Here is a 40,482-nt window from a genome sequence, read left to right as displayed (position 1 = left end):
GTTCTTGAGAACTGGGAACCTACCGGGTTGAGGCGGCCCCTCTCACACGGGTAGCGTGGGAGGACATGCCGATGACCCCCGAACGCCTTGTCTTCCAGCAGAGCTTCGAAGGGCTGATTCGCGCCCTGGGTGACCACCTGGACGAGCCCTGCGCGCGGCAGCTGCGCGACGCCGGCATCGACCCTCGCGGGAAGCTGGCGGTGGCCTATCCCCTGGAGGTGTGGGTGGAGTCGCTGAAGCTGGCGTCGTCCGTGCTCGCGCCCGCGGCCACGCTGGACGACGGCGCGGAGGTGGTGGGCCGGCGCTTCCTGGAGGGCTACGGGTCCACGCTCATTGGCAGCGCGCTCCTGGCGGGCGTGCGGCTGTTGGGGCCGCACCGGATGCTGGAGCGGATGACGCGCAACCTGCGCACGGGCACCAACTACCTGGAGGCGCGGCTGGAGCAGACGGGGCCCACGCGCTACGTGCTCACCTGCCGCCCGGTGGTGATCGCCGGCTTCTACCGGGGCCTCTTCTCCGCCGGCCTGGAGATGAGCGGCGCGCACGGAGCCTCCGTGGTGCTGATGCGCGCGGCGGGCGACGCGGCGGTGTACGACCTGTCCTGGCAGCCGGAGAAGAGCGCGGGCAAGCCCCCCGAAGCGAAGCCCTTCCCCCCCAGAGGCCCCCAGCCGAGAAGCTGAGCGGGCCCTATATTCGGCCCATGCTCCGCATCCCGAAAACCGCCGTGGTGGTGCTCGCGCTGGCCCTCGCTTCCGGGGCCCTGGCCGCGAGCGGCAGTCCCCAGCTGCAGACCTACTTCCAGGGCTCGGTGGACAGCCCCACCTACCAGCAGCAGGCCTTCCAGCGGGTGGCGAAGGCCTGGAAGCAGCCGGGCCCCAAGGGCACGCCGGCCCTGGGCAAGAAGACCATCGTCCAGGCCGTGCTCGACAAGGACGGCAAGCTGGTCTCCACCGCCATCCTCACCGAGTCCGGCGCCAAGGCCTGGGACGCCGCCGCGCTCGCCGCGGTGAAGAAGGCGGCGCCCTTCCCGCCCATGCCCAAGGGCACCACCACGCCCACGGTGGAGGCCCACTTCCACTTCGCGTGGGTCAGCTCACCTTGATGACAATCTTCCCGAAGTGCGCGCCCTGCTTCATGTGCTCGAAGGCGGCGCGCGCTTCCGCGAAGGGGAACACGCGGTCCACCACCGGGTGGACGTCATGGAGCGTGAACGCGCGCGTCAGCGCCTCGAAGGACTGACGGTGGCCCACGAACACGCCCTGCACGCGCAGGTTCTGCATCAGGATGGGGACCAGGGACACGGAGCCCGCCCCGCCGGACAGCACGCCGATGACGGACACGGTGCCGCCCACGCGCAGCGCCTTGAGTGACTTCTCGAACGTCCCCGAGCCGCCCACCTCCACCACGTGGTCCACGCCCACGCCTCCGGTGAGCGTGCGCGCCGCCTTCTCCCAGTCCGGGGTGGTGACGTAGTTGATGCCCTCCTGCGCGCCCAGCTTCAGGGCCCGCTCCAGCTTGTCGTCGCGGCTGGACGTGGCGATGACGTGCGCGCCGAACAGCCGGGCAATCTGCAGCGCGAAGATGGACACGCCGCCCGTGCCCTGGACCAGCACCGTGTCCCCGGCCTTGAGCGCACCTTGAGTGACGAGCGCGCTCCACGCCGTCACCGCCGCGCACGGCAGCGTGGCGGCCTCCTCGTCGGTGAGGTACGCGGGCGTGGGCACCACGCCGTCCTCGTGCAGGAGCATCGTGTCCGCGAGCGCGCCATCCAGCGGCCCACCCAGCGTGGTGGCGGTGATGGCCTTCGTCGGCTCACCGGCCTGCCAGCCCTGCGCGAACAGCGTCATCACCCGGTCGCCTGGCTTCACGCGGGTGACGCCCGGCCCCACCGCGTCCACCACGCCCGCGCCATCCGAGTTGGGCACCAGCGGCAGCTTCTGGCGAGGGTTGTAGCGGCCCTCCACCATCATCAGGTCGCGCGAGTTGAGGCTCGTGGCCTTCACGCGCACGCGCACCTGGAAGGGGCCGGGCACGGGGTCCGGCCGCTCCGCGCGCACCAGGTTGTCCAGACCGAAGGCACCGCGAATCTCGTAGACGTTCATGGCTCAAGAACTTAGAGCCGGGACCTTCCACCGAACAGGGTCCCACCATGTCACTGCTCCAGAAGTTGATGGAACACGCCTCGCTCCACGAGCCCTGCGGGACGGCCGGGAAGCGGGCCCAACTCAAGGCCGGACTCCCAGCCTCCGCCGCGACGAAGCAGGTGGATGGAGACCTGACGCTGACGGAAGGCACGGACCTCGTCTTCGAAGAGGGCCGCGTCCACGTGAAGGGCCACCTCCTCCTGGAGGACCAGTCCCGCCTGCTGGTCGCGGGGGACCTGGTGGTGGAGGGCAACATCATCCACGAAGGATTCGACTACGCCCTGCTCTTCGCGGGTGGCTCCATCCAGGCGGACAACCTCCTCTTCCACGGCGAGCTGGTCGCGCTGGGCGGCCTCACGCTGCGCGGCGCGGCCTGGACCTACTACAACGACTACTCAACCTACGCGGACACGCTGACGGCTCGCGCGGTGGTGGCCGACGACCGCGCGGACGCCGTGGACCAGGTCCACGCGGACACGCACCTCCAAGGACACTCCCAGGTCATCGCGGGAGCGCTGGAGCAGTTGCTGCACCCCGAGGCGTGGGCCAGATACCAGCAGGGCTCCTACGCCGCGCTGGCCAGACACCTGCGCCAGGGTCAGCCTTTGCTGCGCGATTCACCTCCACGGCGCAAGTAATTGCCGGGAGCACCCGGGACGTCCTTCTTCTGGAAATACAGGACCGGCATGTTCGTTCTGTCTTTCGCCCAAGGAGGGCTTTACCCATGTCACGTTTCTTCAGTCGTCCCGCGGTGCTGGCGTGCGCGCTGGCACTGGGGCTCCAGGCCTGCGGCGGCAGCGAGCTTCCCCCCGAGTCCATCGCCCCGAGTGCGCCCGAGGTCCAGGCGCAATCCCTGACACAGGACACGGCGCCGGACATCCTGGCGCAATTGCAGGCGGTTCCCGGCCTCACGGTGTTGCAGGAGCGGCCGCCCAGCCCGTCGGGCGCGCGCATCTTCGTGCTGGCCTATGACCAGCCGGCGGACCACCTGCACCCCAATGGCACGCGCTTCCAGCAGCGGATGACGCTGGTCTTCCGGAACGCGGAGGCGCCCATGGTGCTGGCCAGCACGGGCTACGGCATCAGCACGTCCCCCGGCCAGACGGAGCCCACCTTCCTGCTGCAGGGCAACCAGCTGCAGGTGGAGCACCGCTTCTTCGGGCCCTCCATTCCGCAGCCCGCGAACTGGCGGCTGCTCAGCATCGAGCAGGCGGCGGCGGACCACCACCGCATCGTCCAGGCGTTCAAGCCGCTCTTCCCGGGCAAGTGGATCAGCACCGGCGGCAGCAAGGGCGGCATGACGTCGCTCTATCACCGGGCGTTCTTCCCGCGAGACGTGGATGCCACGGTGGCCTACGTGGCGCCCAACAGCTACGGCACGCAGGACCCGCGCTACGTGAAGTTCCTGAGCAAGCTGGGCACGCCCGCGTGCCGCGAGAGCATCCGCGGCTTCCAGCGTGAAGTGCTGGAGCGGCGCACGGAGACGGAGCCGCTCTTCCAGGCGACGGCCGCGGCGTACTACGGCAGCACCTACGACTTCCTGGGCGTGGACAAGGCGCTGGAGTTCAGCGCCCTCGAGTTCGCCTTCGCCTTCTGGCAGTACGGCGACGCGTCGCTGTGTGACGAGATTCCCCCGCCGGGAGGCTCCGCGCAGGGGCTGGTGGACTTCCTGGATGATGTGGTCGGCCTCTCGTACATGAGCGACGGGGACCTGGACTACTACGCGCCCTACGACTTCCAGGCCGCCACGCAGCTGGGCAGCTACGCGTCCGACGAGGCCCACCTGCGCGGCGTCCTGCGCTATCCCCGGGGCTACGACCCGCGGGCGCTCGTGCCCTTCGACATGCGGCCGTACCCCTTCAACCCCTTCGTGATGCCCATCGTAGAGGGCTGGGTGAAGGCGTTCGGCGAGCGCATCCTGCTCGTCTACGGAGAGAACGACCCCTGGTCCACGGGCGCGTTCAGCGTGAGCGCGCGCAATGACTCCTACCGGTTCTACCAGCCGGGCGGCAACCACGGCTCCCGCATCACGGGCCTGCCGGAGGCGGAGCAGGCCGTGGCGCTGGAGCGGCTGCGGAGCTGGGCGGGGCTGCCCACGGAGAGCGCCGCCACCCTGAGCCTGCGGGCCCGGAGCGCGGCGTCCGCGGACCTGCCCGTCACCACGGGCGTGGTGGACCGCCGCCGCGGCCCGCCGCGCGACTGACCCTTTCAGGGCCGTTCGGCCGTCACCTCGCGGGCCACGTCCAGGAAGGCACGGAACGCGGGGGACACCTGGGCGCGGCTGGGGAAGTAGAGGAACAACCCTTCCATCCACGCCGCGTAGGGTTCCAGGACCAGCTTCAGGGTGCCGCGCTTCAAGCGCGGCACGATGGTGGGCTCAAAGGCATACATGAGCGCCAGGCCCGCCTCCGCCATCGCCACCAGCACCTCCTCGTTGGTGGCGAGCACGGGGCCGCGCACGGGGATGCGCCAGGTCTTCTTGCCGCGCTCCAACTCCCACGCGTACTTCGCGCCGGTGGTCGGCAGGAGGATGTTCACGCAGTCGTGTTCCAGCAGGTCCTCCGGACGCTGGGGCGTGCCCTTGCGCTTGAGGTACGCGGGCGAGCCCACCACCACGTAGCGGAACCGCTTGGACAGACGCACCTGCACCATGTCCCGCTCGACGGCCTCGAACGGGCGGATGCCCGCGTCCAGGCCCTCCGCGACGATGTCCACGAAGCGGTCCTCGATGCGCAGCTCCACCTCCACCTGGGGATGGCGCTGGGCGAAGCGCAGCAGGATGGGCGTCACCACCGTGGACAGGGAGATGGTGGGCACGGACAGCCGCACGCGGCCCGTGACCTCGCTCGCGCTGGGCGCGCACGTGACCGTCTTCAGCCACATGGACCGCAAGAAGCAGGACGCGCTGCGGATGGGCGCCCACGAGGTGGTCGTGTCATCGAGGCCGGAGGAGATGGCGGCGAAGGCGAACAGCCTCGACTTCATCCTCGACACCGTCTCCGCGGCCCACGACGTCAACGCCTACCTGGAGCTGCTGCGGCGCGACGGGCACCTGGTGCTGGTGGGCTTCCCGGCCCGGCCGCTGGAGGTGGCCCCCCTCTCGCTCCTCTCCCGGCGCGCGAGCTTCTCCGGCTCCGGCACCGGCGGCCTGCCGGAGACGCAGGCCATGCTCGACTTCTGCGGCGAGCACGGCATCGTCTCCGACATCGAGCTGATTCCCATTCAAGGCATCAACGAAGCGTTCACGCGGCTGGAGAAGGGCGACGTGAAGTACCGCTTCGTCATCGACCTCAAGAGCCTGGGTTGACCTTCATGGCGAGCATCGGGCGGTACGCCGCCCGGTAGGACCAGGCCAGGAAGATTTCGGCCGCCAGGAGCATCACGGCCAGGCCCAGGCCCGACGGCGCGAGGAAGGCGTGCGTCAGGAAGATGTTCACGATGACCGGGGCGATGAGCGCCAGCGCCAGCGGGACGAAGCGGTTGGCCAGCAGCAGCAGGCCCACCACCGTCTCCGTGCCCTTCACCAGCGCGAACAGGAAGCCCGTCGCCTTCATCGCGATGCCAAAGGCCACCGCCGGATCCGCCGGGTTCAGGTCCTTGGGCATGGGAATGAACTCCAGGAACCCGTTCAGGCCGAAGACGAAGAACACCAGCCCCATGAACACGCGGGCCGCCGTCGGCAGGAAGCGGGCGAACGACTTCTTCTTCGGGGTGGCGTCCACCCCGGGGGTGGAGGAGGAAAGGGTGGCGTCCATGACGTGCTCCGTTCAGGTGGAAATCGCGGGCCTTCTACTCCACGTCGAGTCGGGCCCACACGAATCGACACGCCCCACGCTTTTCAGCGGTTCGGCACTCCGCCTACATGGCCGTACGTCCGAGCGCGCAGCCGCAGCACCTGGTACGTGGCGCCGACGAGGAACAGGCCCAGCAGCGTCGCCAGGGCGGTCTGCACCAGGGGGGACTGCGGGCTGTCGGCCAGGGGCTTGCCGGCGGGCAGCCGGGTCAGCGTCTCGTTGATGCCCGGCACCAGCAGCACCATGAAGCTGGCGGAGTACGTGAGGGTCCGCACGTATTCCGTGGCGCGGCCGAACACGCCCAGGCCCGGCGCCGCCGCGCCCACCGCCATGAGCAGCAGCGCCACGAGCCCCAGCGCGTGGCCCGGGTTGAAGCCGCCCGTGCTGGACAGGCCGAACGACGTCACCACCGACGTCACCATGCTGACGACGTACGCCTTGCCGACGCGCGTCCCCGGGTCGATGCGACCGTCGCGCACGAAGGCCCAGACGCCGAAGACGATGGGAGGCACGCTCACGAGCGTGTGGATGATGCCCAGGATGGACAGGGGGTTCGCCATGACAGGACTCCAGATGAGAGGGATTGAGCTTCAGGCCAGCAGGTATTCGCGGATCATCACGCGGGCGCGGTGCAGGCGGCTCTTCACCGCCGCCGGCTCCAACGACAGGCGCTCGGCCATCTCGCGGATGGAGAGCGCTTCGAAGTCGCGCAGCACGACGACCTCCAGGTACTGCGGCGGCAGCGACTCCAGCGCGGACGCCATGTCCAGCCGCAGCGAGTCCGGCGTGTGCGCGGACATCCACTGGTCCACGAGCGCTTCCTCGTAGGGGTCGTTCCTCAGCACCGTGCGGGCCAGCCGGCGGCACTCGCGCTGGACGATTCGGAACATCCACCCGGAGAACGACGCCAGCTTGCGCATGGCGGACAGCTGGCGGGACATCACCAGCAGGGCCTCCTGGACCGCGTCGTCCACGTCGCTGATGAGGCAGCGCTTCTGCGCGTAGCGCCGGAGGTTCGGCTGCTGGAGTTGCAGCAGGTGCACCATCGCGTCGCGGTCACCGGCGTGGGCCGCGAGCAACAGCGCGTCGGGAGTGGTGGTCGAACCCATGGAGGCGGCCTCGTGCGACGGGGAAAATCCCCATTCGCCAGATAAGAGGCGGCCACGAGGCGAATGGATTCGCGGCCCTGCTGATTTTTCTCCAGCCCCGCCCAACCGCTGGAAATGCCAGGGGTTTCAGCGCCAGAGGTTGGTGCGTGCCAGCTCCAGCACCTCGTTGGTGCGGCCGTTGAGCAGGGCCTTGATGCCGAACAGGGTGAAGCCCGCTGCCATGGCCGCGGTGATGCGCGGTGGCATCACCAGCTCCGCCTTGCTGACCACGGCGTCCACCAGAACGGGCCCGGGCGTCGCGAGCGCCAGTTGGACGGCTTCATCCACCTGCGCCGGGTCCTCCACGCGCAGGCCCTTGACGCCCACGGCCTCCGCCAGCGCGGCGAAGTTCGGGTTCTGGAGCGCCGTGCCCACATCGAGCATGCCACCCACCTGCTGTTCCATGGCCACGAAGCCCAGGGAGCTGTTGTTGAACACCACGACCTTGATGGGCAGCCCCAGCTGCACCAGGCCAATGAAGTCCCCCATCAGCATCGTGAAGCCGCCGTCACCGGAGAAGGAGATGACCTGCCGGTCCGGGAAGGCCTTCTGCGCGCCAATGGCCTGCGCCAAGGCGCTCGCCATGGAGCCGTGGTTGAAGGAACCCACCAGCCGCCGGCCGCCCTTCATGGTCGCGTAGCGCGCGGCCCAGACCGTGGGCAGGCCCACGTCGCAGGTGAAGATGGCGTCGTCCGCCGCCTGGAGGTCGAACGCGCGGGCCACCTGCGGCGGGTGGATGGGCTTCCTGCCCACCGTGCCCTGCCCCAGCGAGTCCAGCTCCTCGCGCGTCTTGCGGTAGTGCACGAGCGCGCGCTCCAGGTGCTTCGTGTCGCGCTTGGCTTCGATGCGGGGAAGGAGCGCCTGGACGGTGGCGGACACGCTGCCCACCACGCCCAGGTCCACCCGCGTGCGCTTGCCGATGTTCTCCGCGCGCACGTCCACCTGGATGATCCGCGTATCGGCGCTGTCCGGGTAGAACTGCCGGTAGGGGAAGTCCGTGCCCAGCATCAGGAGCACGTCGCAGTCGATCATCGCCCAGTATCCAGACGCGTAGCCGATGAGCCCCGTGAGCCCCACGAAGTGGGGGTTGTCCTTCTCCACGAACTCCTTGCCTCGGAGCGCGGAGACGACGGGCGCCTGGAGCCGCTTCGCCAGCTCCACCACCTGAGCGCCCGCGCCCTCGCAGCCCGCGCCGCACAGCAGCGTCACGCGCCCGCCGCGGTTGAGCAGCGCGGCCATCTGCTCCACCTGCGCGGATGAGGGCATCAGCTGGGACAGCGACGCGCGCAGCGACTCCGGGGTGGGGGTGCGCGCGTCCTCCGCCTTCAGCATGGCGATGTCGCCGGGGAGCACCACCACGGCCACGCCGCCCTTGCCCACCGCGCTGCGGACTGCGATCTCCGCGGTGCGCTGCATCTGGTTGGGCCCGGAGACCAGCTCGCAGTAGTGGCTGCACTCCTTGAAGAGCGACTCCGGATGGGTCTCCTGGAAGTAGCCGGTGCCCAGCTCCACGGTGGGAATCTGCGCGGCGATGGCCAGCACCGGAGCCCGGTTGCGGTGGCAGTCATACAGGCCGTTGATGAGGTGCAGGTTGCCGGGGCCGCAGCTCCCCGCGCACACGGCGAGCTGCCCGGTGAGGTGCGCCTCCGCGCCCGCGGCGAAGGCGGCGGCCTCCTCGTTGCGCATGGGCACCCATTCGATGTCGCCCCGGCGGCGCAGCGAGTCCGTGAGGGCGTTCAGGCTGTCGCCCACCACGCCATAGATGCGCTTCACCCCCGCGAGCGCGAGGACCTCCACGAACTGGTCCGCCACCGTCTTCTTCATGGTCCATCCCTCGCCTGGGCCGGTTCACCCCGGGCGAAGATGTGCACCGTCCCGCTGGCTCGCGACCGACCGTGCAGCCGGGCCCCAAGCAAGGCTGGCTGCCCGGTGCAGTCGGGCGGTCGCCATTCGCCGCGCCCCGAGCACCGTTCGCCGCGCCATTCAGGTCACTGGCGGCATGGCCCCTGGAGGCAGGTACCGTCCGCGACATCGTGGGGCCATGCGAAGCCCCCTGCTGTTGTCCGCTGTCACGGCGCTGCTGCTCACCCTGCCCGCCTCCGCCGCCGAGGACCCGGGCCGCGCCCACGTCCGCGCCGCCGCCGAGGCCATGGGCGGCGAGGCCCGGCTCCGCGCGCTCAAGGGCCTGCGTCTTCGAGGCGTGGGCCACTGGAACCTGCTGGAGCAGTCCGAGCGCCCCACGCCCCCCTTCCTCGTCATGTATGAGCAGTTCGAAGAGGTCCGCGACCTGCGCCGAGGCCGCCTGAGCCAGAAGTCGGAGAGCCGCGGGATGGTGATGGATGAGTGGAAGGGAGTGACGATGCTGCTCGCCGACGGTGTCGCGGCGGCGGACTTCCAGGGGAAGTGGAGGCCCCTGGGCGCGGCACAGCTCCAGGACATGCAGGAGCGGCTGGCCTTCGCGCCCGAGCACGTGTTGCTCGCGGCCCTGGACGCCAAGGACCTGCGAGCCCAGGCGGACACGGTGCTGCAGGAGGTGCCCCACCACGTCGTCGCCTTCCACCAGGACCGCGCGAGCGTGCGCCTGTTCCTCAACGCCCGCACGGGACTGCCCACCGCCGTGGAGACGGTGGACGCGCATCCGGAGGACCCGTTCTGGAGCGTCTGGGGAGACGTGCGAACCGTGTTGTCCTTCCAGGCGTGGACGTTGGAGCCGGGAGGCCTGCGCTACCCGCACCACTGGGAGTGGGCGCGCAACGGCCAGCCCCACCACTCCGTCACGGTGACGGCGGTGACGGTGGATCCGCCGCTCGCGGACGCGGACTTCGCCGTGGCGGATGACGTGAAGCAGGGCTTCGAGGCCCGCAGCGCGAGGAAGCTGGACGAAGCCCCCGTGGTCCGTCCGGAAGCGCCGCCCGTGGAGATGGCGCCCGGTGTGGTGCAGCTGCCGGGAGCATGGAACGTGGCGCTGGTGGCGCAGGACGACGGCGTGGTGGTGGTGGAGGGCCCGCTCGCGTCCGGCTACTCGGCGCGAGTGATGGACGAGGCCGCGAAGCGCTTCCCGGGATTGAAGGTCAAGGCCGTGGTGTCCACCAGCGACGCATGGCCGCACATCGGAGGACTGCGCGAGTACGTGGCCCGGGGCGTCCCGGTGTACGTGCTGGATCTCAACCGCGCGTTGGTGGAGCGGCTGGTGGCGTCGCCGCGCACGCTCGTGCCGGATACGCTCGCCAGGAAGCCGCGAGCAGCGAAGCTCCAGGTCGTAAACGGGCGGCGCGTGCTGGGCGCCGGGAAGAACCGGCTGGAGCTCGTCCCGGTGCGCACGGAGACGGGTGAGCGGATGTTGTTCGCATGGCTGCCGGAGCACCGGCTGCTCTACACATCCGACCTGGTGCAGCCCCAGCCGGACGGCTCGTTCTTCAACGTGCAGCAGGTGGACGAAACGGTGGAGGTGGCCGCGCGAGAGAAGCTCCCGGTGTCCCAGGTGTTTGGCATGCACCTGAAGCCCACGGATTGGAGCGCCCTCACCACCGCAGTGGACAAGGTCCGCAAGCCCTGAGGCCCTCGGCCAAGAAACCTGTCGCCACCGATGAGAAGGTGAGAACCCAGCCGGGCCTCCCCGTCGGCGGCGCACAGCGAAAACCTGTCCGACTGTCGGACAGGTTTTGGAAGACCGCGCCCGGCGGGCGGTGGACAACCTGGGCTGTCTGGAGGCTTCAGCGGGCCCGGCCCAGCCGCCGCTCCAGGTGCTCGCGGCGGCTACGGCTTACTCGCAGGCGCATGCCGCTTCGCAGCACCACCACCTGCTCCGTGGGCGAGGGCCGGTGCACTTCTTGAATGCACGCCACGTTGACGATGGCGGAGCGGTGGATGCGCACGAAGCGCTCCGGGTCCAACCGCGCCTCCAGCGCCGCCAGGCTCTCGCGCAGCACGTGGGCCTTGCCGTCCGCGTGCAACGTGACGCAGTAGTCGTCCGCCTCCACCCACTCGATGTCCGCGACGGGGACGAGCACGGAGCGCAGCCCCACGCGCACCAGCAGCCGGTCCGCGGGAGGCTCGGCGCGCCTTGGTGCCGGGCCCGCGTCCGCCAACAGGTCCGCGAGTCGCCGGCCCAGCTCGGCGGCCTCGCCGGCGCGCAGCCTCTGACGAGCCCGGGCCAGCGCCTCGTCGAAGCGCGTGTCGTCGAAGGGCTTCACCAGATAGTCCACCGCGTGCACGTCGAAGGCCTTCACGGCGAAGGTGTCGAACGCGGTGATGAAGATGACAGCGGGCATGTGCTCCACGCCCACTTCGCGCAGCACTCCGAAGCCATCCAGCTCCGGCATCTGCACGTCCAGCAGCACCAGGTGGGGACGCTGGGCACGGATGGCATCCACCGCTTCGCGGCCGTCGCGGCACTCGCCGCACACCACCGCGTCTGGATGGCGTGCCAGGGCCTGCCGCAATCCCTTACGGGCCAGCGGCTCGTCATCCACCAGCAGCACCCGCAGCTCAGCCATGCGCCACCCCAGCGGCGCCCGGCTTGGAGCGCCAGGGCAGCAGGACCGTGGCCACGGTGCCCTGCCCTTCCGCGTTGGCGACTCCCAACCGTCCCGCTTCGCCGTAGAGCTGCGACAGCCGCGCGCGCGTGTTCGACAGGCCGATGCCCCGTGCCGCTTCCAGGTCGAAGTCCCGGGGCAGCCCCGGACCATCGTCACGCACGGTCAGCTCCAGCGCGTCTCCGCACCGCCGTGCCCCGATGCGCAGCACCCCGGATGCGGAGCGCACGCCGATGCCGTGGCGGAGCGCGTTCTCCGCGAGCGGCTGGAGCACCAGGTGGGGCACTCGGGCCTCCAGCGCTTCCGGCTCCACCGCCCACTCCACTCGCAGCCGGTCCGCGAAGCGCAGCTGCTGGAGCTCCAGATAGCGCGACAGCACGGCCACCTCGTCGCGCAGGGACACCTCCTGGGTGGCTCCCTGCTGGAGCAACTGCCGGAGCAGGTCGCTCAGCAGCACCAGCATGCGCGCGGCCTCCTCCGTCTCCTTCTCGCGCACCAGCACCACGATGGCGTTGAGCGTGTTGAAGAGGAAATGCGGCTGCAATTGCGTCTGGAGCGCGAGCAACCGTGACTCGGCCAGCTGCACCGCGAGCACCGCGGCCTGCCGCTCGCTGTCCCTCGCCCGCTGGGAGGCCCGGCTGGCGGAGGCCACAGCCAGCACCGTCGCGTAGGCCATGCCCATCATCGGCAGCCAGCCCCACCATGCACGCAGCCAGCGCGCGGCCCAGGTGGCATCACGCCCGGGCATGAACTGCGCCGTCGTCAGCGCGTACACGGCGGCGAACAGGGCGCCCATGCCCAGACACGCCGCCAGGTGCACGAGGACGGAGCGCGGCCTCGGAGGACTCAGGGGCTCGCGCGCGGCGAGCCGGGTGAGCCACGGCGTGAGGGGCAGCCACACGTACCAGGCGGGCATCTGCGCCGCGAACACCCGCCACAGCGCGGGCGCCCCGGCCATGTCCCGGCTGAACGTGTACGTCTCCAACGCGGAGAAGAGCGCGGGCACGGACCACGCGGCGGCCCGCTTCGCCCAGGCACGCCACGCGCTTCCAGAGGTGTCTTCCACGGTGCCCACGAGGCCCGTGAGTCTACCGGCGGGCGCCACGGACTTCACCGCCTCCGCGAGGACTCAGGGAAAGCCGCTGAGCACGATCTTGCCCAGCGTGCGGCCCGTCTCCACCGCCGCGTGCGCGCGCCGGAGGTTCGCGGCGGTGAGCGGACCGAAGTCCTGCGTCATGGTGGTCCGCAGCGTCCCCGCCTCCACCAGGTCCGCCACCGCGTCGAGCAGCCGCTGCTGGGAGAGCGGATCCGCGTCGTAGAGCGCGCGGGTGAACATCAGCTCCCAGTGGAGCGCCAGGCTCTTGCGCTTCATCGCGTTCACGTCGAGCGGCGTCTGCGGGTCGTCGATGATGCCCAGGTGTCCGAAGGGCGCCATCAGCTCCACCAGCTGCGCGAAGTGCTGCTCCGTCGCGGTGAGCGCCATCACGTAGCGCACGCCTCCCGGCACCAGCGCCTTCACCTGCTCGGCCAGGGGCTGGCGGTGGTCCACCACGTGGTGCGCGCCCAGGGACTTGCACCACTCCACCGTCTCCGGCCGCGACGCCGTGGCGATGACCGTGAGGTCCGTCAGCTTGCTGGCGATCTGAATCGCCATGGAGCCCACGCCGCCCGCGCCGCCCACCACGAGCAGCGCGTCCTTGCGAGTGCCCGTCTTCTGTCGAGGCACGCCCAGGCGTTCGAACAGCAACTCCCACGCGGTGATGGAGGTGAGCGGCAGGGCGGCCGCCTGGGCGAACGTCAGCCCCTTCGGCTTGCGGCCGACGATGCGCGCGTCCACGACGTGCAGCTCGGAGTCCGTGCCGGGCTTCGCGATGGAGCCCGCGTAGAAGACCTCGTCACCAGGGCGGAAGCGCTTCACGTCCTTGCCCACGGCCTCCACCACGCCGGCCGCATCCCAGCCGAGCACGCGCGGCGAGGACTCCACCTTGTCCTTGGGCGCGCGCACCTTCACGTCCACGGGGTTCACGGACACGGCGCGCACGCGCACCAGCAGGTCTCCGGGACCGGGCGTGGGGTCCGGCAGCTCCACGTCGGCGAAGGCTTCGGGATGATCACTGGGGAGGTACTTCGTGAGGGCGACGGCTCGCATTGGGGGCTCCTTTGCGTGCAACATCGTCCCGAAGGTCGGAACGGACAAGTACGCAGGATTTCCGCCCATACGCACGAAAAGGGAACCATGGCCCGGCACAAGACCTATGACTGCTCCGCCGGTTGTCCGGTGTCCGCGACGCTGGATGTGATTGGGGGCAAGTGGAAGGGGCTCATCCTCTACCACCTGCTCGAAGGCACCCTGCGCTTCGGCGAACTGCGCAAGCGCATCCCGGACGTCACGCAGCGGATGCTGACGCAGCACCTGCGCGAATTGGAGGAGAGCGGGCTCGTGCACCGGCAGGTGTACGCGGAGGTGCCTCCGCGCGTCGAATACAGCCTCACGCCGCAGGGCCAGACGCTGCGAGGCGTGATTGCCGCGCTCAAGTCCTGGGGAGAGACCTACCTGGGCCGGAAGGCTCCAGAGCCCGCGGCCCCGAAGCGCCGGCTCGCCGTGGCGGGGCGCTGAAGGGAAGCGCGCCCTACCCCGCCGCGCGCACCAGGCGCAGCACCAGCACGAAGTGCAGCCCCGCGCCCACCAGCGTCATGGCGTGGAACACCTCGTGGTAGCCGAAGACGCCAGGCAGGGGGTTGGGCCGCTTGAAGGCATACGCGAGCGCGCCCAGCGTGTACGCCAGCCCCCCGGCGATGATGAGCACGATGGCGGAAGACCCCACCGCGCGGAAGACGTCGCCGAAGTACGGCATCATCGTCCACCCCACCCCGATGGCCAGCGCCGCCGTCACCCACTTGGGCGCGCCCACCCAGAACATCGACTGGAGGATGCCCAGCAGCGCCCCCGCGTAGAGCCACGCCATCAGCGGGTTGCCCACCTCGGGAGGCAGCCCCAGCAGGATGACCGGCGTGTACGTCCCCGCGATGAGCAGGAAGATGGCCGCGTGGTCCGCCCGGCGCATCCACGCGCGGGCCTTCGGCGACCAGTTCACCCGGTGGTACGTCGCGCTGATGGTGAACAGCCCCACCAGGCTCAGCGCGTACAGCGCCGACGCCAGCATCGTGCGAGGCGTGGGCGCCATCGCCACCAGCACCACGCCCGCGCCCACCGAGAAGGCCGCCGCCCACTGGTGCAACACCCCGCGCAGCTTCGGCTTCTCCATTCCCAACACCACCGCGCTCACGCGCGCCCCATGACGGACTCGACACCCTTCGAAACGAAGCATTTCATGACGGTGGCGACTCCACGCCTTCCCTACGGAATGGTAGGTTTCGGTCCGGTAAGTTACCGACGGGTAGGTTAGAGGTCAACTTGAAGAAGAAACAGCGGCTCACGGGCGCGGAACGCCGGATCCAGTTGATGGAGATCGGCCGGTCGGTCTTCGCCTCGAAGGGCTACGAGGCAACCTCGATTGAAGAGGTCGCCCAGCAGGCGGGCGTGTCCAAGCCCATCGTCTACGAGCACTTCGGCGCGAAGGAGGGGCTGTACGCGGCCATCGTGGACCGGGAGCTGGAGGACCTGGTGGCGCGCGTGTCCGCGAGCATCGCGCAGGGCACGCCCCGGCAGCGCTTCGAGGACGCGGTGCTGGCGTTCATGTCCTACGTGAAGGAGGAGCCGGCGGGCTTCGCGGTGCTCACGCGGGACTCGCCCACGGCGGCGGCGCGGCGCGGACTGACGCGTGTCATCGACGACCTGGCCCAGCGCGTGAGCGACGTCTTCCGCAGCGAGTTCGAGCGCGCCGGCTACCCGTCCAAGGTGGCGCCCATCTACGCCAACGCGCTGGTGGGCATGGTGACGCAGGTGGGCCACTGGTGGGCCGCGGAGGGCAAGTCCTTCTCCACGGAGAACGTGGCCCGCCATGTCGCCGCGCTCGGGTGGATGGGATTGAGACACCTGCCCAAGGACCCGGCGGCCCCCGGCGCGAAGCGCGAGCCGAAGCGCCGGAGCTGAGGCTACGCCTTCGGAGGCCGCGCCCTGAGCGCCGCCTGGATGCCTTCCAGCGCGCCCGGGTCCTCGATGGTGGTGAGGTCTCCCGGCTCGCGGTCCTCCGCCACGGCCTGGATGCTGCGGCGGAGCAGCTTCCCGGAGCGCGTCTTGGGCAGGTTCGCCACCACGTACACCGCCGCGGGGCGGGCCACCGCGCCCAGCGTCCGGCCCACCGTGTCCATCACCTCGCGCGAGAGGGCATCCCGGTCCTCCTCGCGTTGCAGGCGCACGGGGTCCCTGGGCACGGCGAAGGCCATCACCACCTGGCCTTTCAACTCGTCCTTCACGCCCACCACCGCCACCTCCGCGATGGCCGGATGGCCGCTGATGGCTTCTTCAATCTCACGCGTGCCCAGGCGGTGGCCCGCCACGTTGATGACGTCGTCGGTGCGGCCCAGGATGAAGTAATCCCCATCCGCGTCGCGCGTGGCCCAGTCGAAGGTGTTGTAGAGGGGCGTGTCGAAGCTCGCGAAGTACGTGGAGACGAAGCGCGCATCGTCGCCCCACACCGTGGACAGACAGCCCGGCGGCAGCGGCGGCTGAATCACCAGCACGCCCTTCTGGTCCGCCGCCGTCACCTCTTCGCCGCTCAGCCCATCCACCAGCTTCACGCGATAGCCATAGATGGCCGCGCCCGGTGAACCCAGCTTGCGCTTGCGCGGCTCCACCCCGGGAACGGGCCCGAGGATGGGCCAGCCCGTCTCCGTCTGCCAGTAGTTGTCCAACACCTGCGTGGACGGCAGCGCGTCCGAAATCCACGCGTGCGTGGGCGCGTCCAGCGGCTCTCCCGCGAGGAACAGGTAGCGCAGGCTGGACGTGTCGTGGCGCTTCAAGAACGCCGCGTCCTGCTTCTTCAGGATGCGGATGGCCGTGGGCGACGTAAACATCACGCTCACCTTGTACTGCTCGATGAGCCGCCACCAGACGGCGGCATCCGGGCGGATGGGCAGGCCCTCGTAGAGCACCGTCGTCATGCCGTTCAGCAGCGGGCCGTAGACGATGTACGAATGGCCCACCACCCAGCCGATGTCTGAGGCGGTGAACATCACCTCGCCGGGCTGGCCCGTGTAGATGTGGCGCATGGACGCGGCCAGCGCCACCGCGTAACCGCCCGTGTCGCGCTGCACGCCCTTGGGCTTCCCGGTGGTGCCGGACGTGTAGAGGATGTAGCTGGGCTCCGAGGACTCCATCCACTCCACCGGAACCTGGGCGCCCTCGTGCTCGCGGCCCAGCGTGGCGAAGTCCACGTCGCGCTCCGGCGTGACGGGGCTGTTGGGAACAAGCCCCCGGTCCACCACCAGCACGCGCGCGGGCGGGTGCTTCGCGAGCGTGAGGGCCTCATCCACCAGCGGCTTGTAGGGGACGACCCGGCCCGCCCGCATGCCCGCGTCCGACGTCACCAGCAGGACAGGCTTCGCGTCGTCGATGCGCATGGCCAGGCTGTGCGCCGCGAAGCCGCCGAACACCACCGAGTGGATGGCCCCCAGGCGCGTGCAGGCCAGCAGCACGAAGACGGCCTCCGGCACCATGGGCATGTAGACGATGACGCGGTCCCCGCGCTTCACGCCCAGCGAGCGCAGCATGGCCGCCGTCCGGTTCACCTCCGCGTGGAGCTGCGCATAGGTGTACTGGCGGCGCTGGTCCGTCTCGGTGGACTCGAAGACGAGCGCCAGCTGGTCCGCGCGGGTGGCCAGGTGCCGGTCCACGGCGTTGTGGCACAGGTTGGTGCGCCCACCGACGAACCAGCGCGCGAAGGGCGGCCGGGAGTCGTCCAGCACCGCGTCGAAAGGCCGCTCCCAGTCGATGAGCCGGGCCTGCTCCGCCCAGAACGCCTCCGGCGCTTCGATGGAGCGGCGGTAGAAGTCCAGATAGCTGCCCATGCGGACGCTCCTGCGAAGGGGATGTGCCCGGACGATAGTGGCGGGCCCGCGAGGGTGGGAAGGACGGCTTCCGGAAGATGCCCGGGACTCATCAGCGCGACGGGCGTAACCCCATCAGCACCGACACCGTCCAGCGCATCTACTGCCGCACGTCCGCGGACGCAGCGGGCAATGAGTCGGTGCGGTGCTACGCCGTGTCCGCGGCGAACGTGTCCGCGACCTGCTACTCGGCCCTGTCCCGCGCACGTGCGCAGCGCGCAGTCCGCTGGCGACGCGTCCTTCATCGATTTCACCTGGGACGTGAACGGCGTCTGTCAGTCCCTCGACGTGCTCAAGGGCTCGCACCTGGAGCCGAAGGCGCCGTAGTCCCGCTGCTTGCGCCACGCCCCCGGAGCCTCTTGATGAAGACCCTCCTCCAGACACGGATGATGATCAACGGCGCTTCCACCAGGCCCTCCGCGCCGGCCCGCGCGAGGAGGTCGAAGCGATGGAGCGCGACCTGTCCCTGGCCATCAACAGCGGCCAGCTCCGGCCGGCGCTGGGCGACGAGCGGTAGCGCGCGACACGACGCAAGCGCGTCCTGTCAGCACGCAGCGTGGGGCGCGTGCACGGGCCGTGGATGTGATCACGCGGGGTTGAGCTCTGGTCCTGACCTTGCAGTTGGAGAGGGTGCGTCCGTGAAACAGGTTTTGTTTCACGGCAGGTGTCCCCCTCCCGCCAGGTCCTTCCATGACGATCTCCACGACCCTCACCATCCAGAACAACTCCGGCTGCCCCATCGATGACCGCGGCACGCCTGACTACAAGGACGGCACGCTCAGCGGATCCGCGCCCGCCACCAGCATCGCGGCGGGCTCCAGCACGACCTTCAAGATCGAGCAGAAGAACTCCGTCTCCCCTGGCCCCGAAGGCACGGTGACGTACAAGCTGGAGACGGGGAACGAGCAGGTGCCCCTCTCCTTCTACTGGGACTTCGCCAGCGGCCCGGTGCACGAGGAGCACTACACCGCCACCACGAACGCCAGCCTCGCGCCGGTGGTCATCACCCAGACGGACGCGAGCGGAGACCACCACGCGACCACCTACCGGGTGGACTTCAAGCCACGCGCGCCCCATGAGTGGGACCTGGTGTGGGCGCTGTCCGTGGGCCTCATCAACAAGCAACTGCACGCGCTGCGCTACTACCAGCTCATCCCGTCCTCCTTCACGCAAGCCGCCAGCGGAGGCGCGCAGCTCACCGTGACGGCCATGGGCGACCCGACCGTGTCGGTGCCCGACGACCAGACGACCCACCTGGACGTGCACCTGCCCTTCACCACCGCGACCCTCCAGTACGTGGAGTCAGGCGCGACGAAGACGCAGGACCTGTCGGGGACGACGGTCATCGTGTCGCTGGACCTGTCGCAGGCGCAGGTGACGGACCCCAACACGCTGGCCGCCACGTCGGAGGCGAAGCAGCACATCCAGGGCCTCCAGTCGCTCAACTACTCCGTCTACCGCCTCTTCCTGGACCTGGCCCAGCCGTCGCTGTTCCGCGCGCTCCAGGTGGTGAACGCGAGCAACCAGTCCGTGTCACTCAGCCAGGCCGCGCAGAGCGCGCTCCAGGCCACGCTGGCCGGCGTGGGGCACATGGACGTGGCGTACACGACGCAGGCCCCGGGCAGCCCCGCGAGCATCATCCCCACGTTCGCGAAGGAGCGCACGACCCGCTACAGCACCAACGGGAACTTCAGCACGCTCAACGTGTGCATGATGAGCCGGGGCCGGAAGGAGCCCAACTGGAACTCGCGCTTCGGCTTCACCGCGCCGCTGGCCGCGACCACCAACCCGGACGGCACCCCGGCGGAGGCCCGCGCGAGGCTGTTCCTCAGCCAGGACACGCTGGGCGAGGGCTACCTCAAGCCGACGGTGCTGCCCGCCATCCTGAGGGCCTCCGGCATCCCCGGCACCCTCTCGCGGCTGGCGCCGCTGATGTACCAGTGCGTCGGCTCGCGCGACAACTCCAGCAAGAACGACGGCCGGGGCGAGTTCGTCCAGGTGGACAACGGCTTCGACCAGTACGTGCGCGGCACGGAGACCATCGTCTTCACCACCCAGCCCAACCTCACCCAGACCGACCGCTGCACGGTGGCGATGAACGGCCAGTTCCAGGTGAACATCGAGGCCAGCCAGTATCCCCTGGACTTCATCGGGCTGGGCCTGAAGGACGTCCTGGGAAAGGCCACCTACGTGCAGCCCTGGACGGGCACCATCACCCTCGCGGCCGGAAACGGCGGCAAGCTGGTGACGTCCGTGAGCATCGTGCTGGGCAAGGCCCCGGCGCCGGACGTGGACAAGACCCTGGATGGCTGGGTCTTCAACGCGCTGAACAAGCTGTTCAACTGGTCCTCCACGTCGCCGCAGGACGAAATCACGCAGAAGGCGCAGGACTTCGCCAACAACCTGGCCGCGACCTTCCAGAACAACGCCTCCATGTCGCTGGATATCGAGGACTGCGTCGTGCTGCCCACGGGCTCCGCGCATGACTACAGCCAGTTCGTCTTCAACTCGGAAGGCGCCGTCCAGGTGGACGTGTCCTTCCCCGGCTGAAGCGCCCCCGTCCCTTCCAAAGACATCCAAGGAACCCATCCATGTCCCAGACAACCCAAACGGGCTCGGCGACTGTTTCCTCCAGCCTGATGTACAACTACCTGGCCGCCACCTCCGTGGACGCGGCCTATCCCCTCGCCTCCGCCGAGGACACCGGCGGCTCGCCGCTGCTGTTCAGCGTGGGCGCGTCCTCGGCGAACACCGCGCGCAAGACGCTGTGGGTGATGTTGCGCGACACCACCGTGACGACCGGTTGGCGTCAGGTCGAGCTCAGCCCGGACGCGAACCACGACGTGCAGGGCTACGCGGTGGTCCAGGCCCCCTCCGGCCAGGTCATCATCGCCGTGGCCATGGATGACGGCACGGGCGGCAGCCACGTGTTCGTCTCCCCCGCCCTCACGCCCACACCGGACGGCGGCCCGTGGAACACGCTCAACACGGCGTGGGTCCAGCGCAACGGAGCCCCCACCGGCATGCCCGTGCAGCGGCTGCTGCTGGGCGACTTCGTCAGCGCCAGCGAGGCGCCGCTGCTGGTGGCGGAGGTGAAGAACACGAACGGCTCCACCGGCCGATACTTCGTGGACGCGTCCACGAGCGCCACGAACAGCGCGTGGGTGAACTGGGCGCCGCCCAAGGACATGCAGACGCTGCACGACGTGGTGGTGGCCCGAGCCTCCATCACCGGCATCTCCTATCGGGGCACCTGGTCGCTGTTCGACGACAACACCGGCAAGCGGTGCCTCACCTTCACCAGCCTCCTGGACCCGTCCACCAACACCACGCATTCGCTGTCGGTGACGGCGCCGTCGGGCGGCCGCTGCCTGTGGGCGCTGGAGGACCGCCAGAACCAGGGCCTGAGCGCGCTGTACGTGGGCGGTGACGGGCTGTCGTGGTTCCCCTCCACGGGGCTGAAGAACGCGAAGAGCACCGCGCTGGCCATCGCGTCCTCGAACGTTCTGTCCGGTGTCACCTCCGTGCTGGCGCAGCAGGACTCCCAGCGCGTCAGCGTGTGGGCGGTGGACGGCGGCCAGCGGCTGTTCTCCCTGAACAACACGGTGGGCGCCACGGAGGGCTGGTCCGCGCCGCTCCAGCAGCGCGAGCACGTGGCCCGGCTGTCCCCGCGCCGCAACCAGAAGCGCTCCACGGGGGAGCTGTTCGTGACCTCCACGGACAACAGCCTCATCACGTACCTGTGGCAGGACCCGGACACCACCGCGTGGCAAAACACGGACATGGTGCTGCCCACGCTGGCCAACGGGCAGGAGTTCCCCAGCTACACCACGGTGGTGCGCTTCACCGACGCGCAGGGCGCGGCGCTGGTGGGCCAGCCGGTGCAGGTGAACGCCTCCGAGTGGTCCCGCGTGATGGTGAACGGCTACTGGACGGACCTGGACACCAGCACGCGCGTGGAGGTGAAGACAGACGCCAGCGGCACGGTGACGCTCATCAACAAGGTGTCCGACGTGGGCACGCCCGTGTTCCGCTTCAGCGCGCCGTTCCTCGCGCAGGACGTGACGGCGGACCCCAGCGCGGAGCTGCGCGCGAACCTGGCCGCGAAGCTGAAGGGCCAGGACCTGTCCCAGTGGACGAAGTCGGACGGCACGCCCATGGTGCCCCCCGGCGCGGACCCGGACCTGGTGGCGCAGGTGCAGGCGTCGCTCCAGCAGCTGATGGACAACATGGACAGCCTGCCCGCGGACGGCTCGTCGGCGCCCCTGGAGCCGGCGGCGCCCACGGCGATGGCGAAGACCCAGACGTCCTTCGCGGTGCTGGGCAACGTGACGAACGCCATCGAGACGGCGGCGGGCGACGTGCTCCAGGCGCTCAAGAGCGCCGCGGGCGCCGTCTACGAATACGTCATCCAGCCCATCCTCAGCGGCACGAAGACGCTGCTCCAGTTCTTCGTGAAGATTGGCGAACAGGTGGTGACGTTCGTCGTGCGCACCATCAAGGAGGCGCTCCAGCTCATCAGCTGGCTGTTCCAACAACTGGCGGTGCTGATTGAAGACATCATCGCGTTCCTGGGATTCCTGTTCGCGTGGGACGACATCCTGGCCACCCAGCGCGTGATGGAGGCGATGACCAAGGACGTGGTCCTCGCGCTCGCGGGCAGCATGCAGGGCATGGAGGCCTCCATCACGGAGTACTTCAACGGGCTCATCGCGAAGTGGGACGGCGTCTGCCAGACGGCGCTGGGCATGCCGGACGTGACGACGCAGCAGGTGGTGACGCAGACACAGGCCGCGCAGACGCCGGAGCAGAAGTCCGCCACCGACTGCCTCACCACCAGCCCGGGCGCGACCTTCTCCACCTACCAGGTGTCCCACGGCGGCATCGGCGAGAGCACGGCCGATGACTCCGATGCGCCGGTGGCGCAGGCCGTCACCGACTTCCTCCAGACGGTGGGGAACATCCTGTCGGACGTCGCGGACTCCGTGAAGGAGCTGTGCCAGGGCCTCCAGACGATGGTGCAGCAGGGCACCGTCAGCTTGCACTCCATCGTCCAGCTGCTGGCGGGCGAGGCCGCGAAGACGCTGCTCGCCGCCGCCAGGGACCTGCTGGTGGGCCTGTGCGAGGTCATCGCGGACGTGAGCCAGTCGATTCTCGACGACGTGCTCCTGCGCCCGTTCAACATCCCGGTCCTGAGCTGGCTGTACAAGAAGCTCACGGGCGAGGACTCGCTGACGATGCTGGGCGCGCTCAGCCTGCTCGCGGCCATCCCTGTCACGATTGTCTTCAAGCTGCTGACGGGCCATGCACCCATCCCCGAACAGAAGCAGTCCAGCTTCATGCGGGTCATGACGCCCTGGCGGACGACGTCGCTGATGGCGCTGCCCGAGTCGAAGGACGACAACGGCGACAACGTGATTGGCGACTCCGCCCACAACTACTCGGTCATCGGCGGGGCGCTCTCGATCATCTCCTCGTTCTGCTACACGCTCTTCCTGACAGGGGGGCAGCTCACGAAGAGCGCGCCCGCGCAGCGGTGGTTCTCCACCGGGCAGACCGTCGCGACCTGGACGGGGGTGGCGGGGAGCTTCCCCTTCGACGAGGACGTGCCCTCGCAGCAGTTGGACCGGATGGTCTGGGCGCTCTATTCCCTGGAGGCCGTGGTCACCGGACTCGTGTCCCTGCTGAGCTGGACGCGGGGCGCGGACGTGGAGGCGAAGGGACTGGCGAAGGCGTTGGAGATGACGGACAGCACGCTGCTCACGTTCATGGGACTCGTGAGCCTGGTCCTGTCGGTCGTCAGCTACATCCTGGAGCTGGATGGGGAGATCGACCCCTCCGTGCCCTACCACTCCACCTTCTGGGACACGGAGAAGTTCGGCGCCAACGTCCTGTCCTTCGGCGGCATGACGGGAGAGGGCGTGGCGGGCCTCATCCCGGGCGAAGCCGACAAGGCGCTCATCCTCGCGGGCTCGGCGGTCGCGGAGTGGGGAGCGCTCCTGCTCGACGTCACGCGCTGGGCGGACGCCGTCCTCTACAACAACCCGGGTGACGGCTCGAACAAGAAGCTCTTCCAGCTCTGGTGAATCACACGCCCCCGTCCCCTGGCACGAAGCCGGGGGACGGGAGGTGTTTCACCGGAATGGCTTAGCGAGCCTGGGCGCCGTCGGCGCTGACCAGTGCGGTGGCCTCGTTCACGATGGTGTAGCTGCCAGCGGAGCCCTTCACGTCGATGCCGGAGAAGTGGCGGTAGGGATAGGCGCCGTCGCCGATCTGCTCCACCAGCTCCAGGGTGTCACCGGTGAGCTGCTGGCCATTCACCTGGGTGGTGAAGGTCTTGCCCTTGAGGCTCATGCGCCAGATGCAGGCGCCGTCCTCGGTCTGGGGCACGGAGTCCGCGCGCACGGCGAACGGGAACGGCAGGTGGCGGAAGTCGATGGCCGCGAAGCCCCAGGCCATGTACACGTTGCCCATCCAGTCCGTGAAGATGACGACGCGGGCCGCGGGCTCGTGGGTGCCGCCGCCCTGGAACACGCCGTCGCGGTACACGTTGACGCGGTAGGTGGAGCCACCGGCCGTGCCGGTGAAGGCGGGCGCCACGGACAGCTGCGAGCCGTTCGCGCTCGGCGTGACGCTCAGGGTGCTGACCACCTGGTCCGCGTCACGCGCGGCCAGCGAGAACTGGCCCTGACCGCCGCCCAGGTTCATCCGCGCGGCCTGCTGCCAGCCCGTCGCGTTGGAGAAGTGGCTGGCCACGCCGTTCGCGGTCCCCTGCGCGAGCCCGAACACCTGGAGCCCCTCCGCCGTGGCGGCCAGCTGCGCGTTGCCCACCGCGCAGCTCTGGATGCCATTGAACCGCGAGACACAGCCCTGCGCCTGCGACTCCTGCGTGCCCGTGGGGGCCTGCGCGCTGTCGTCCGGGCCCTGGCAACCCGCCAGCGCCAGGAACGCCGCCGCCATCACGAATCCGGTCTTCATCGTCCGCATGTCTTCAACCTCGAAAATGGGGTGTGTTTCACCCGGTGGGTGAAACACCGCGCGCGAGACATCCGCCCCGCGAGCGGTGCCGACGGCTTCTGCACCCGCCGAGCCAGTAACATGCGAAAACAAATTTTCCGGATTCCCTCGGAAACACCGCTGACGCGGTAAGTTGCAGTAGCCCCGCATGTCACACGCGCCTGGGTCTGTAGCGTGCGCCGTCACCGTTGGGCCTCCACCGGTCTGGCTCGGGTACACTCGAGCGCTCGGGAAGGTCTTTTGTGCCCCCGTCCAGGAGTCGCCGCATGCACGCCGCCCCTTCCGACTCCGCGGTCCTTCCGCCCCGACTTCCCGCGGGGCTGCCGTGGGTGGGGCAGGGGCTGGAGTACCGGAAGGATCCGCTGGGATTCTTCCTGCGCTACGCGGACCGGGGCGCGGTGGTGCGGACCCGCTTCGTGGGGACGGACGTCTACCTGCTCAACACGTCGGAGGCCATCGAGCACGTGTTGGTGAAGAACTTCCGCAACTACCCGAAGGACGCGTTCCAGAAGCGCGCCCTGGAGGCGGTGGTGGGCCACGGCCTGTTCACCAGCCACGGCGACTTCTGGATGCGGCGGCGGCGGATGATGCAGCCGGCCTTCCACAAGAACCTGCTGGCCGCGCACGGGAGCGTGGCGGTGAAGGCCGCGAACACCTGGATGGCGTCACGGCGGGAGGGAGTGTCCTTCGACGCGTACCCGGAGATGATGGCGCTGACGTTGGACGTGGTGGCGGAGACGCTCTTCGGCGCGAACCTCTCCGCGCAGGCGAGGGAGCTGGGACGGGCCATGGAGGCGGTGATGCTGCATGCCCAGCACCTCTTCGACACGCCCATCACCCTGCCCGCCTGGGTGCCCACGCCGGGACAGCTGCGGTTCAGGGCCGGCCTGCGCGCATTGCACGCCGTCGTGGATGACGTGGTGGAGCGCCGAAGGAGGCAGGGAGGCACGGGTGACGACCTGCTGGGCCTGATGCTGGAGGCCCAGGCCGAGGAAGGCGAGCACCTGACGGACGCGCAGCTGCGCGACGAATGTCTGACATTGATGATCGCCGGGCATGAGACGACGGCCGCCGCGCTGGCGCTCAGTCTGTGGTTGCTGGCGCGCCATCCGGAGGCGGAAGCAGCGCTGCGGCGGGAGCTGGCCACGGTGTTGGGAGGCCGCGAGCCCACGGTGGCGGACCTGCCGTCACTGCCGTACTGCGAGCAGGTGGTGAAGGAGTCGCTGCGTCTGTATCCGCCCGCGTGGGGCATGAGCCGGGTGGCGGAGCAGGACGACCGGATGGACGGCGTCCACGTGCCAGCAGGGACGGTGGTCGCGTGGTCCCAGTGGGCGCTGCACCGGGACGCGAGCCACTTCCCGGAGCCGGAGTCCTTCCGACCCGAGCGCTGGGCGGACGGGCTGGAGCGGCGCATCCCGCGCTTCGCCTACTGTCCCTTCGGAGGAGGGCCCCGGCTCTGCATCGGCGCGGGCTCCGCATTGATGGTCATCCGCCTGGTGTTGGCCACGGTGCTCCAGCGCTTCCACTTCGACGCCGCGCCAGGGCCCGCACCGGAGGTTCTTCCCGCCATCACCCTGCGTCCAAAGGGCGGCATCCCGCTCACGCCGAGGAAGGTGTTCCTTCGGGACTGAACACTGCATCCGCCCCTGCTCCAGGGGTGAGCGATTTTCCGGCCCCGGACGCTTCCGGTTCCGGGGTGCCGGTCCCACTTTTGGCGGTGAGGAGTCACACACCCCATGGATGCGGACGGTACATCCGAGCTGGGAGCCGCGAAGGTTCCCCTCGTATCCAACCAGAAACAGCAGCGCATGCGGCGCACGCCCCGGAAGCTGAAGCCCTCGCGGCTGCAGGCCGTGGACTTCCGCTCCGTGGAGGAGCGCATGGACGCGGGCCGCGCCCTGCGCAAGCGCTGTCCCCGGAGCAGCCACGCCGCGTGGAAGGCCTTCCGGGGACGCGACCCGCTCGCGCAGCTCAAGGAGTCCGACGCCACGCGGTTGCCGTGGCTGGTGCCCGTGCGCCATGAGCGCATGTCCGAGTCCCCGTTCGCCTTCCTGCGCGGCACGCCCTTCGTCATGGCGCGCGACCTGGCCCACACGCCGCACAGCGGCCTGCGCAGTCAGATTTGCGGAGACGCGCACCTGGCCAACTTCGGCCTGTTCGGCACGCCCGAGCGCAACCTCATCTTCGACCTCAACGACTTCGACGAGACGCTGCCCGGCCCCTTCGAATGGGACGTGAAGCGCCTGGCCGCGAGCTTCGTCGTGGCCGCGAAGCAGAACGGCCTGGGTGCCCGCTGCGGCAAGAAGGCCGCGCGCAAGGCCGTGGAGTCCTACAGGCTCACGATGCGCGAGTTGACGACCCGGAGCCTCCTGGAGGTCTGGTCGCTCCACGTGGACGCGAAGGAGCTGAAGAACTCCGACTCCGTCGACACCGCGAAGCTCGCCGCGGAGGCGGTGGAGAAGGCGAAGCGACACACGAGCGCGCACGCGGTGGAGAAGCTCACCGTGGAGCGCAACGGCCAGCGACACCTGGCCTACCAGCCGCCCCTGCTCTTCCCGCTCAGCGCGGTGAAGATGGACGTGTCGTCCACGGAGCTGGATCGGCGCATCAAGCGGCTCACGGTGGGCTACCTGGAGTCGCTGGACGGAGCGGTGAGGGATTTGTGCCTGCGCTACCGGCGCAAGGAGTGGGGCTTCAAGGTCGTGGGCGTGGGCAGCGTGGGGCTGCAAGCCTACGTCGTGCTGTGTGAAGGCAACGGTGGAGAGGACCCGTTGGTGTTGCAGCTCAAGGAGGCCAAGGCCTCCGTGATGGAGCCCTACCTGGGTCCCAGCGAGTTCCACAGCGCGGGAGAGCGCGTGGTGGTGGGCCAGCGGCGCATGCAGGCCTTCTCCGACCTGTTCCTCGGCTGGACGGAGGTGGAGGGCATGGGCGCCTTCTACGTGCGCCAGCTGCGCGACATGAAGGGCTCGCTGGACGCGGAGAAGATGGAGGGGCCGGTGTTCCAGGACTACGCGGACGCGTGTGGAGCCACCCTGGCCCGCGCCCATGCGCGCACCGGCGACGCCGCGCTCATCGCGGGATACCTGGGCACCAAGGACCACTTCGACGAAGCCGTCACCGAGTTCGCCTGTGCCTATTCGGATCAGGTGGATTCGGACTACGGGCACTTCATCGACGCGCAGGCGAAAGCCCTGGAGGCCCTGACACACTGAGGTCAGGATGCCGCGCTTCCTGAGCTTGGGGAGCGCCATGAGGCTGGCCGGAGCCGTCACGCTGTTGCTGCTGCTCGCGACGGGGTGTGCTCAACGTCACGCTCGCACCGGGTGCCGTCGCAGCGATTGCGATATACCAGCAGGGACGAATACCCGGTAACGCAGAGGGCCCTGTTCATCACATCTGCACCAAGCGAACCAGGTACGTCTGAAAGCCCATCAGGGGCCGCACCCACGCGAATACCATCGGGCTATTCTCGACCGATTGGAGAAGGCGTTGGGGCGATGCAAATCAGAGGAGCCGTGTCGGGGCCGCCTGATTGAGGAGCTGGCAAGGATTGCAGGAGATCTTCTTACGACTGGCTCGGATTTGAGGCAACTGGTCGTGGTGGGTGGAGGCTGAGATGGCGCGAGAATTCTACGCGGTGGAGATTGGGGATGTATCTCAGTGGTGCCTTGATACACCCGTCCCCATGGACGGGGGCTCGCTGGAGGAACCGTGGATGTTCGTGGAAGGCAGACCGGTGATTGACCCGGGACCTCTCAAGACAACCCCCTTTCACGTTGATACGAAGCGCACCTTTTCGGTAGCCAATGCAGACCGCACGCCCATTGCGAATGAGCAGGCCGCGAGCGTCTTCCGGGAACTCGCGCCTGACGACGTGCAGTTGTTCCCGATAGAGATTGAGGGGACGCCAGAGCGATACTATGTCGTCAACGCGACCCGGCGCTTCAAGTGCATTGACGAAGCCAACTGTCGCGAGGTCCAGATATATCCTCCGGACGGGGCTGTACCCGAGCGGGTAGGCGAGTACCGCTCAATCTCTGGCCTGCGTATCGACACTTCGAAAATTGAAGATGCGCGTGTCTTCCGCCCCGTGGGTTGGGAACTGGCCCTGATTGTCTCCGAGGAGGTCAAGGAGGGAATTGAAAGAGTCGGCAACACGGGAGTGTTCTTCAACCGCGTGACGGGTCCGCAACGCACACCCTGAGTGAGGAGCGCTCCACGGGCCAGAGGGCCTGAAGTGTCTCTCTTGGGGATGGCCGTCCCTGAACGGCCGCTGCTACCATGAGCGGGATTCCCCGGAGCGGCAGCCGCCTGCGACCCATTTCCCTTCGCTCCGGGTGCACCGAAAGAATGCCTTCGCCTGAGCCGAGACGATTGCTCGCAATTGGAGATTCTGATGCGGCTTCCATGGCTGGTGCTGTCCCTGTTCTGGGCGCTAGTCGGGTGCAGCAGTGCAACGAAGGTCGTCCGGCTCGACACGGGGGGCGGTGCGCCTGTCGTCCACGTGCCTCGTGCGGATGGAACGGCCCGGCCGGTCCCACTTGATGCGGGGGCGCTGAAGGAGGCCGTGGCGAGGCTGGCTCCGGGGCTTCGGTTGTCACCGAGGGCCCAGGATGCGGCCCGGCGACTCTTCGAGGTGGAGCCCCGGAGCGGTTCGTACCTGGTGGATGTGCGGCGCCGCCGCATCACGCCGCTCGGGCCGGGTGAGCACCTGTCCTCCGAGCAGACGCAGCCTGACGTGGAGATGACCCGCGCCTACTTGCGCTGGTGCGGACGGACCGGACGGGCCGGTGACTGCCTGGGACTGCTGAAGGAGAGCCCGGTCATCACGGGGGACGCGCGCTTCGCCCTGGCGCTCGCGTTGGCGAAGGGGGCGGTGCTGGACGAGTTGTGGGACGCCGTGAAGGACATGGCGAATCCCGAAGCGCTGATGCAGGCCGCTCTGTGGACAGCGGTCACGTATGCGCTGCTCTGGACCGTGCCCGAGCCCGCGACGAAGGGCGTGGCGGCGGTGCTCACGGCGGCGCTCATCGGCTACGTGGGCATCGACACGTTCTGGGCCCTCATCCAGGGCTTCCAGCACCTGATGGCGGAGTCGGATGCGGCGCTGACGTTTGACGAGCTGCGCGGAGCGGGAGAGCGATTCGGCAAGGTGATGGGCCGGCAGGCGGCACGGGCCTTCGTGATGCTGGCGACGGCGGCCATTGGAAGCACGGGGGCGACGCTTGGTGCGAAGCTCCCGGGCCTGCCAGGGGTGGCCCAGGCCGCCGTACGCGCCGAGGCGGAGGCCGGCGTGGTCTACGCAGCCATGGGGCAGGTCGAGACGGTTGCCATCGCCGCGGACGGATTCACACTCGGCCTCGCGCCAGGCGCTGTCGCGATGTCATCGAATGGGCCGGTGAAGTCCCGCGTCAAGGCGTGGAAGACCTTCAGTGGCTTCAAGAAAGCGATGGGGCCTGCGGGCAGCGGAAAACAATGGCACCACATCGTCGAGCAGACGCCCGGAAACGTGCAGCGCTTCGGGCCGGAGGCCATCCACAACACCGAGAATGTCATCGCCATTGATGAGCAGAAGCACAAGTTGCTCAGTGCGTTCTACTCATCCGTGCAAGACGCTGCGGGAGGTCGAGTCGTTCGAGAGTGGCTTCGGGTGCAGTCCTATGAAGCACAGCGGGCATTCGGACTGAAAACCATGAGAAAGTACGGAGCCATTCCATGAAGACAAAGGACCTCAAGACGCTGACGCTGGAAGAGTTGATCGTGCGCTTTCGCGAGGTCTCAGCGAAACACGGTCGATTGTTGAACGCGCTCAACACTCGCGCCGCCAACAAGGAGTACAAGCACGCGGCCGCCGTCAGGCGAGAGTTACGAGCGCGCGGGACTGAGGCGGAGGCGGCCTTGCTGGGTTTGCTCTCCGACCCCGAGGAAGGAACGAGATATTGGGCGGCGACAGCTGCCTTGCGGTTCGCCTCCAGTGAGGCAGAGGCGGTGCTCTCCATGTTGTCTACGCCTGCGTCGAGCCTGATGGGTCTCAGTGCGGCCATGACCCTTGATGCGTGGAAGAACGGAGCCCTTCCCCTGGAAGAGTAGGACTGTTCCAGTGAGCGGGCCGGAGAAGCAGTTGGTGATGACTCTGGAGGGCTTGGTCAGGGAGTTTGCCGAGAACGTCGCCGCCCAGACCGACGCGATCTGGCAGGGCGACGCGAAGACCGGGAACCGATGCGCGAGGAAGTACATCTCCGCTTTCGAGCAACTCCGGGCGCATGGGGATGCAGGCCGCGAGGCGCTCTCGGTGCTTTTCAGTCATCCAAGGATGGATGTGCGAGTCATGGCCGCGGCCTACCTGCTTCGCTACCGGACGCATGAGGCACGCGAGGTCTTGATGGAGGCGGCCAGGGGCGAAGGATTCGTGCCTTTCAAGGCAGGACAGACCTTGAAACGCTGGGCTGAGGGCACCTGGGCCCTGGATCCGGAATAGCGACGGGGGCGCTTCAGCCCGCCATCCGCGTCCAGTCGTCCTCGTGAGCAAAGAGCCTCACGCCCAGGCGTTCGCAGACCTCCGCGTGCGCCTGGGCGGCGGGGCCTCCCACCCAGAGAGGCAGGCCCTTGGGCAACGCAGCCTGGATGCGCGTCAGCACGTCCTCGAACACCGTGGCGCCCCGGTTCATCACCGCCGACAGGCCCACCACGTCTGGCTTTGCCCGGGCCACCGTCTCACCCAGTCCTTCCGCCGGCACGCGCTGCCCCAACAGCGTCACCCGCATGCCCGCGTGGCGCAGCCGCAGCGCCACGCCCAACAGGCCGATCTCGTGCTCCTCCTCCGGGAAGCACGCCAGCACCGCGTGCTTGCGTCCTCCCCGTGGGGCACCGTGCAGCAGGCTCACCAGCCGCTCGCGCACCACCTGCGTCACCAGGTGCTCCTGCGCGACCGTCAACGTGCCCGCGTGCCAACGGTCGCCCACCTCGCGCTGCACCGGCACCAGCACGTCCTCGAAGGCCTTCAACGGCGGTAGCGCTGTCAGCACCTCGTCCAGGATGCGCACGACGCGGGGCTGATCATACGCCTCGGCCGCGGCCATCACCGCCGCGCGCCACGTCTCCGGCTGCGACCCGGTCCGCGCCTGAAGATTCTCGATGGGCGCGGAAGGCGCCACGTCCAGCTCCGCGCGCAGCTGTGGCAGCAGCTTCGCAGCCTCGCTGATGGCAACACCCTCGTCCGTCAGCGCCTTGAGCCGCTTGAGCAGGGCTACGTCACGGTCGGTGTAGACGCGATAGCCCGCGGGCGTGCGCTCCGGCTCGAGCACCCCGTAGCGGCGCTCCCAGGCCCGGATGAGCTCCACCCGGACTCCCGACAACTCCGCGGCGATGTGGATGCGATAGGTGCGCTCAGCCATGGTGTGCGTGCTTCACGGTCGGTTTTGCGCGTTTCGCGCCTGCTGCCAGACGGCGATGAGCTCCTCCGCGGACTCCGCGTACTGCGCGCCCAGGGTGAACAGCGTCTTCAGGTGCTCCCTCGCCCCAGGCCCGCCTACCACCACCGGCGCGGGCGCGCACGCATGCATCGCTTCGGACAACACCGAGACGAAGTCGGCCGAGTCCCGGCGGCGGATGAACGACAGCGCCACCAGGTCCGGGCGCACCTGCAAACAGGCCCCCTCCAACGCCTCCGCGGGCGTGTCCGCCCCCAGCAGCGTCACCCGCCAGCCCCGCGCCTTCAGGTGCACGCCCAGCGCGAGCAGCCCGCCCTCGTGGTGGTCCCTCGCAGGACACGCCAGGACTCCCCGGGGCCCTTCGCCCACACGCTCCATCCCCGCCAGCAGCATGCGCAGCCGATGCCGCACCAGCGCGGACGCCATGTGCTCGCGCGCCACGTCCAGGCGCGAGGCCATCTCGCGCAGCAGCGGAATGAGGACGGTGTCGCAATACGTGGTCGCGGACAGCCCCACCTGGGCCGCGGACAGCGCCGCGTCCGCGGCCTCCGAGTCCAGCACCATCACCGCCGCCCAGAAGCGCTCCACATGCCGCGCCAACGGAGGGACGGACGTCCGGGGCTCGTCGCGCACCTGGGCGATGGCCTCGCTCACCGAGAGCCCCTCCTCCATCAGCTTCGCCACCCGGCGGACGGCCTCCACCTCGTCGCGTGAATAGACGCGGTAGTTGTTCTCGCTGCGCTCCGGGCGCGGGAAGCCATGGCGGCGCTCCCAGGCGCGCAGGGTGGCCTCGCGGATGCCGGTGAGCCGGGCGATGGTGCGGATGCGCAGGCTCATGGGCTCAAGCCTCGCGCGCGGTCCCAGCGCTCCGCCACGCCGCGTGCCCCCGCCATCTTCCGCGTGAACCCCTCCAGGCTCGTGGCCTCGGACACCCGCCGCACCACCGTCTCCAGCCCGCTCTGGAAGCGCTCCAGCGGACCGGCCTCGTGGACCTCGCCCACCTCCAGCAAGACGTCCGGACGCTCGTGCTCGAAGAAGGCGTAGCGGATGGCGATGGGCACGCACTCCGCCTTCGCCGCGCGGGCGAGCAACTCCACACCGCGCTCCAGCTTCAGCGGGTGGACGCCGAAGGGCCGGTGCTCGCCTTCCGGAAAGACACACACGGCCGCGCGCGGCTTGCGCAGCAACTCCTTCGCGTACCGCAGGGAGGACAGGGACGACATCGCGTCCTGCTTGCGAATGCTGAAGGCGCCCATCTTCGTGTGGAAGGGATAGCGGCGGAGGTTCTCCTCGTCCATGAGGCAGTACCCGTCCCAGCCCGCCGCCTGGCAGAGCTGGTGCAGCACGAAGCCATCCCACCAGTTGGAGTGGTTCAGGTAGACGAGCCGGCCCACGCCGTCGGTGGGCAGCTCGCCGCGCACCCACAGGCCCCGGAACGTCGAGCGGACCTTCCACCCGATGTACCGGTCCACCGCCCACCCGAAGGGCCCACCCTTGGCCGCGCGAATCAAGACGCCCGAGCCTCCCGGAGCCGCAGGAGCGCCGTGAACAGCGCGAGCCCCAGCGACACCAGCACGCTCGTGATGAGGAAGAAGAGGATCTCCTCCAGCGGTACGGCGCCGATGTACACGCCCACGTGGCGTCCCTCTCCGAAGTTCCAGATGCCAGTGGAGATGGCCAGGTGATCCGCGATGGACAGGTACACGCCAACGACCAGGGCCGGGGGCAGCACCGCGCGCAGCACCTCGCCCGAGCGGGACTTGTAGTGGTTCACGAGCACCGCCAGCTGGATGGCAATCACAGGCAGCGTCCACGCCAGCAGGTGGATGAGGTACGCCCAGCGCGTCTCCATCATGGCGACACCTCGGAAGGCTCCAGGGTCCGCTCCGCGCGGACGGACTTCTGCTCGTGAGCCACGGGCTGAGGCTTCTTCGCCAGCACGCGCTCCAGCCGGTCGCGCGCCCACAGTCCCACGAGCAGCGTCTGGAGGCCGAAGAAGAGGTACTCCTCCAGCGGCAGGTAGCCCAGCTTCACGCCCCAGATGCGCTCCGGGTCGAAGCCCCACAGGCCCCACTTCACGGCCATGTTGTCCCACGGCGACGTGGCCGCGTAGACGACGATGAACAGCAAGCCCATGGGCGCGAGCCCGCGCCACGACAGCGTGCGGCGATAGCGCACGAGCAGGAACAGGATGGGCAGGACGACGAAGATGCCCAGGAAGCGCGCGTAGGTCATCCCGGGCCTCCACTCCACTGCGACGCCACCCGCACCATGCGTCCCCCAGCTTCCAGCGCGTAGGTATGGCCGCGCCAGGTCACCCTTCCCTGCCGCGTCAGCGAGGCCGCGAAGGCCGCGAGCAGCAGCAACTCACCCTGCATCCAGTCCGTCAGCGCGTGGCCCCGGTCCACTTCCGAGGGCACTCGGCTCAGCGCGGCGAGGCGCAGCGACAGCAACGTGCGCACGGCGACGAGCGCCGCCACCGCGAGCCACACAGCGGGCTCATGAAGCCACGCGGCCAGGAGCAGCAGCGGCACGGTGGGCGTGAAGAGCAGCGGCACGGTGGGATACAGACCGGGCCGGTGGCTCGCGAGCACCTGCATCCAGCGCGTGAACCGCTCCAGCGGCACGCGCCACGACGTCCCGTTGGCGACAGGCACCCACGCAGGCGAGGGGCTCAGGGCCACCTCCAGGCCACGCGCGTGCAGCCGCTTCGCCAGCTCCAGGTCCTCGCCAATGTGGTCCGACAGTCCGACCAGTTCTTCCGCCGCGCGCGGTGACAGCCCGAGCGCCTTGCCGCACACGGCCTGCGCGCCCGCGCTCATCGCGTGCAGCGCGCGGAAGCTGTGATGCGTGTAGCGAAGCAGTCCCGCCATCGCGCGGCCCGCCGCGTCCATCGCGCCCACGGGCGTGGGAGCAGCGGTGCTCAAGGCGGCGCCGGCCACGAGCGGAGAGGCCAGGCCCTCCACCAGCGCGCCCGTCACCGCCACGTCCGCGTCCACCGCGAGCACCACCCGTCCGCGAACATCAAGCGTCTCCAGGGCGTAGAGCAGATGGCCCACCTTGCGGTTGGGGCACACGGGGTCGCTCGGAAGCCAGCGCACGCCCTCTGCCAGGCGCGGCCGGTATGGAGACAGCACCACCTGCTCCAGCGGTCCCGCGTAGTCGATACGGTGCGCCAGGTTCTCCAGCTCCAGCGGCGTGGGCGCATCCACGGGGCGCAGGAGCAGCACGGAAGGCAGTGGCCCTCCGACCGTCACGGTTGCACGGCGATACAGCCGAGCCAGCGCCACCGCGCTGAAGCCACCGGCCATCGCCGTCCACCCGAGCGTGAAGAAGCCGAGCGCGTTCATGGCGTCCGCCCCTTGCGCTCGCATGAATGCAGCGCCTGCCCACGCGCGTTCATGGCGCGATTCGAACGCCGTGCGCACTCATGCCGACGCATGGCCGCCTTCATGCCGCCCTCCCCACGCGCGTGCGGAAGTGCGCCATCCAGCGGATGAACGGGGAATGGAAGCGGCGGAAGTCCGCCACCTCGCCCATCGTGTCCAGCGTGTCCCGCCGCGACTCCAGGCGCGCGTAGAAGGGCGACGACTCCAGCAGGTGCGGTACGCCCACCACCTCGTTGCCCGTGTGCAGCTTCGAGGGGACGCGCAGCCCCCAGCCCGTCAGGTTCGTGGGACGCGCCTCGGGGTTCGGGCCGCGCTCGCACACCACGCCATTCGCGCCCGCAATCATGCGCACCGGCGCCACGCCGTCCGGCAGGTGGTAGTCCACCACCGTGTGGTTCGCGTGGTGCGTGCGCGCCCAGTGCCAGCCGGACAGCCGCGCGCCCAGCAACTCCTGGCCGTGGTTCGTGTCGTGGTAGCCCATCCCCTCCGCCGTCACGCCCAGCGTGGACACCTCCAGCCGGGCCTCGGAGCGGGGCGCCAATGCCTGCCAGTAATGCGGCAGACCCGACATGAGCTGCACCTCCGTGCCCCGCCCCGTCAGCGGCCGCAACGTCAGGCTGGCGCGCACCGGACGGCCCCACGGCGCCGTCCCGTCATCCACGTCCATGCGCACCGTGCCATCCACCGCGTGCGTCAACGTGGAGCGGCCGATGCGCAGCCGTCCCGGCCCCTGCATCTCCACGCGCGGGTACTCGCTCAGCACCCACAACTTGCGCACACCCTGGTGGTAGAGCGCGAAGTTCACCGCGCTGTACGCCAGCGGATGGCCTCCACGCCGGGCCGCGACGGAGTAACGCGGTGAGAACAACGACCCCAGCATGAAGATGCACACCGCGCTGTACGGCCCTGCGCTCACGTCCGCGTAGAACCAGCGGTACGCCCCCGCCATGTCCGGCAGCGCGGGCAGCGCGCACGACTCCGCCGCGCCGGACAGGAGGTTCTGCGCGAGGACGGACTTCATGCGACCTCCCGCAGGTGCGCGGACGCCATCTGGGCCGCGAACCGGCCCGACAGCATCACCAGCGGCACCCCGCCGCCCGGGTGCGTGCCGCCGCCCGCGAAGAACAGCCCCGGCGTGCCGCCCCGGATGCGCGGCCTGCGGAACGGACCGAAGCGGCCGTGCGGCAGGAAGCCGTAGATGGAACCACCCGGAGCCCCGCGCGCCGCCAGGTCCACCGGCGAGCGCTGCCCCACCACGCGCACGCGCCCCTTCAACGCCGGGTAGTGCCGCACGAGCTTCTCGAACATCTGCTCGCGCACGCGCTCCGCGCTGGATTCCCAATCACGCCGGGCCTGATCCGCCCTGCCCTCCTCCAGCGGCATGGCCGGCGCGTTCACCATCACGAACAGCCCCGTGCGGCCCGGCGGCGCCATGCTCGAATCCGTGGCGGACGGGTTGCAGACATACACCGTGGGGTCCTCGGCGAGCTGACCCGCGAAGAGTTCATCGAACTCCTTCCGGTAATCTCCGCCGAACATCACCGCGTGGTGCGGCACCGCTGTGCGCCCCTCCACCTCCAGGAGCAGCACGAAGCCGGACAGCGACAGCGGCTCCGACTCCCGGCGCAGCGACGCCAGCGGATCCGCGTTCACCACCACGCTGTCGAACACCTCCGCGACCGGCTCCACGCGGTAGCCCTCGGTGATGCGCTCGAAGCGCGCGCGCGTGTCCAGGTGCACCGTCACGCCCAGCCGCCGCACCGCCTGCCCCAGCGCCTCCACCAGCGCGCCGATGCCGCCGCGCACGTGGTGCACGCCATACGCATGCTCGATGTGCGGGATGAGCGCGAACGCCGCGCTGGACGCGTACGGCGACCCGCCCGCGTAGGTGGCGAAGCGCCCCGCGTATTGCCGCAGGTGATTCGTCTGGAAGTGCTTCGCCGCCAGCGCATGCAGCGTGTCCATCTTCATCCCGGCCAGCATCGCGCCAATGCCCCTGCGGGCCACGCGCGCCATGAAGCCGGCCATGCCCTCGAAGGGGGCTTCCAGGTAGGGCTCGCCCGCCGCGCGCCAGATGGCCGCGGCCTCCGCGTAGAAGGAGTGCACGCCCTTGCGCTCCACGGGCCGCAGCTCCGCGGCGCTGTCCGCCATGCGCTCCAGGTCCTTGTACGCCGTGAAGCCGCACCCGTCCGTGAAGTGGTAGGTGCACTGCGGCTCCAGCTCCGTGAACGGTGGCAGCAGGTCCAGCGCGCCCAACTGCTCGAACGTGCCGCGCACCAGCGCCGGCAACGTGAGCAGCGTGGGGCCCGTGTCCAGCGTGAGCCCCTCCACCATCACCGCCTGCGCCTTGCCGCCCAGCGTCGGGCCGCTTTCGAACAGCGTCACCGCGTGGCCCTCCTTCGCCAGGAGGCCCGCGGCCGTCAGCCCGCCAATGCCACCGCCAATCACCGCCACGCGCGAGGCCTTCATCGCGAGCCTCCCGTGCCCGTGGGCAAAAGCGGCACCGGCGCGGACGGCAGGGCCAGGGGCGCTTCCGGCAGCGCGGCCCGGGGCCGAAGGAACACGGTCGCCGTCAGCTCCAGCTTGCGTGCCGTCGTCGTGTGGGCCCGGCCCCTGAACACGTCGTAATCCCGCGCCTCGATGTCGCGCAGGATGTCGCCGTAGATGGAGCCCATCAGCCGCACCATGCGCTGGCTGCCAAAGCCGGTGAGGTAGCGCACGCCCGCCGCCGCCCGCGCGTAGTACGCCCGCGCGCGCTGGATTTGAAAGCGCATGAAGTCGCGCCACTTCGCGTCCACCCGCCCCGCGCGCAGGTCGTCCTCGGTGAGGCCAAAGGCCCGCAGTTCCTCCGAGGGCAGGTACACCCGGCCGCGCTCCAGATCCTCGCGCACGTCGCGAAGGATGTTGGTGAGCTGCATCGCGCGGCCCAGGTCCGCCGCCGGCTCCACCGCGCGCGAGTCCTCGCAGCCCAGCACCGGCGTCAGCATCAACCCGACCACACCTGCAACCCGGTAGCAGTACAGGTCCAACTCCTCCCACGTGTCGTAGCGCACCTTCGTCAGGTCCATCTCCATGCCGGAGATGAGGTCCTGGAAGGGCTGCTCCGGAATCCGGTAGTGGTGGATGGTGTGGCGCAGCGCCGCGAACTCGCTCGGGTCCCACGGCGACGGCGCCTCCGCGGAGGGCTGCCGCGCGGACGGCGGGCCCAGCTCCTTCGAGGCCAGCTCCGGCAGCGGCAGGTACACCTCCGCCACGCGCTCGCGAGCCCGGGCCAGGCGCGTCGCCAGGTCCATGGGCGCCTCGCCCGGCAGCGCGCTCTCGCCCGCGTCCACCAGGTCATCCAGCCGCCGGCAGAAGGCATACAGCGCGAAGGCCGCCTTCTTCCGCTGTCCGAAGAGGAGATACGACGCGAAGAAGAAGCTCTTCGCGTGGTGGCGCGTGACGACCCGTGCGCGCCGGTAGCCCTGCGCGATGAGCGCCGAGGAAGCGGTGACGCTCATGCCGCCACCTCCACCGCCGGAGCGCCCGCGCGAGGCGACAGCGCCACGCCCTGCTTCTGGGCCCACTCCGTCAGCCGTTCGGTGACGAGCCGCGCGGAGATGAGCACCGTGGGAAGGCCCGTGCCCGGCTGCGTGGAGGCGCCCACGAAGAAGAGGTTCTTCACGCGGGGGTCCACGTTGGCCGGACGGAAGGGACCAATCTGGAAGAAGTTCTGCGCCAGCCCGAACGCGCTCCCGCGCGCCAGGTTGTACGTGCCCGCCCAGTCATCCGGGGTGAAGACGCGCTCCACTTCGATGTCCGCCTCCAGGTCCGGGTACCCCAGCTCCGCCAGGCGCTGGAACACCTTCGCGCGCACCTTCGGGCCCTCCACCTTCCAGTCCATCCCCGGGTGCTGATGCGGCACGGGCACCAGCACGTAGAGCGAGTCCTTCCCCTCCGGCGCCAGCGACGGATCCGTGCGCGTGGGCACGTTGACGTAGAAGCTGGGGTCCTCCGGCACGCGGAAGCGCTGGAAGATGTCCTCGAACGAGCCCGCGTAGTCCCGGCCGAACATCACGTTGTGATGCAGCAGGCCCGGCACCTTCTTCTTCATGCCCAGGTAGAGCATGTAGCCGCTGGAGGTGAAGCGCAGCTTCTCCCCCCGCTTGAACGGCGCGTCCTTCGGGTCCAAGAGCTTCTCGTACGCATACGGCAGGTCCGCGTTGCACAGGACGGCGTCCGCGGACACCACCTCGCCGCCCGCGAGCCGCACGCCCGTGGTGCGCCCGCCTTCGGTGAGGATGCGCTCCACCGCCTGGCCGTAGTGCAGCGTCACGCCCTCCTCGCGCGCCAGGCGCTCCAGCGCGAGCGGAATGGCATACAGGCCGCCCTTCGGGAACCAGATGCCCACGCCCAGCTCCGTGAAGGGCAACAGGCCGTACACCGCGGGCGACTCGAAGGGAGACACGCCCAGGTACATGGTCTGGAACGTCATCGCCGCGCGCAGCCGGTCGTCCTGGAAGTAGCGGCTGACGTCCGCGTACATGCGGCGGTGCGCGCGTGCCTTGAAAATCTTCGCCAGCACCCGGGGGGAGAAGTAGTCGCTCACGCCGTTGAAGTTGCGGCCCACGAAGTGATCCAGGCTGATGCGGTACTGCTCACGGCCCTGCGCCATGAAGGCCAGGTAGCGCTGGAAGCTGCCCGGCTCCACGCGCTCCAGCTCGCGGCCCATGGTGCACAGCTCGGACGTGAAGGTGACGTCCGAGCCGTCGCGGAAGTGCACCCGGTAGTTCGGGTCGCACCGCACCAGCGTGAGGTAGTCCTCGATGCGGCGGCCCAGCGCGCGGAAGGTCTCCTCGAACACCTCCGGCATCAGCACGATGGTGGGGCCCACGTCCCAGGTGAACCCATCCACCTGGAGCTGGTTGCACCGGCCTCCCGGGCCGTGCGTCTTCTCGAAGACCTGGACGTCGAAGCCCTGCCTCGCGAGCCTCGCCGCCGCGGCCAGTCCGCCCACCCCCGCGCCCACCACCACCA

General features: G+C 69.4%; 38 protein-coding genes and 1 pseudogene. 17 read left to right on the top strand and 22 right to left on the bottom strand.

The window, feature by feature from the left end; genetic code table 11:
- Window positions 1-71: 71 nt before the first annotated feature.
- Both D7Y11_RS18410 and D7Y11_RS18405 read left to right on the top strand, forming a co-directional pair.
- On the top strand, window positions 72-680 hold the full coding sequence (locus D7Y11_RS18410; protein ID WP_126934339.1) for a DUF2378 family protein: 609 nt from the start codon (window positions 72-74) through the stop codon (window positions 678-680).
- A 20-nt stretch (window positions 681-700) separates the two neighbouring features.
- Entirely contained in the window at window positions 701-1,102 is a 402-nt protein-coding gene (locus D7Y11_RS18405) for a TonB family protein (RefSeq protein ID WP_120576454.1), read from the top strand.
- Here the strand turns inward: D7Y11_RS18405 and D7Y11_RS18400 are convergent.
- Window positions 1,089-2,102 carry an NAD(P)-dependent alcohol dehydrogenase gene (locus tag D7Y11_RS18400; RefSeq protein ID WP_120576453.1) on the bottom strand — a complete coding sequence of 338 codons (1,014 nt, stop codon included), beginning with the start codon at window positions 2,100-2,102 and terminating at the stop codon, window positions 1,089-1,091. The genes D7Y11_RS18405 and D7Y11_RS18400 overlap by 14 nt on opposite strands.
- Before the next feature lie 47 nt (window positions 2,103-2,149).
- Here D7Y11_RS18400 and D7Y11_RS18395 point away from each other — a divergent pair, with 47 nt between their 5' ends.
- Window positions 2,150-2,782, top strand: a complete 633-nt coding sequence (locus tag D7Y11_RS18395; protein ID WP_126934338.1) for a hypothetical protein — start codon at window positions 2,150-2,152, stop codon at window positions 2,780-2,782.
- Between the two features lie 86 nt (window positions 2,783-2,868).
- Window positions 2,869-4,347 (top strand): S28 family serine protease, encoded by a 1,479-nt coding sequence (locus D7Y11_RS18390; protein WP_121754020.1) that lies wholly within the window; start codon window positions 2,869-2,871, stop codon window positions 4,345-4,347.
- Window positions 4,348-4,352: 5 nt separating this feature from the next.
- Here D7Y11_RS18390 and D7Y11_RS18385 read toward each other — a convergent pair.
- Window positions 4,353-4,988 (bottom strand): annotated as a pseudogene (locus tag D7Y11_RS18385) (LysR substrate-binding domain-containing protein); the annotation flags it as partial.
- Here D7Y11_RS18385 and D7Y11_RS18380 point away from each other — a divergent pair.
- Complete coding sequence (locus D7Y11_RS18380) at window positions 4,873-5,451, top strand: zinc-binding dehydrogenase (RefSeq protein ID WP_306770445.1); 579 nt, start codon at window positions 4,873-4,875, stop codon at window positions 5,449-5,451. The pseudogene D7Y11_RS18385 and the gene D7Y11_RS18380 sit on opposite strands and share 116 nt — an antisense overlap.
- Here D7Y11_RS18380 and D7Y11_RS18375 read toward each other — a convergent pair.
- From D7Y11_RS18375 to poxB, 4 genes are all read right to left on the bottom strand, one after another.
- Window positions 5,435-5,899: a DoxX family membrane protein gene (locus D7Y11_RS18375; RefSeq protein WP_120576450.1), complete on the bottom strand. Its 465-nt coding sequence runs from the start codon at window positions 5,897-5,899 to the stop codon at window positions 5,435-5,437. The genes D7Y11_RS18380 and D7Y11_RS18375 overlap by 17 nt on opposite strands.
- A gap of 83 nt (window positions 5,900-5,982) precedes the next feature.
- On the bottom strand, window positions 5,983-6,498 hold the full coding sequence (locus D7Y11_RS18370; RefSeq protein WP_126934337.1) for a hypothetical protein: 516 nt from the start codon (window positions 6,496-6,498) through the stop codon (window positions 5,983-5,985).
- A 30-nt stretch (window positions 6,499-6,528) separates the two neighbouring features.
- Window positions 6,529-7,047, bottom strand: coding sequence for an RNA polymerase sigma factor (locus tag D7Y11_RS18365; RefSeq protein WP_126934336.1), 519 nt, complete (start codon window positions 7,045-7,047; stop codon window positions 6,529-6,531).
- A gap of 126 nt (window positions 7,048-7,173) precedes the next feature.
- Entirely contained in the window at window positions 7,174-8,910 is a 1,737-nt protein-coding gene (poxB, locus tag D7Y11_RS18360) for a ubiquinone-dependent pyruvate dehydrogenase (RefSeq protein WP_126934335.1), read from the bottom strand.
- A gap of 217 nt (window positions 8,911-9,127) precedes the next feature.
- On the opposite strand from poxB, the gene D7Y11_RS18355 reads away from it, so the two are divergent.
- On the top strand, window positions 9,128-10,642 hold the full coding sequence (locus tag D7Y11_RS18355) for a hypothetical protein (RefSeq protein WP_126934334.1): 1,515 nt from the start codon (window positions 9,128-9,130) through the stop codon (window positions 10,640-10,642).
- 157 nt (window positions 10,643-10,799) lie between these two features.
- Here the strand turns inward: D7Y11_RS18355 and D7Y11_RS18350 are convergent, their stop codons facing one another.
- Genes D7Y11_RS18350 through D7Y11_RS18340 form a run of 3 tightly spaced genes read right to left on the bottom strand, consistent with a single transcriptional unit; the run spans window position 10,800 to window position 13,770 of the window.
- A complete protein-coding gene (locus D7Y11_RS18350; RefSeq protein WP_126934333.1) occupies window positions 10,800-11,582 on the bottom strand; it encodes a LytTR family DNA-binding domain-containing protein in 783 nt (260 codons plus the stop codon).
- Complete coding sequence (locus D7Y11_RS18345; protein ID WP_126934332.1) at window positions 11,575-12,735, bottom strand: sensor histidine kinase; 1,161 nt, start codon at window positions 12,733-12,735, stop codon at window positions 11,575-11,577. Before D7Y11_RS18345 ends, D7Y11_RS18350 begins: the two co-directional genes overlap by 8 nt.
- A 15-nt stretch (window positions 12,736-12,750) precedes the next feature.
- Window positions 12,751-13,770, bottom strand: coding sequence for a zinc-binding alcohol dehydrogenase family protein (locus D7Y11_RS18340; protein WP_126934331.1), 1,020 nt, complete (start codon window positions 13,768-13,770; stop codon window positions 12,751-12,753).
- 87 nt (window positions 13,771-13,857) lie between these two features.
- Between D7Y11_RS18340 and D7Y11_RS18335 the strand changes: the two genes are divergently transcribed.
- Entirely contained in the window at window positions 13,858-14,238 is a 381-nt protein-coding gene (locus D7Y11_RS18335; RefSeq protein WP_126934330.1) for a helix-turn-helix domain-containing protein, read from the top strand.
- 13 nt (window positions 14,239-14,251) lie between these two features.
- Here the strand turns inward: D7Y11_RS18335 and D7Y11_RS18330 are convergent, their stop codons facing one another.
- On the bottom strand, window positions 14,252-14,887 hold the full coding sequence (locus tag D7Y11_RS18330) for a hemolysin III family protein (RefSeq protein ID WP_120576459.1): 636 nt from the start codon (window positions 14,885-14,887) through the stop codon (window positions 14,252-14,254).
- Window positions 14,888-15,036: 149 nt separating this feature from the next.
- Here D7Y11_RS18330 and D7Y11_RS18325 point away from each other — a divergent pair, with 149 nt between their 5' ends.
- Window positions 15,037-15,675 (top strand): TetR/AcrR family transcriptional regulator, encoded by a 639-nt coding sequence (locus D7Y11_RS18325; RefSeq protein WP_169819916.1) that lies wholly within the window; start codon window positions 15,037-15,039, stop codon window positions 15,673-15,675.
- Window positions 15,676-15,677: 2 nt separating this feature from the next.
- On the opposite strand, the gene D7Y11_RS18320 is transcribed toward D7Y11_RS18325, so the two are convergent.
- The gene (locus D7Y11_RS18320; RefSeq protein WP_126934329.1) at window positions 15,678-17,591 is read right to left on the bottom strand and encodes a propionate--CoA ligase; all 1,914 of its coding nucleotides are present in this window, start codon (window positions 17,589-17,591) and stop codon (window positions 15,678-15,680) included.
- Window positions 17,592-18,320: 729 nt separating this feature from the next.
- Between D7Y11_RS18320 and D7Y11_RS18315 the strand changes: the two genes are divergently transcribed.
- Together D7Y11_RS18315 and D7Y11_RS18310 are read left to right on the top strand one after the other, a co-directional pair.
- Window positions 18,321-20,180: a hypothetical protein gene (locus D7Y11_RS18315; RefSeq protein ID WP_126934328.1), complete on the top strand. Its 1,860-nt coding sequence runs from the start codon at window positions 18,321-18,323 to the stop codon at window positions 20,178-20,180.
- 41 nt (window positions 20,181-20,221) lie between these two features.
- The gene (locus tag D7Y11_RS18310) at window positions 20,222-23,716 is read left to right on the top strand and encodes a hypothetical protein (RefSeq protein ID WP_126934327.1); all 3,495 of its coding nucleotides are present in this window, start codon (window positions 20,222-20,224) and stop codon (window positions 23,714-23,716) included.
- Between the two features lie 61 nt (window positions 23,717-23,777).
- Here D7Y11_RS18310 and D7Y11_RS18305 read toward each other — a convergent pair whose 3' ends face one another.
- The gene (locus tag D7Y11_RS18305; protein WP_126934326.1) at window positions 23,778-24,608 is read right to left on the bottom strand and encodes a hypothetical protein; all 831 of its coding nucleotides are present in this window, start codon (window positions 24,606-24,608) and stop codon (window positions 23,778-23,780) included.
- A 305-nt stretch (window positions 24,609-24,913) separates the two neighbouring features.
- On the opposite strand from D7Y11_RS18305, the gene D7Y11_RS18300 reads away from it, so the two are divergent.
- The 7 genes from D7Y11_RS18300 (at window position 24,914) to D7Y11_RS18270 (ending at window position 31,125) form a co-directional block, all read left to right on the top strand.
- Window positions 24,914-26,278 (top strand): cytochrome P450, encoded by a 1,365-nt coding sequence (locus tag D7Y11_RS18300; protein WP_126934325.1) that lies wholly within the window; start codon window positions 24,914-24,916, stop codon window positions 26,276-26,278.
- Window positions 26,279-26,383: 105 nt separating this feature from the next.
- Window positions 26,384-27,859 (top strand): DUF2252 domain-containing protein, encoded by a 1,476-nt coding sequence (locus tag D7Y11_RS18295; RefSeq protein WP_233607325.1) that lies wholly within the window; start codon window positions 26,384-26,386, stop codon window positions 27,857-27,859.
- A 184-nt stretch (window positions 27,860-28,043) separates the two neighbouring features.
- On the top strand, window positions 28,044-28,262 hold the full coding sequence (locus tag D7Y11_RS44335) for an AHH domain-containing protein (protein ID WP_306770446.1): 219 nt from the start codon (window positions 28,044-28,046) through the stop codon (window positions 28,260-28,262).
- Window position 28,263: 1 nt separating this feature from the next.
- Window positions 28,264-28,851, top strand: coding sequence for a DUF1629 domain-containing protein (locus tag D7Y11_RS18285; RefSeq protein WP_121754033.1), 588 nt, complete (start codon window positions 28,264-28,266; stop codon window positions 28,849-28,851).
- 192 nt (window positions 28,852-29,043) lie between these two features.
- Window positions 29,044-30,366 (top strand): hypothetical protein, encoded by a 1,323-nt coding sequence (locus tag D7Y11_RS18280; RefSeq protein WP_126934324.1) that lies wholly within the window; start codon window positions 29,044-29,046, stop codon window positions 30,364-30,366.
- On the top strand, window positions 30,363-30,737 hold the full coding sequence (locus tag D7Y11_RS18275) for a DUF2019 domain-containing protein (RefSeq protein WP_121754491.1): 375 nt from the start codon (window positions 30,363-30,365) through the stop codon (window positions 30,735-30,737). Before D7Y11_RS18280 ends, D7Y11_RS18275 begins: the two co-directional genes overlap by 4 nt.
- A 37-nt stretch (window positions 30,738-30,774) precedes the next feature.
- On the top strand, window positions 30,775-31,125 hold the full coding sequence (locus D7Y11_RS18270; protein ID WP_126934341.1) for a DUF2019 domain-containing protein: 351 nt from the start codon (window positions 30,775-30,777) through the stop codon (window positions 31,123-31,125).
- Between the two features lie 13 nt (window positions 31,126-31,138).
- Here the strand turns inward: D7Y11_RS18270 and D7Y11_RS18265 are convergent, their stop codons facing one another.
- From D7Y11_RS18265 to D7Y11_RS18220, 10 genes are all read right to left on the bottom strand, one after another.
- On the bottom strand, window positions 31,139-32,041 hold the full coding sequence (locus D7Y11_RS18265; protein WP_126934323.1) for a MerR family transcriptional regulator: 903 nt from the start codon (window positions 32,039-32,041) through the stop codon (window positions 31,139-31,141).
- Window positions 32,042-32,053: 12 nt separating this feature from the next.
- Window positions 32,054-32,914: a MerR family transcriptional regulator gene (locus D7Y11_RS18260; protein ID WP_126934322.1), complete on the bottom strand. Its 861-nt coding sequence runs from the start codon at window positions 32,912-32,914 to the stop codon at window positions 32,054-32,056.
- Window positions 32,911-33,588, bottom strand: coding sequence for a lysophospholipid acyltransferase family protein (locus D7Y11_RS18255; protein WP_121754488.1), 678 nt, complete (start codon window positions 33,586-33,588; stop codon window positions 32,911-32,913). The genes D7Y11_RS18260 and D7Y11_RS18255 overlap by 4 nt, the downstream gene beginning before the upstream one ends.
- Window positions 33,585-33,932: a lycopene cyclase domain-containing protein gene (locus tag D7Y11_RS18250; protein WP_120618992.1), complete on the bottom strand. Its 348-nt coding sequence runs from the start codon at window positions 33,930-33,932 to the stop codon at window positions 33,585-33,587. The genes D7Y11_RS18255 and D7Y11_RS18250 overlap by 4 nt, the downstream gene beginning before the upstream one ends.
- The gene (locus tag D7Y11_RS18245; RefSeq protein ID WP_126934321.1) at window positions 33,929-34,312 is read right to left on the bottom strand and encodes a lycopene cyclase domain-containing protein; all 384 of its coding nucleotides are present in this window, start codon (window positions 34,310-34,312) and stop codon (window positions 33,929-33,931) included. The genes D7Y11_RS18250 and D7Y11_RS18245 overlap by 4 nt, the downstream gene beginning before the upstream one ends.
- The gene (locus tag D7Y11_RS18240) at window positions 34,309-35,427 is read right to left on the bottom strand and encodes a glycosyltransferase (protein WP_126934340.1); all 1,119 of its coding nucleotides are present in this window, start codon (window positions 35,425-35,427) and stop codon (window positions 34,309-34,311) included. The genes D7Y11_RS18245 and D7Y11_RS18240 overlap by 4 nt, the downstream gene beginning before the upstream one ends.
- A 100-nt stretch (window positions 35,428-35,527) precedes the next feature.
- Window positions 35,528-36,487: a carotenoid 1,2-hydratase gene (locus tag D7Y11_RS18235; RefSeq protein WP_126934320.1), complete on the bottom strand. Its 960-nt coding sequence runs from the start codon at window positions 36,485-36,487 to the stop codon at window positions 35,528-35,530.
- Window positions 36,484-37,935 (bottom strand): NAD(P)/FAD-dependent oxidoreductase, encoded by a 1,452-nt coding sequence (locus D7Y11_RS18230; protein ID WP_126934319.1) that lies wholly within the window; start codon window positions 37,933-37,935, stop codon window positions 36,484-36,486. The genes D7Y11_RS18235 and D7Y11_RS18230 overlap by 4 nt, the downstream gene beginning before the upstream one ends.
- Complete coding sequence (locus D7Y11_RS18225; protein ID WP_126934318.1) at window positions 37,932-38,966, bottom strand: phytoene/squalene synthase family protein; 1,035 nt, start codon at window positions 38,964-38,966, stop codon at window positions 37,932-37,934. The genes D7Y11_RS18230 and D7Y11_RS18225 overlap by 4 nt, the downstream gene beginning before the upstream one ends.
- A complete protein-coding gene (locus D7Y11_RS18220) occupies window positions 38,963-40,480 on the bottom strand; it encodes an NAD(P)/FAD-dependent oxidoreductase (protein WP_126934317.1) in 1,518 nt (505 codons plus the stop codon). Before D7Y11_RS18220 ends, D7Y11_RS18225 begins: the two co-directional genes overlap by 4 nt.
- Between the last annotated feature and the right edge of the window lie 2 nt (window positions 40,481-40,482).

This window comes from Corallococcus sp. AB018 (assembly GCF_003986945.1).
Taxonomy (GTDB): Bacteria; Myxococcota; Myxococcia; order Myxococcales; family Myxococcaceae; genus Corallococcus; species Corallococcus exiguus.
This window is presented reverse-complemented; position numbering and strand designations above follow the sequence as displayed.

What these genes read in the sequence shown, in the direction of transcription:
- D7Y11_RS18410 (WP_126934339.1), top strand. Translation starts at nt 72, where the DNA reads ATGACCCCCGAACGCCTTGTCTTCCAGCAGAGCTTCGAAGGGCTGATT.
- D7Y11_RS18405 (WP_120576454.1), top strand. Translation starts at nt 701, where the DNA reads ATGCTCCGCATCCCGAAAACCGCCGTGGTGGTGCTCGCGCTGGCCCTC.
- D7Y11_RS18400 (WP_120576453.1), bottom strand. Translation starts at nt 2,102, where the DNA reads ATGAACGTCTACGAGATTCGCGGTGCCTTCGGTCTGGACAACCTGGTG.
- D7Y11_RS18395 (WP_126934338.1), top strand. Translation starts at nt 2,150, where the DNA reads ATGTCACTGCTCCAGAAGTTGATGGAACACGCCTCGCTCCACGAGCCC.
- D7Y11_RS18390 (WP_121754020.1), top strand. Translation starts at nt 2,869, where the DNA reads ATGTCACGTTTCTTCAGTCGTCCCGCGGTGCTGGCGTGCGCGCTGGCA.
- D7Y11_RS18380 (WP_306770445.1), top strand. Translation starts at nt 4,873, where the DNA reads ATGCGCAGCTCCACCTCCACCTGGGGATGGCGCTGGGCGAAGCGCAGC.
- D7Y11_RS18375 (WP_120576450.1), bottom strand. Translation starts at nt 5,899, where the DNA reads ATGGACGCCACCCTTTCCTCCTCCACCCCCGGGGTGGACGCCACCCCG.
- D7Y11_RS18370 (WP_126934337.1), bottom strand. Translation starts at nt 6,498, where the DNA reads ATGGCGAACCCCCTGTCCATCCTGGGCATCATCCACACGCTCGTGAGC.
- D7Y11_RS18365 (WP_126934336.1), bottom strand. Translation starts at nt 7,047, where the DNA reads ATGGGTTCGACCACCACTCCCGACGCGCTGTTGCTCGCGGCCCACGCC.
- poxB (WP_126934335.1), bottom strand. Translation starts at nt 8,910, where the DNA reads ATGAAGAAGACGGTGGCGGACCAGTTCGTGGAGGTCCTCGCGCTCGCG.
- D7Y11_RS18355 (WP_126934334.1), top strand. Translation starts at nt 9,128, where the DNA reads ATGCGAAGCCCCCTGCTGTTGTCCGCTGTCACGGCGCTGCTGCTCACC.
- D7Y11_RS18350 (WP_126934333.1), bottom strand. Translation starts at nt 11,582, where the DNA reads ATGGCTGAGCTGCGGGTGCTGCTGGTGGATGACGAGCCGCTGGCCCGT.
- D7Y11_RS18340 (WP_126934331.1), bottom strand. Translation starts at nt 13,770, where the DNA reads ATGCGAGCCGTCGCCCTCACGAAGTACCTCCCCAGTGATCATCCCGAA.
- D7Y11_RS18335 (WP_126934330.1), top strand. Translation starts at nt 13,858, where the DNA reads ATGGCCCGGCACAAGACCTATGACTGCTCCGCCGGTTGTCCGGTGTCC.
- D7Y11_RS18330 (WP_120576459.1), bottom strand. Translation starts at nt 14,887, where the DNA reads ATGGAGAAGCCGAAGCTGCGCGGGGTGTTGCACCAGTGGGCGGCGGCC.
- D7Y11_RS18320 (WP_126934329.1), bottom strand. Translation starts at nt 17,591, where the DNA reads ATGGGCAGCTATCTGGACTTCTACCGCCGCTCCATCGAAGCGCCGGAG.
- D7Y11_RS18315 (WP_126934328.1), top strand. Translation starts at nt 18,321, where the DNA reads ATGACGATCTCCACGACCCTCACCATCCAGAACAACTCCGGCTGCCCC.
- D7Y11_RS18310 (WP_126934327.1), top strand. Translation starts at nt 20,222, where the DNA reads ATGTCCCAGACAACCCAAACGGGCTCGGCGACTGTTTCCTCCAGCCTG.
- D7Y11_RS18305 (WP_126934326.1), bottom strand. Translation starts at nt 24,608, where the DNA reads ATGAAGACCGGATTCGTGATGGCGGCGGCGTTCCTGGCGCTGGCGGGT.
- D7Y11_RS18300 (WP_126934325.1), top strand. Translation starts at nt 24,914, where the DNA reads ATGCACGCCGCCCCTTCCGACTCCGCGGTCCTTCCGCCCCGACTTCCC.
- D7Y11_RS18295 (WP_233607325.1), top strand. Translation starts at nt 26,384, where the DNA reads ATGGATGCGGACGGTACATCCGAGCTGGGAGCCGCGAAGGTTCCCCTC.
- D7Y11_RS18285 (WP_121754033.1), top strand. Translation starts at nt 28,264, where the DNA reads ATGGCGCGAGAATTCTACGCGGTGGAGATTGGGGATGTATCTCAGTGG.
- D7Y11_RS18280 (WP_126934324.1), top strand. Translation starts at nt 29,044, where the DNA reads ATGCGGCTTCCATGGCTGGTGCTGTCCCTGTTCTGGGCGCTAGTCGGG.
- D7Y11_RS18275 (WP_121754491.1), top strand. Translation starts at nt 30,363, where the DNA reads ATGAAGACAAAGGACCTCAAGACGCTGACGCTGGAAGAGTTGATCGTG.
- D7Y11_RS18270 (WP_126934341.1), top strand. Translation starts at nt 30,775, where the DNA reads ATGACTCTGGAGGGCTTGGTCAGGGAGTTTGCCGAGAACGTCGCCGCC.
- D7Y11_RS18265 (WP_126934323.1), bottom strand. Translation starts at nt 32,041, where the DNA reads ATGGCTGAGCGCACCTATCGCATCCACATCGCCGCGGAGTTGTCGGGA.
- D7Y11_RS18260 (WP_126934322.1), bottom strand. Translation starts at nt 32,914, where the DNA reads ATGAGCCTGCGCATCCGCACCATCGCCCGGCTCACCGGCATCCGCGAG.
- D7Y11_RS18250 (WP_120618992.1), bottom strand. Translation starts at nt 33,932, where the DNA reads ATGATGGAGACGCGCTGGGCGTACCTCATCCACCTGCTGGCGTGGACG.
- D7Y11_RS18245 (WP_126934321.1), bottom strand. Translation starts at nt 34,312, where the DNA reads ATGACCTACGCGCGCTTCCTGGGCATCTTCGTCGTCCTGCCCATCCTG.
- D7Y11_RS18240 (WP_126934340.1), bottom strand. Translation starts at nt 35,427, where the DNA reads ATGAACGCGCTCGGCTTCTTCACGCTCGGGTGGACGGCGATGGCCGGT.
- D7Y11_RS18235 (WP_126934320.1), bottom strand. Translation starts at nt 36,487, where the DNA reads ATGAAGTCCGTCCTCGCGCAGAACCTCCTGTCCGGCGCGGCGGAGTCG.
- D7Y11_RS18230 (WP_126934319.1), bottom strand. Translation starts at nt 37,935, where the DNA reads ATGAAGGCCTCGCGCGTGGCGGTGATTGGCGGTGGCATTGGCGGGCTG.
- D7Y11_RS18225 (WP_126934318.1), bottom strand. Translation starts at nt 38,966, where the DNA reads ATGAGCGTCACCGCTTCCTCGGCGCTCATCGCGCAGGGCTACCGGCGC.